Annotated in this window: 46 protein-coding genes and 1 CRISPR repeat array (1 of these 47 running past the window's edge); of the genes, 33 read left to right on the forward strand and 13 right to left on the reverse strand. The window is 67.6% G+C overall.

Annotation, left to right across the window (positions count from 1 at the left end; translation table 11 throughout):
- The first annotated feature begins 51 nt into the window (after positions 1-51).
- Positions 52-3075: direct repeats of the CRISPR family, unit length 28 nt; unit sequence GTAAACCCCGCGCGAGCGGGGATGATCC.
- 97 nt (positions 3076-3172) lie between these two features.
- The 11 genes from BKH20_RS14280 to BKH20_RS10780 all read left to right on the forward strand — a co-directional run bounded on the left by BKH20_RS14280 (position 3173) and on the right by BKH20_RS10780 (position 15816).
- The gene (locus tag BKH20_RS14280; RefSeq protein ID WP_178388597.1) at positions 3173-3331 is read left to right on the forward strand and encodes a hypothetical protein; all 159 of its coding nucleotides are present in this window, start codon (positions 3173-3175) and stop codon (positions 3329-3331) included.
- Positions 3332-3650: 319 nt separating this feature from the next.
- On the forward strand, positions 3651-4505 hold the full coding sequence (locus tag BKH20_RS10735; RefSeq protein ID WP_256693148.1) for an ATP-grasp fold amidoligase family protein: 855 nt from the start codon (positions 3651-3653) through the stop codon (positions 4503-4505).
- 245 nt (positions 4506-4750) lie between these two features.
- Positions 4751-6097: a polysaccharide biosynthesis tyrosine autokinase gene (locus BKH20_RS10740; RefSeq protein WP_075391057.1), complete on the forward strand. Its 1347-nt coding sequence runs from the start codon at positions 4751-4753 to the stop codon at positions 6095-6097.
- Positions 6098-6906: 809 nt separating this feature from the next.
- Positions 6907-8832: a polysaccharide biosynthesis protein gene (locus tag BKH20_RS10745; protein WP_075391109.1), complete on the forward strand. Its 1926-nt coding sequence runs from the start codon at positions 6907-6909 to the stop codon at positions 8830-8832.
- The gene (locus BKH20_RS10750; protein WP_075391058.1) at positions 8832-10043 is read left to right on the forward strand and encodes a DegT/DnrJ/EryC1/StrS family aminotransferase; all 1212 of its coding nucleotides are present in this window, start codon (positions 8832-8834) and stop codon (positions 10041-10043) included. Before BKH20_RS10745 ends, BKH20_RS10750 begins: the two co-directional genes overlap by 1 nt.
- A complete protein-coding gene (locus tag BKH20_RS10755; RefSeq protein WP_075391059.1) occupies positions 10040-10726 on the forward strand; it encodes a sugar transferase in 687 nt (228 codons plus the stop codon). Before BKH20_RS10750 ends, BKH20_RS10755 begins: the two co-directional genes overlap by 4 nt.
- Before the next feature lie 31 nt (positions 10727-10757).
- Positions 10758-11540: a glycosyltransferase family 2 protein gene (locus BKH20_RS10760; protein ID WP_075391060.1), complete on the forward strand. Its 783-nt coding sequence runs from the start codon at positions 10758-10760 to the stop codon at positions 11538-11540.
- Positions 11541-11605: 65 nt separating this feature from the next.
- Positions 11606-12757 (forward strand): glycosyltransferase family 1 protein, encoded by a 1152-nt coding sequence (locus BKH20_RS10765; RefSeq protein WP_075391061.1) that lies wholly within the window; start codon positions 11606-11608, stop codon positions 12755-12757.
- 9 nt (positions 12758-12766) lie between these two features.
- Complete coding sequence (locus BKH20_RS10770) at positions 12767-13873, forward strand: EpsG family protein (protein ID WP_075391062.1); 1107 nt, start codon at positions 12767-12769, stop codon at positions 13871-13873.
- An 86-nt stretch (positions 13874-13959) separates the two neighbouring features.
- Positions 13960-14301, forward strand: a complete 342-nt coding sequence (locus BKH20_RS10775) for a serine O-acetyltransferase (protein ID WP_256693149.1) — start codon at positions 13960-13962, stop codon at positions 14299-14301.
- Positions 14302-14388: 87 nt separating this feature from the next.
- Positions 14389-15816 carry a lipopolysaccharide biosynthesis protein gene (locus BKH20_RS10780; protein WP_075391064.1) on the forward strand — a complete coding sequence of 476 codons (1428 nt, stop codon included), beginning with the start codon at positions 14389-14391 and terminating at the stop codon, positions 15814-15816.
- A 20-nt stretch (positions 15817-15836) separates the two neighbouring features.
- Here BKH20_RS10780 and BKH20_RS10785 read toward each other — a convergent pair whose 3' ends face one another.
- Positions 15837-17159: a UDP-glucose dehydrogenase family protein gene (locus BKH20_RS10785; protein WP_075391065.1), complete on the reverse strand. Its 1323-nt coding sequence runs from the start codon at positions 17157-17159 to the stop codon at positions 15837-15839.
- A gap of 364 nt (positions 17160-17523) precedes the next feature.
- Here BKH20_RS10785 and BKH20_RS10790 point away from each other — a divergent pair, with 364 nt between their 5' ends.
- The 3 genes from BKH20_RS10790 to BKH20_RS10800 all read left to right on the forward strand — a co-directional run bounded on the left by BKH20_RS10790 (position 17524) and on the right by BKH20_RS10800 (position 23452).
- Positions 17524-19332, forward strand: coding sequence for a bifunctional folylpolyglutamate synthase/dihydrofolate synthase (locus BKH20_RS10790; RefSeq protein WP_075391066.1), 1809 nt, complete (start codon positions 17524-17526; stop codon positions 19330-19332).
- 279 nt (positions 19333-19611) lie between these two features.
- Positions 19612-21297, forward strand: a complete 1686-nt coding sequence (locus BKH20_RS10795; protein WP_075391067.1) for an alpha,alpha-phosphotrehalase — start codon at positions 19612-19614, stop codon at positions 21295-21297.
- 103 nt (positions 21298-21400) lie between these two features.
- The gene (locus tag BKH20_RS10800) at positions 21401-23452 is read left to right on the forward strand and encodes a glucose PTS transporter subunit IIA (RefSeq protein ID WP_075391068.1); all 2052 of its coding nucleotides are present in this window, start codon (positions 21401-21403) and stop codon (positions 23450-23452) included.
- A 166-nt stretch (positions 23453-23618) separates the two neighbouring features.
- On the opposite strand, the gene BKH20_RS10805 is transcribed toward BKH20_RS10800, so the two are convergent.
- Positions 23619-24350, reverse strand: a complete 732-nt coding sequence (locus tag BKH20_RS10805) for a UTRA domain-containing protein (protein ID WP_075391069.1) — start codon at positions 24348-24350, stop codon at positions 23619-23621.
- Positions 24351-24722: 372 nt separating this feature from the next.
- Here BKH20_RS10805 and dhaL point away from each other — a divergent pair, with 372 nt between their 5' ends.
- Together dhaL and ndk are read left to right on the forward strand one after the other, a co-directional pair.
- Positions 24723-25403, forward strand: coding sequence for a dihydroxyacetone kinase subunit DhaL (gene dhaL / locus BKH20_RS10810; protein ID WP_075391070.1), 681 nt, complete (start codon positions 24723-24725; stop codon positions 25401-25403).
- 85 nt (positions 25404-25488) lie between these two features.
- Positions 25489-25929 carry a nucleoside-diphosphate kinase gene (ndk, locus tag BKH20_RS10815; RefSeq protein WP_075373345.1) on the forward strand — a complete coding sequence of 147 codons (441 nt, stop codon included), beginning with the start codon at positions 25489-25491 and terminating at the stop codon, positions 25927-25929.
- Between the two features lie 126 nt (positions 25930-26055).
- Here ndk and BKH20_RS10820 read toward each other — a convergent pair whose 3' ends face one another.
- Together BKH20_RS10820 and BKH20_RS10825 are read right to left on the reverse strand one after the other, a co-directional pair.
- Entirely contained in the window at positions 26056-27300 is a 1245-nt protein-coding gene (locus BKH20_RS10820; protein ID WP_075391071.1) for an ABC transporter permease, read from the reverse strand.
- Positions 27300-28247 (reverse strand): ABC transporter ATP-binding protein, encoded by a 948-nt coding sequence (locus BKH20_RS10825; RefSeq protein ID WP_075391072.1) that lies wholly within the window; start codon positions 28245-28247, stop codon positions 27300-27302. Before BKH20_RS10825 ends, BKH20_RS10820 begins: the two co-directional genes overlap by 1 nt.
- A gap of 164 nt (positions 28248-28411) precedes the next feature.
- Here BKH20_RS10825 and BKH20_RS10830 point away from each other — a divergent pair, with 164 nt between their 5' ends.
- The 3 genes from BKH20_RS10830 (at position 28412) to ftsY (ending at position 34272) form a co-directional block, all read left to right on the forward strand.
- The gene (locus tag BKH20_RS10830; RefSeq protein WP_075391073.1) at positions 28412-32218 is read left to right on the forward strand and encodes an AAA family ATPase; all 3807 of its coding nucleotides are present in this window, start codon (positions 28412-28414) and stop codon (positions 32216-32218) included.
- 161 nt (positions 32219-32379) lie between these two features.
- Positions 32380-32754 (forward strand): hypothetical protein, encoded by a 375-nt coding sequence (locus BKH20_RS10835; protein ID WP_075391074.1) that lies wholly within the window; start codon positions 32380-32382, stop codon positions 32752-32754.
- A gap of 357 nt (positions 32755-33111) precedes the next feature.
- Positions 33112-34272, forward strand: a complete 1161-nt coding sequence (gene ftsY, locus BKH20_RS10840; protein WP_075391075.1) for a signal recognition particle-docking protein FtsY — start codon at positions 33112-33114, stop codon at positions 34270-34272.
- 130 nt (positions 34273-34402) lie between these two features.
- On the opposite strand, the gene BKH20_RS10845 is transcribed toward ftsY, so the two are convergent.
- The 4 genes from BKH20_RS10845 to BKH20_RS10860 all read right to left on the reverse strand — a co-directional run bounded on the left by BKH20_RS10845 (position 34403) and on the right by BKH20_RS10860 (position 38137).
- On the reverse strand, positions 34403-35014 hold the full coding sequence (locus BKH20_RS10845; RefSeq protein WP_070661992.1) for a response regulator transcription factor: 612 nt from the start codon (positions 35012-35014) through the stop codon (positions 34403-34405).
- 78 nt (positions 35015-35092) lie between these two features.
- Positions 35093-36268: a sensor histidine kinase gene (locus BKH20_RS10850; RefSeq protein ID WP_075391076.1), complete on the reverse strand. Its 1176-nt coding sequence runs from the start codon at positions 36266-36268 to the stop codon at positions 35093-35095.
- A gap of 10 nt (positions 36269-36278) precedes the next feature.
- Positions 36279-37007, reverse strand: a complete 729-nt coding sequence (locus BKH20_RS10855) for an ABC transporter permease (RefSeq protein ID WP_178388598.1) — start codon at positions 37005-37007, stop codon at positions 36279-36281.
- 137 nt (positions 37008-37144) lie between these two features.
- Complete coding sequence (locus BKH20_RS10860) at positions 37145-38137, reverse strand: ABC transporter ATP-binding protein (protein WP_075391078.1); 993 nt, start codon at positions 38135-38137, stop codon at positions 37145-37147.
- 363 nt (positions 38138-38500) lie between these two features.
- Between BKH20_RS10860 and ffh the strand changes: the two genes are divergently transcribed.
- Positions 38501-40189: a signal recognition particle protein gene (gene ffh / locus BKH20_RS10865; RefSeq protein ID WP_075391079.1), complete on the forward strand. Its 1689-nt coding sequence runs from the start codon at positions 38501-38503 to the stop codon at positions 40187-40189.
- Positions 40190-40203: 14 nt separating this feature from the next.
- Here the strand turns inward: ffh and BKH20_RS10870 are convergent, their stop codons facing one another.
- The 5 genes from BKH20_RS10870 to BKH20_RS14765 form a co-directional block, all read right to left on the reverse strand.
- On the reverse strand, positions 40204-40815 hold the full coding sequence (locus BKH20_RS10870) for a response regulator transcription factor (protein ID WP_070662004.1): 612 nt from the start codon (positions 40813-40815) through the stop codon (positions 40204-40206).
- A complete protein-coding gene (locus BKH20_RS10875; RefSeq protein ID WP_075391080.1) occupies positions 40812-41906 on the reverse strand; it encodes a sensor histidine kinase in 1095 nt (364 codons plus the stop codon). Before BKH20_RS10875 ends, BKH20_RS10870 begins: the two co-directional genes overlap by 4 nt.
- A 134-nt stretch (positions 41907-42040) precedes the next feature.
- Positions 42041-42919 (reverse strand): hypothetical protein, encoded by an 879-nt coding sequence (locus BKH20_RS10880; RefSeq protein WP_075391081.1) that lies wholly within the window; start codon positions 42917-42919, stop codon positions 42041-42043.
- Positions 42920-42969: 50 nt separating this feature from the next.
- Positions 42970-43989: an ABC transporter ATP-binding protein gene (locus BKH20_RS10885; RefSeq protein WP_075391082.1), complete on the reverse strand. Its 1020-nt coding sequence runs from the start codon at positions 43987-43989 to the stop codon at positions 42970-42972.
- Between the two features lie 113 nt (positions 43990-44102).
- Positions 44103-45260: a hypothetical protein gene (locus BKH20_RS14765; RefSeq protein ID WP_256693152.1), complete on the reverse strand. Its 1158-nt coding sequence runs from the start codon at positions 45258-45260 to the stop codon at positions 44103-44105.
- A gap of 709 nt (positions 45261-45969) precedes the next feature.
- On the opposite strand from BKH20_RS14765, the gene rpsP reads away from it, so the two are divergent.
- The 13 genes from rpsP to BKH20_RS10955 form a co-directional block, all read left to right on the forward strand.
- Complete coding sequence (gene rpsP / locus BKH20_RS10895) at positions 45970-46452, forward strand: 30S ribosomal protein S16 (protein WP_075391083.1); 483 nt, start codon at positions 45970-45972, stop codon at positions 46450-46452.
- Between the two features lies 1 nt (position 46453).
- Entirely contained in the window at positions 46454-46690 is a 237-nt protein-coding gene (locus BKH20_RS10900) for an RNA-binding protein (protein ID WP_003786440.1), read from the forward strand.
- 310 nt (positions 46691-47000) lie between these two features.
- Positions 47001-47549 carry a ribosome maturation factor RimM gene (gene rimM, locus BKH20_RS10905; RefSeq protein ID WP_075391084.1) on the forward strand — a complete coding sequence of 183 codons (549 nt, stop codon included), beginning with the start codon at positions 47001-47003 and terminating at the stop codon, positions 47547-47549.
- Positions 47546-48967, forward strand: a complete 1422-nt coding sequence (gene trmD / locus BKH20_RS10910) for a tRNA (guanosine(37)-N1)-methyltransferase TrmD (RefSeq protein ID WP_075391085.1) — start codon at positions 47546-47548, stop codon at positions 48965-48967. The genes rimM and trmD overlap by 4 nt, the downstream gene beginning before the upstream one ends.
- Entirely contained in the window at positions 48964-49878 is a 915-nt protein-coding gene (gene lepB / locus BKH20_RS10915) for a signal peptidase I (protein WP_075391086.1), read from the forward strand. Before trmD ends, lepB (BKH20_RS10915) begins: the two co-directional genes overlap by 4 nt.
- A gap of 243 nt (positions 49879-50121) precedes the next feature.
- Entirely contained in the window at positions 50122-50469 is a 348-nt protein-coding gene (gene rplS, locus BKH20_RS10920; protein ID WP_003786428.1) for a 50S ribosomal protein L19, read from the forward strand.
- A gap of 111 nt (positions 50470-50580) precedes the next feature.
- Entirely contained in the window at positions 50581-51801 is a 1221-nt protein-coding gene (lepB, locus tag BKH20_RS10925) for a signal peptidase I (RefSeq protein WP_075391087.1), read from the forward strand.
- Positions 51798-52520, forward strand: a complete 723-nt coding sequence (locus BKH20_RS10930; RefSeq protein WP_075391088.1) for a ribonuclease HII — start codon at positions 51798-51800, stop codon at positions 52518-52520. Before lepB (BKH20_RS10925) ends, BKH20_RS10930 begins: the two co-directional genes overlap by 4 nt.
- A gap of 104 nt (positions 52521-52624) precedes the next feature.
- Positions 52625-52933: a DUF2469 domain-containing protein gene (locus BKH20_RS10935; protein WP_003781502.1), complete on the forward strand. Its 309-nt coding sequence runs from the start codon at positions 52625-52627 to the stop codon at positions 52931-52933.
- A 163-nt stretch (positions 52934-53096) separates the two neighbouring features.
- Entirely contained in the window at positions 53097-53657 is a 561-nt protein-coding gene (locus BKH20_RS10940) for a YraN family protein (protein WP_075391089.1), read from the forward strand.
- The gene (locus tag BKH20_RS10945; RefSeq protein ID WP_075391090.1) at positions 53648-55219 is read left to right on the forward strand and encodes a YifB family Mg chelatase-like AAA ATPase; all 1572 of its coding nucleotides are present in this window, start codon (positions 53648-53650) and stop codon (positions 55217-55219) included. Before BKH20_RS10940 ends, BKH20_RS10945 begins: the two co-directional genes overlap by 10 nt.
- Complete coding sequence (locus BKH20_RS10950) at positions 55216-56595, forward strand: DNA-processing protein DprA (protein ID WP_075391091.1); 1380 nt, start codon at positions 55216-55218, stop codon at positions 56593-56595. The genes BKH20_RS10945 and BKH20_RS10950 overlap by 4 nt, the downstream gene beginning before the upstream one ends.
- A gap of 177 nt (positions 56596-56772) precedes the next feature.
- Positions 56773-57671, forward strand: partial view of a tyrosine recombinase XerC gene (locus tag BKH20_RS10955; protein ID WP_075391092.1) — the 5' portion only. Its footprint extends 25 nt past the window's final position; only the first 899 of its 924 coding nucleotides appear in the window; it begins with the start codon at positions 56773-56775; its stop codon lies off the right edge, out of view.

Raw genomic sequence — 57671 nt, forward strand, 5'->3', positions numbered from 1 at the left:
CGCGAGCGGGGATGATCCCAAAACTCTTGATGCTAAAAAGACGGCACTAGAGTAAACCCCGCGCGAGCGGGGATGATCCTTCCTCGGGAATAAACGATCGCATTTCCTCGCGGTAAACCCCGCGCGAGCGGGGATGATCCCATAATCAATGGAAGTGATAAAGTAAAAGAATGGTAAACCCCGCGCGAGCGGGGATGATCCCGAGTCGTCGCTAAACAATGCCGTACAGATTGCGTAAACCCCGCGCGAGCGGGGATGATCCTGACTCGAATAGTTCTTCGTCTTCTAATTCATCGTAAACCCCGCGCGAGCGGGGATGATCCGACCCGAAAATGAATGAGGCAGTTGTTTTCGGTGTAAACCCCGCGCGAGCGGGGATGATCCCCGTAGCACGCAAGTTGTTGTACCGAGACTGTGGTAAACCCCGCGCGAGCGGGGATGATCCTGCGTCCTGGAGGCGTTTGAGCGCGGCGGTGGGGTAAACCCCGCGCGAGCGGGGATGATCCCTTTCCCATTAATGATTTCAACGATCTTTGCATGTAAACCCCGCGCGAGCGGGGATGATCCGAACGGGCGTCTGGTCATGCGCAGGTGGGACCAGTAAACCCCGCGCGAGCGGGGATGATCCGGTAAGCGAACTTTCCGAGTCTGGCGAGTACCCGTAAACCCCGCGCGAGCGGGGATGATCCTGAATGCGCTGAGTATCGGGATAATAACGAACAGTAAACCCCGCGCGAGCGGGGATGATCCGATAGTTGCTTCAATGAACCGCGGATCAATCCCGTAAACCCCGCGCGAGCGGGGATGATCCCCAAGATCGACACGGTTGAGGGAAACACAACCTGTAAACCCCGCGCGAGCGGGGATGATCCCGGGCCAGGCACTTCCCCATCAATTGTCGACGAGTAAACCCCGCGCGAGCGGGGATGATCCCCTGGGGCGTCATCGACGGAGACAAGACAGCAGCGTAAACCCCGCGCGAGCGGGGATGATCCCAGGGCGGTGTAGTCGTTCTGACCGAGCAGGACGTAAACCCCGCGCGAGCGGGGATGATCCGTGCTGCCGTCCAGGACGGTCTGCGACAGCGGGGTAAACCCCGCGCGAGCGGGGATGATCCGGGCTGTCGACCACCGAGAACCGGCCGTCGGCGGTAAACCCCGCGCGAGCGGGGATGATCCCAACCCTTCCCCTGGTGGGGGCGGCTGCCTGGCGTAAACCCCGCGCGAGCGGGGATGATCCTGTCCTTGGTGTTCCAAAGCCAGGGGTGCCGGGGTAAACCCCGCGCGAGCGGGGATGATCCCCGTGTCCTTGAGGTCGGCGATCCTGTCCCGACGTAAACCCCGCGCGAGCGGGGATGATCCAAGAACCCCAAAATGAGCACCATCCGCAAGGCCGTAAACCCCGCGCGAGCGGGGATGATCCGGGTAGTCACCGCCCACTGGAGTAGTCCGAGCCGTAAACCCCGCGCGAGCGGGGATGATCCGACGCTGAGGTTCACCTCCGACGTCGGCTACGAGTAAACCCCGCGCGAGCGGGGATGATCCTCGGGGCACCCCCACAACAGAACACCCCAGCCCTGGTAAACCCCGCGCGAGCGGGGATGATCCGACAAGACGACGACTGAGCAGCATCTGGGCCGTGTAAACCCCGCGCGAGCGGGGATGATCCGGCCGCAAGGGCCTCCCGGTACCGTCCGGCGGCGTAAACCCCGCGCGAGCGGGGATGATCCCGTCTCCCGACTGGCCGGAGCCCAGGCCCAGGCGTAAACCCCGCGCGAGCGGGGATGATCCCGGGGGCTCAAGACGGGTGACGGCGTTGGCCTGCGTAAACCCCGCGCGAGCGGGGATGATCCCAACTCCGCGCTAAATGCCCTAGCAAGTTCTGCGTAAACCCCGCGCGAGCGGGGATGATCCGGCGGTGGCGGCGGCGTCAAGGGGGACAAGGGAGTAAACCCCGCGCGAGCGGGGATGATCCCTGAGCATCCAGGTCGTCCCTCAGGTTCGAGTCGTAAACCCCGCGCGAGCGGGGATGATCCCTCGTTCACGATGGTGGGCATCTGTGATGCCTGGTAAACCCCGCGCGAGCGGGGATGATCCCCCCTACGGTAGTAGTGGTGGTGGTCTAGGTGAGTAAACCCCGCGCGAGCGGGGATGATCCGGGGTTCTCGGAGTGGGGTACGCCCAGCCGCCGCGTAAACCCCGCGCGAGCGGGGATGATCCCAGGGTGTTTGCTCGCTTGGCCATCTCGGGCGCGTAAACCCCGCGCGAGCGGGGATGATCCTGAAGACGCAGGTGTGCTCGGTTACCACAGCCAGTAAACCCCGCGCGAGCGGGGATGATCCGGTCGCCCTGATGACCGCCCCCCCCGCAAGACGGGTAAACCCCGCGCGAGCGGGGATGATCCCCCGGGACGGCCGCGACGAGGTTGACCTAGGGTGTAAACCCCGCGCGAGCGGGGATGATCCCGTGAGGTGGCTCATCTTGTCCGCCGCCTCATCGTAAACCCCGCGCGAGCGGGGATGATCCCGGGCCGCTGTGGCAGGGGACCCTGTCCACGATGTAAACCCCGCGCGAGCGGGGATGATCCCGCCGGGCGCGGCCAGGGCGTCAGCCACCAGGTGTAAACCCCGCGCGAGCGGGGATGATCCGGGAATGGGGAGAAGCGACGCGGGCCGCACGTGGTAAACCCCGCGCGAGCGGGGATGATCCCCGCAGTTCATCCGTCGGACCATCCGCATCCAGGGTAAACCCCGCGCGAGCGGGGATGATCCGTCCCCTGTGATGGAAAGCCCCTCAGCCCTTCCGTAAACCCCGCGCGAGCGGGGATGATCCGGAGTACTGCTGCTCAGGGTCGAGCAGATCGCGGTAAACCCCGCGCGAGCGGGGATGATCCGTCCACGTACCCCTCAACGTAGGGGGCGAGGCTGTAAACCCCGCGCGAGCGGGGATGATCCCACGACGATGCGCTGCTCGTCCTCCAGCGTGTCGTAAACCCCGCGCGAGCGGGGATGATCCCGCGGTATGCGCGGCCGCACCGAACCTGATCGTGTAAACCCCGCGCGAGCGGGGATGATCCAAGAGCACTTGCCCAAGGAGGGGGAGGATCCTGTGAACCCTGCGCGGGTGGGAGAGTGGGAAAACGGCCTGTGTGCTTGAGGTGGAGTGACCGGCTCATGAGTCCTGGGGGTGCCTGGACTGGTGCCCACCTGGACCTCATCAAGCGGGAGGTCGGCTGCGTGGATGCCTCCGTTGTGGCGGACCCGGCTGCGAAGGAGCCCACCGCCACCGTCGAGAAGGTCACCGAGACGGCCACGGGGGCGGGCGAGGCCTGACTCAACACGCTCAGTCGATTACTTTACAAATACATCTGGTGTGATGCAGGATAAAGCCGTTGCTCGGCCACCAGGGTCTGGTCGGGCAACGGTGTGCTCTTGTTCCCCCAGGACCGCCTCTGTCATCTCCCTGGCCGGTACTCATCAGGCCGCCGACACGGCGGTCTGAGGGGCGTGCGCGTGTCCCTTCCCTGGGTGGGGCTGCCGGCACTCTCATTAAGAGGTATTGACAATGAGTGTCAAAGGTGCCGCAGAGGTCATTTTCTCCCCGCCGGTTCAGAACTGGTTGAAGCGGGCGATCTATCGTCATAACTGTCGGATGTCCCCGGATCACTACCGTTCTGCGCTCAAGCACTGGTACTGGCTGTTCAAGTGCCGTCCCTGCCACGTGGAGGAGCCGCGCACCATGACGGAGAAGATCCACTGGCTCAAGCTCTACGACTCCACGCCGGTCAAAGGGCGCCTGGCGGACAAGTTCCTGGTGCGTCAGTGGGTTGCCGGCAAGGTGGGGGAGAGGTACCTCGTACCCCTGCTGGGTGTGTGGGACTCGCCCGATGAGATCGACTTCGAGTCCCTCCCGGACAGCTTCGTTCTCAAGGCCACGCATGGCTCTGGCTGGAACATCCTCGTGCCTGACAAGAGTGCACTCGATGTGGCAAGGACTCGTCAACGCCTGCGGGAGTGGCTTGGCCTGCGCCAGGCGATGAAGGGCGGCTTCGAGCTGCACTACGAGTACTGCGAGCCTCGCATCGTGTGCGAGCCCTTCCTGCGTGACGCCTCAGGAGGACTACGAGACTACAAGTTCATGGTGTTCGACGGGGTCGTCCAGTTCATCTTCACTGTGGACCGGACTCAGGGACGTGCGCTGCGGGGCACCTACCTGCCTGACTGGACCCGAGCACCTTTTGAGTACACCTGTGAAGCCGACCGGGCCTCGGACATCCCGGCACCCGCAGGCCTGGAGACCATGCTCCGTCTGGCTGGCGAGCTCGGAAAGGGGTTCGCCTGCGCGCGCATCGACTTCTACGAGGTCGATGGAGACGTCTACTTCGGCGAGATCACCTTCACGGATGCTGATGGGCTGTCGGACTTCACTCCCTCGCGCTATGATCGCGTGTTCGGAGACCGGATCATCCTGCCGGAGAAGAAGTGCTTCAAGGGCGTCATGCTGTGACGGGACAAGCGGGCAGGGAAGGTATTTCGTAGACTTCCTACGAAACAAGTCCGCTTCATTGGGAAGAAATGTTCAAGAACTCATCGATGTTATGAGTGCTTCCTCATTAAAACGACCGACCGCTTGCGTGTCGCGACCTCAGGTGTGTTACTGTCTTGGTCGTAAATAATGGCGCTCTTTCATTGAAGTTTCGCATTGATTGGCGCCCTGCCCTGTCAGCCCTGATATTATCCGGTGGTGCGTAGATGACACTAGAGGACCTTCTTCACCTGACCCGTCGACGTATTGGATCCCTGGTTTTGGCGCTGGTCGTCTGCGTACTGGCCTCGATGCTGTTCGCTTTCGCCTCGCCAAGCACCTATACGGCGACTTCCCAAGCCTATCTGCGCGTGAAAGTGGCGGGAGATCCGGCGCAGAGCACGCTGTCTCAATACAATGCGGCACAGCTCGCCGCAATGAAGGCCGACGCCGTGGTCCCCGTCTTCACCTCGGCTGCGGTCGCTCAGCGAGTCGTGGACTCGCTCAAGCTGGATGAGACGGCGGAGGAGTTCGCCTCCTCGGTCTCTGCGACCAGGGTCCCTGAGACGGTGTCGGTGCAGGTCTCTGCCACTGCCTCCTCGTCGCACCGCGCTCAGGTCCTGGCTGACGAGGTCGTTCGTCAGGCCTCCGTCGAGATCAAGGACCTGGAGGGGGAGGACTCTCCCGTGGAGATCGTCCTGCTGTCCTCTGCCGAGCTGGTCAGCGCGACTCGTTCGCCTGCCCTGGTGACCTGTGTGGCAGTGGGGCTGCTGGCCGGGCTGGTCCTGGGTTATGTCTGGATCCTCGTTCAGGAGCTGCTCGACAAGAGTCTCAAGGGGCCCGAGGAGGTTCGCGAGGCGCTGTCGGTGCCGTTGCTCGGTGCCCTGCCGCGGGTTCCGTCGCTGCGGTGGCTGAGTCGAGGGGCGGAGCTCAAGATGGAGGAGCAGCTGCGTGTGGCCCGCACCAACGTGCTTCATGCGTTGTCTCAGGGCGGCCGGCGAGTCATAGTCGTCACCTCGGCCGGTCCGCAGGAGGGGACGTCGGTGACCGCTGCCAGCCTGGCGCGGGTTCTGGCTTTGTCTGGGCACCGGGTTGTCCTGGTCGGAGGAGATTTGCGTGCGCCCAGCAGCACAACCGAGCTGCAGGGCAGTCCTGGGCTCGCAGACGTTCTGACGGGCTCGGCGTACCTCGGTGAGGTTCTGGTCAAAGGGGCGGTAGAGGGCCTGGAGCTTCTGCCCGCAGGCCGAATGCCGGCGAATCCCTCCGAGCTGCTGGGGGCCCCTATGATGCGCGATCTGCTGCGTGAGCTGGCAGCAGACCGGCTGGTCATCATTGATGCTCCGCCAGTCCTCCGATTCACTGACGGAGTGGTCCTGGCTGCCCATTCCGGAGGCGTCATTCTCGTGGCGCGTGCTGGTCGCACCAGCGCGGAGGACTTGCGTGAGGCGGCCCTGGCGGTCGAGCAAGGGGGTGGGCGCATGCTCGGAGTGGTGCTCAACAATGTGTCGGAGCCCGGAGGAAAGCGCAAGGGCGTGCGGGGCAGCGCCGTTCCCGCCGAGAGTGTGCCCGCCTAGGCTCCTGACATACGTCATGATCGGCACGTGGAGGCTTGGGACTTGTGAGGCTATCGCTGTTGGCCCCGAAGCGTCTTCGGTAAGCATGCTCCGTCTCTCGCAGTGGGTGTGGTGTCGCGCTACGTTCTTTCGTGCGCGAGGCGCGTGCTGAACACTCACTGTCGCTGTCAAGATGTTTATGAGATTGTTATTTAATCGCAGTGTAGACATCTGTCAGTTATGTAGCATTAGTCGCCTTGGTATTGTTGTTTCAAACAGTTGGCGAGTGTTGGTTGGTGAATTCATATCATCAACTGGCGTTGTTTCTGTCAAGAAACGATGATTGCGAGTGAATCACGTCAGAATCTTCCAATCGGTGGCATCTGATGTTAGATTGATGCAGAGCCGTAAAAAACGGCAAGTACTCGTGTTGGCTGAATGTGGTTCAGCTGCCATGTTGTTGATCTGTTGTTGCCTGCTTCGGTGATTGCAGTCGTATTCTCCAGTCCGTCCAGCGAATCAGCCAATGCTGTTCGCCCATCCGCAGATTGAAACCCTGATGACATTTGAATTCTGTCGCTTCTGCCAGTGCGACTCGCTTGATCAGAGTTCCTCGCTCACAGGCCGTACGTCCTTTACCTATCGGCCGGCACAGTGGAGTGTGACGACCCATGGCTGAGACGCGTCAGTGCTCCTCCGATGCGACAAGCCGTCTTGACGGGAGTGCCGGGAGCCGCGAGCCTGATTCGAAGCCGCTGTCGTCACGCGCATCCGAGGGACATGAGGCGTTGGCCCTCTCCAGCGCCTCTTCGTCGATCGGATCCGCGCCCATGCAGCAGCCTGCTCGTGGACCGGCGTGGGTGAACCTGCCCGTGTGCCGGATTGAGCCCATCGCCCTGATGGTTGTCGACGTTCTGGCTACCTACCTGGCCCTGTACTGCGCGGCGTGGGGGACCACGAAGTGGGCGACGGCGACGGGGGCAACCGGTGGCCTACTGGCCGTGGGCGTCCCCGCGGTTGTCAACGTCGGGGTCTTCGCCGCCTTCAAGATGTACAACAGCCTGTGGCGCTACGCCTCGATGACCGAGGCGCTGCGGATCCTCTACGCGACCGTTGTCGGCTCGGTGTGCGGGGATCTGCTGTTCTCCTTGGCTTTCGACGGCGGGCTGTCGGTGCGCTCCTACGTCATGGCCTGGGCACTGCTCGCCATCATGACCGCCGGGACTCGTCTCGCCGTGCGGGCCCTGTGGAGCAGCCAGGTGCAACGCAGCGCCCGAGCGGGAGCGCACGAGGCCCGGCCCCGCACACTCATCGTCGGCGCGGGACAGACTGGTTCGCTGACCATTAAGCGCATGCATCTGTGCGATGAGGACATGCGCGGCGAGCCGGTGGCCCTGGTGGACGATGACGTGACCAAACACGGTCGCCACGTTCACGGTGTCAAGGTCTACGGCTCGTGTGAGGACATCCCCCGCATTGCCCAGGAGTGCCAGGCTGAGCAGATCGTGCTCGCCTGCCCCTCGGCTCTGGCCTCCGAGCGCCAGCGCATCCTGGCCATCTGCCTGAAGACGGGGCTGAGAATACTGACCCTGCCGAACGTACGGGACCTGGCCCAGCAGGACGATGGCAGGATCGCACTGCGGGAGGTGGAGATCTCCGAGCTGCTCAGCCGCGATGAGGTCGCCTTCGACACCATGAGCATGGGCTACGTGCGCGGAGAGGTCGTCCTGGTGACCGGCGGTGGCGGTTCCATCGGCTCCGAGCTCGTCCGCCAGCTCATCGAGGCCCAACCTCGCCAGATCGTCATCTTCGACGTCTACGAGAACACAGCCTACGAGCTGTTCCACGAAATGCAGTCCAAGGCCGCTGAGCGAGGGGTGTCCCTGTCGGTCGTCATCGGCTCGGTGACCAATGAGCGGATTGTTCGAGACTGCTTCGAGCGTTACCGGCCCAAGGTCGTCTTCCACGCGGCGGCGCACAAGCACGTCCCCCTCATGGAGGACAACGCCCGTGAGGCGGTGGAGAACAATGTGCTGGGCACCTGGATGGTGTGCCGTCTGTCTGAGGAGCTCGGCTGCAGCCACTTCATCCTGGTCTCCACGGACAAGGCCGTGAACCCGACCAACGTGATGGGGGCGACCAAGAGGCTGTGTGAGCTGGAGGTTCAGGCCCTGGCCAGCACCAGTCGTACCACCGTCTTCGCCGCCGTGCGCTTCGGCAACGTCCTCGGCAGCCATGGCTCCGTCATCCCGCTGTTCAAGCGGCAGCTGCGATCAGGCGGGCCACTGACCGTGACGCACAAGGACATGACCCGCTACTTCATGACGATCCCGGAGGCGGCCCAGCTGGTCATCACCGCAGGCTCGATGTCTCGGGCCGGAGAGATCTTCATCCTGGAGATGGGGCAGTCCGTGCGGATCTACGACCTTGCCGTCAACCTCATCAAGCTCTCGGGCCTGCGGGTCGGACGTGACATCGAGGTGGTGTTCACCGGGCTGCGGCCGGGCGAGAAGCTCTACGAGGAGCTACGGATGGACGGAGAGGACCTGCATCCCACCGAGAACAAGTCCATCCTCGTCTCCACGGCGTCGCCGCCCACCATGCAGGAGGTGGAGGACACGATCGCTCGGCTGAAGCGATGCCTTCCCGAGGGGAATGACGAGATCAAGCGGGAGCTCGCTCGCGCGGTGCCCACCTACCAACCGCGCTTTGACCACGATTCAACTACGTCGCCGACGATGAGGAGAGCAGGCTGATGCGCGTCGATTTCTCACCCCCAGACATCACCGATGCCGAGTGCCAGGAAGTGGTGGATGCGCTGCGATCGGGCTGGATCACCACGGGGCCGCGCACCAAGAACCTGGAGAAACAGGTGGCGCAGCGCTGCGGAACCGCCCGGGCTGCCTGCCTGAACTCCGCAACGGCCTCGTTGGAGCTGACCCTTCGAGTCCTGGGCATCGGTCCCGGAGACGAGGTCATTGTCCCGGCCTACACCTACACGGCCTCGGCCTCCCCGATCGTGCACGTGGGCGCCACCCCGGTGATCGTCGATGCCGGTGACGCCGGCGGCGGTTACGGGCTGGACCCCCGGGTCCTGGAGTCCGCCATCACCCCGCGGACCAAGGCCGTCATCCCGGTCGACGTCGGTGGACGTATGTGTGACTACCCGGCCCTGCGCGCTGTCGTCGACAGCCACAGCCACCTCTTCACCCCGGCAGGGCCGGTCCAGGAGGCACTGGGCCGCGTCGCCCTTGTCGCCGACGGCGCCCACAGCTTCGGTGCCCGGCGCGACGGCACGCCCTCGGGCAGTGCCGCCGACTTCACCACCTTCAGCTTCCACGCCGTGAAGAACCTGACCACCGCGGAGGGCGGGGCCGTCACGTGGAGGCCGGAGCTGGACCTGGACGAGGAGCTCTACCGCCAGTACATGCTGCTGTCCCTGCACGGGCAGAGCAAGGACGCCCTGTCCAAGACCCGACTGGGGGCCTGGGAGTACGACGTCGTCAGCCCCGCCTACAAGTGCAACATGACCGACGTGTGCGCCGCGATCGGCCTGGCCCAGATGACCCGCTACGACTCGATGCTCGAGCGTCGGCGCCAGATCATCACCCGCTACGACCAGGCTCTGGCGCCGGCGGGCGTGACATCGCTACGGCACTACGAGGAGGGGAGCGTCTCCTCCGGGCACCTCTACCTGGCGAACCTGCCGGGCCTGGGGGAGGAGGCGCGCAACGAGTTCATCGAGCGCATGGCGAGTGCGGACGTGGCCTGCAACGTCCACTACAAGCCGCTGCCCCTGCTGAGCGCCTACCGGAACCTCGGCTTCACCATTGAGGACTTCCCACGGGCCTACGCCCTCTATGCCAACGAAGTGAGCCTGCCTCTGCACACCTCATTGACCGACGAGCAGGTCGACTACGTCATCAGCTGCGCGCTCGAGACGCTCGCGGCGATGGGCCGATCATGAGGATGCCGCCCTGGGAGGAGCTGCCAGCCTCCCTGCGGACCGAGGAGGTCCGTCCCTACTACGAGGTGCTGTCCCGGCGCGGACTCCAGCTGCGGCTCAAGCGTCTGCTCGACGTCGTCGGAGCGACGATCCTGATAGTGCTGCTCGGGTGGCTGTTCATCATCCTGGCGACCCTCATCAAGCTGGACTCGCCCGGGCCGGTGTTCTTCCGCCAACGGCGGGTCACCCAGTTCGGACGCGAGTTCCGGATCGTCAAGTTCCGCACCATGACGCACCGGCCGGCAGACCCCGGCGACCAGATCACCCGGGGCAACGACCCCCGGGTCACGAAGGTCGGTGCGGTACTGCGCCGGTACCGGCTCGATGAGATCAGTCAGCTCATCGACATCCTGCGCGGCACGATGAGCTTCGTGGGGACCAGGCCGGAGGTGCCCGAGTACGTCAAGCAGTACACCCCACAGATGCGGGCCACCTTGCTGCTACCGGCCGGGGTCACCTCCACGGCCTCCATCGAGTTCAAGGACGAGGCCGAGATCCTGGCCGCCGCCCCGCCGAGCCAGGACGCCTACCTCACCCAGATCCTGCCGGCCAAGATGCTCCTCAACCTGCGCGACGTGCAGAACTTCAGTATCGGGCGGGAACTGTCGATCGCACTGAGAACCGTCCTGGCGGTGGCCACATGAGACGCGCAACGACGATACCTAAGGAGTAAGCATGACAGCAGGCACCGAGCACAATCGCGAACCGGATTCCGACCTGGTCTCCATCATCATGCCGACCTACAACTGCGGCGCCTTCATTGCCGAGACCATCGCCACCGTCCAGGCCCAGACCCACCCCCGCTGGGAGCTGCTCGTCGTCGACGACTGCTCCACCGACGACACCGCCGACGTGGTCGGGGCCCTGGCCAAGGACGACCCGCGGATCCGGTACGTGCGCCTGGAGACCAACAGCGGCGCCGCCATGGCCCGCAACCGGGCGATGGAGCTGGCCCAGGGGCGCTACATGGCCTTCCTGGACTCCGACGACCTGTGGCACCCCGACAAGCTCAGGCGCCAGATCAACTTCATGACCTCGCACGGCGTGGCCATGTCCTGCACCGCCTACGCCCAGATCGACGAGCAGGGCGTGCCCACCGGCAGGATCGTGCGCAGCCCGACCAGGATCAGCTACAACCGCCTGCTCCTGGACTGCCCGGTGGGCAACTCCACCGTCATGTACGACGTGGCGCGCCTGGGCAAGTTCGAGGTGCCCAACATCCGCAAGCGCAACGACGACGCCCTATGGCTGCGCATGCTCCGCACCGAGCCCTACATCTGGGGGATGCCGGTCGTGCTCATGAGGTACCGGCTGCGCTCAGGATCGGTGTCGGCCAACAAGCGGAGCCTGGTCAAGTACCACTGGACGCTCTACCGCGACATCGAGCATCTCAGCGTCCCCCGCTCCGTCTTCCACATCGGCGTGTGGGTCCTCATCAAGACCCTCAAGATGAAATGAGGACGGGCGTTAGCAGGACGAGCAGTTCCCCGGACCGGCCCGGGGCCGACGGAGGGAGGCCGGCAATGAGTCAGGAACAGTCATCGACCCCGCAGGACTTTGGGGGCGGACCTCTAAGGGTCCTGCAGATCAACTCATCAATCTCCCAGCGTTCCGGTGTCATGAGCATGCTCATGAACTACCTCAGGCACATGGACCGCTCGCAGGTGGTGCTCGACTTCTTCTGCTACGCCACACCCGACGAGACCCACCGTGAGGAGATCGAGTCGCTGGGCGGACGCTGCTATGTCATCGACGCCGGGAACCGCATCGGGCGCATCCGTTCATCCCTGGGGCAGCTGCTGGAGCAGCATGCGGGGCAGTACCCCGTAGTGCACCTCCATGACCCCATCCTCTCGCGCTTCCTCTATCCGGTGGCTCATCGCCGCGGGGTACGTGCCTTCGCCGTCCACTCCCACTCGACCGCATACTCCGACTCCCGTCTCAAGAGCGTGCGCAACTGGATCGTGTGCCGCAATATTGGTGCCTACTCGGATGCGCGCCTGGCCTGTTCCCGGGCGGCCGGTGACTTCCTGTTCGGTCCAGACCACTTCGAGGTGGTTCCCAACGCGATTGACGTGACCACCTACCGTTTCAATGAGTCGGTCCGCGCCGAGGTGCGCGCTTGGCTGGAGCTGGGGGACGCACCCGTCGTCGGCCATGTGGGGCGGTTCAGTGAGCAGAAGAACCACCGGTTCCTCATCGACGTGTGCACCGAGCTGTTCCGTACGCGCCCCGAGGTCCGCCTCATGCTCATCGGCGACGGCCCACTACGACCGGGCATCGAGGCCGTAGTGGCCGACCGGGGCCTGAGCGACCGCGTCCTGTTCCTGGGGGACCGCAAGGACGTCCCTGACCTCTACCAGGCCATGGACATGTTCCTTTTGCCCTCCTTCTACGAGGGGCTGCCCATGGTGGGGGTAGAGGCGCAGTGCGCGGGGCTCCCGCTGGTGTGCTCCGACGAGGTGACCGATGAGGTCTCGATCGGGGAGGTGTCGTTTCTGCCGCTGGACATGCCGGCGCCTCAGTGGGCGCACTATGTCAGCCGGGCCCTTGACCACGGGCGGGACCCGAGGCACAGGGCGGCGGGGGAGAGTGCCGCGCGCAACGCGGGCTTCGACATTACTCACGAAGCCGAACGGCTGGGGCACCGTTACCGTGCGTTAGCGGAATGGTGACGCCAGAGCATGTGGATCCACTTCGCACTATTCGCCGCCCTTCTCCTGGCGGCAGCTCTCCTGGGGCTGCGGGGCAGTGCCGGTCGCCGGGGCTCCCCGGTCATCCTGGTCGTGGCCTTCGTGGCCTTTGTGGCCTTTTCCTCCATGCGAGCCGTCAGTGTCGGCAATGACACGGCCGAGTATCACCGCGTCTTCAAGGCGATTGCTGCCACGGACAGCTTCCAGGAGGCCTTCACCGTCAGCCGCTTCGAGTACGGCTACGTCCTGCTCAACTACCTGGTCAGCCGCATCACGGACAGCTTCAACATCCTGCTGTTCATCATCTCGGTGTTCGTCTACGGTTCAGCGGTTCTGTTCATCAAGCGGTACGCGGCCAGCTACTCCCTGGCAGTTCTCTTCGCCTTCGGCATGTCCGCCTTCTACGACTTCACGCTCCTCACCCGGCAGAGTATTGCGGTGGCGATCTTCCTACTGGCCGTCCCCGCGCTCATGGAGCGCAGGCTGTTGCGCTACGTCCTGCTCATCGTGCTCGCCTCCCAGTTCCATCTCAGCGCCCTGCTCCTGCTCATCGTCTACCTCGTCTCCGCCATGCGGCTGAGTACCTTCGGTGACTGGCTCAAGTGGGGTGCCCTCATCGGGACCAGTATGCTGTCGCTGAGTTGGGTGATGAACTCTCTTGCGGCGTCTTCCGCCTACTACGGTCACTACCTGCACAGCGACTACGCCGATGGTGGGGTACGCTCGGCCACCGTTCTGCTGATCGTGGTGCGCATCTTCCTCATGCTTCTGGCCTCCACCTGCGGATGGAATGCTGCGGCGGAGAGTGATCCTTCCGGGAGCACCCGCAACCTTCTGGCACTCGCTGTCGCAAATGTTGCCATGGTGACAGTGTCTCTGGGCTTCAACCTTGTTGACCGCCTGGAGATGTACCTGACCCTGCCTTTCGTCGTCGGCCTGGTGAACCTCACCGTGCAGGGCCGCCGGCCCGAGCGCTCCTACGTCAGTGCCCTGCTCATCGTCATCGCCTTTGCGGCCTCCACGATCTTCTTCCTGTACCGCCCCGAGTGGTACCACCTGTTCCCTTACCGCACGTTCCTCGAGAAAGGGCTCCCATAATGGATCCTGTTTACGTCTCATATGCGGCTGCCCGGTGGCTCTCGCGCCATCATCTTGCGCCCGCCGCATACCTCGTCCGCGGAGCTATGCGCGTGGTGTTCGCCTGCGACGTTCCGTATGCTGCCCGCATCGGTGAGAACACAGATTTCCCGCACCATGCCCTGGGCGTTGTGATCCACCCTCGGGCCGTGATCGGTACGGGCTGTCATATCGGTCAAGGAGTGACCATCGGTGGTCGTAAGGGAATCGAAACAGTTCCCGTGTTGGGGAAGGATGTCGTCGTGGGCTGTGGAGCGACGATTCTCGGGCCGATCACTGTTGGTGATGGCGCGATGATCGGGGCGGGTGCCGTTGTGATCCACGACGTCCCTGCTGGCGCGACGGTCGCGGGAGTTCCGGCCAGGACCATCAGGGAGAAGACCGCATGACATGGGCTCTGCGGCGGGGTGCCTCTATCGGTTCACCCAACATGGGTGATGAGACCATCGGTATCGAGGCCTGGAAGGTGCAGTTCGGTGTCGGCGAGTCATAAGGGGCGTGTTGCTTTCCTGCTGGGCAATACTTTGGTGTTCGCCCTGGGGGGTTTGGCGGTTAAGGCGGTCTCGCTGGTGCTCATGCCGTTGTATACGACTGCGCTGACTGCTGGTGAGTACGGAACGGCCGAGCTGCTTAACAGTGCGATCGAGATCGTGCTGCCGTTGCTCTCGCTCGGTGTGGTGGAGGCCCTCTACCGGTTCTCCATCGACGACGACGTTCGCAAGGATGAGCTCTTCGCCGGCTCCCTGGTGGTCCTGAGTGGGGGCATCGTGTGCACCGGGGTGCTGTGCGCCCTGGGCAGTGTCGTGTGGGGTATGGAGCATGCGGGGTCCTTCTTCGTTCTGTTCTGCTCGGTGTGCGTCTTCAAGGCCACGACCCAGCTCGCCCGTGGGCTGGGTCATGTGCGCCGTTTCGTGGTCTATGGGCTGATCAATGCGCTGGCCATGGTGGTGTCCACCTATCTGCTCCTGTTTCGTGCACACTTGGGTGTGGAGGGGTATCTGTGGTCCTTCGCGATTGGCTATCTGATGGGTGGTCTTGTCGCGTTCCTGGGGTCGGCCGAGTACCGGCTGCTGGTGCCTTTTCGGGTTGATCGGGTGCTGCTGCGTCGGATGCTTGTCTACAGCCTGCCGCTCGTGCCCAACTTGCTGTCGTGGTGGCTGGTCAGTGTCTCGGGACGGTACGTGGTCCTGTGGGGCAGCGGAGTCGTGGCTGCGGGGCTCTTCACGGCGGCGAGCAAGATGCCTGCGCTGGTCAACATTGTGGCTTCCGTGTTTCAGCAGGCCTGGCAGTACTCCACTGCCCGCGAGATCAATTCGCCCGACCGCGGGGCCTTCTTCGGCTCTGTTCTACGGGGCTACTCCCTGGCCACGCTGTCAGCCGCGGGCCTGGTCATCGCCCTGAACCGGCCGATCTCCAGGGTGATGCTCCAGGCCGAGTTCTCCGAGGGGTGGCGCTACGTCCCCCTGCTCATGCTGGTCGCATCCTTCGGGGTCATCAGCATCTTCTTCGAGAGCTTCTATCAGGCCTTGAAGAACAGTGGCGTTCTCATGGCCTCCACAGCGATGGGGGCGGTGGTCAACGTGATCCTCGGCGTGGCTCTCGTGCCGTTCATGGGGCCGTGGGGCGCCGGCCTGGCCGGAGCGGTGGCCTACGCCCTCATCCTACTCGTGCGGGCACGGGACCTCAGGCGCCGCATCGACCTACCCATAGACCGCCCGCGCCTCACCTACCAGCTCGCACTGCTCATCGGTATCACTGCGTGCATGTCCTTCGATGGCGGCTCATGGCTGAGCGCGGCAGTCTGGGCCTGCCTGATCCTCCTGGCGACCAGCGACTTGGCAGTGCTGGTCGCCTGCGCTCGCGCAGTGGCCGGACCGCTGATGCGCAGACTTGGGCGGCGCTGAGCCTGCGCCGCCCAAGCCCCTCACCGCCGTCCGATGCCGCGGTATCTCCAACCGGCCGCCTTCCAGGCCTGCGCGTCCAGGCAGTTGCGTCCGTCAATGACGTAACAGGTGCGCACCAGGTCGGCCGCCTGGGCGGGGTCGAGATCCCGGTACTCGCGCCACTCCGTGCCGATGATGACCAGATCAGTTCCCTCCAGTGCGGACTGCGCGGAGGCAGCGACCTCGTAGGGGCGGTTCGTCCTCTTAGCGAGGATCGGGCCGGCGGCCGGATCGTGCACGACGACCCGTTCGACCATGCCCGACAGCTCCACGGCGAGATCCAGGGCGGGAGAGTTACGCATGTCGTCGCTGTCCGGTTTGAAAGCCGCCCCGAGGACCGTCACCGTGGCGGCGGAGGTGTGCTCGCCGAGGAGCTCTCGAACTGTGCGGATGACGCCGGCGCGCATGGTGTCGTTGACCCGATCGACCTCCGCGAGGAAGGCCAGGGCGTCGCCGACGCCGAGCTCGCCGGCGCGGGCCTGGAAGGCGCGGATGTCCTTGGGCAGGCAGCCCCCACCGAAGCCGATACCGGCGCGCAGGAACCGGCGCCCAATACGGTCATCCATGCCGATCGCCTCAGCGAGGGCCGTCACATTGGCCCCCGCGGCGTCGCAGACCTGGGACATGGCGTTGATGAAGGAGATCTTCGTGGCCAGGAACGCGTTCGCACTGATCTTGACCAGCTCGGCGGTGGCGTAGTCCATGACCAGGCGCGGAGTGTCGGCGGCCAGGATCTGTGCGTAGACCGCATCCATCGTCTCCTGGGCGCCGGCGGCGGCGTCGGGATTCTCCGGCACGCCGTAGACCATCCGGTCCGGACGCAGCGTGTCCTGAACAGCGAAGCCCTCCCGCAGGAACTCCGGGTTCCACAACAGCAGCGCCCCGGTCGGCTCGATCAGCCGGGACAGGCGCGAGGCGGTGCCAACGGGAACCGTGGACTTGCCGGCGACCACCTCGAGGCCGCTGGTGCAGTGCCCCAGGTGAGGGAGCATGGAGGTCACGGCCGCGTCGACGTAAGTCATGTCCGCCGCCCCCGACTCGGACTGCGGTGTGCCCACGCCGATGAAATGGACCTGGGCTCCCTCAATGGCGGAGAAGTCCTGAGTGAAGGTCAGGCGCCCGGCCTCCACGTTACGGGTCAGAAGCCCTTCCAGCTCGGGCTCGAAGAACGGCGCCCTGCCGTTGCTCAGAAGATTTATCTTGTGAGCGTCGACGTCCACGCCCACCACATCATGCCCAAGCTCCGCCATTGATGCAGCGTGAACAGCACCGAGATATCCGCAACCAATCACTGATAAACGCATGGAGGAAGCCTAGGCAGGTATGTGGGGGGTATGTCTACCCCTATACCCGCAGGCCCCCCTGGTGAATTCCTCAAATATTTCACCGATAATTAGGATGTATTCACTGAGTATTCGTGCGGCAATCATGGTAGTCGTATTGTCTGAGCCATTCGGATGTGCTTGTGCTCCGAAAAAAGATTTAAGAAGAAATCGTTGCGCGGGCCTGGGTCTTGCTGTGAGAGATGTGCGCTCACGTGATTCTTCTGTCAGCCATCGTGTCGGGGGAGTGGCCGGGAGTCTTCGGGGTCTCGGCTAGATTAGGACTGGGCGGGAGCGCTTGAGAGAGCCTCTGCCCAACCCGTCACGTCGAGTAAAGGATGGCACAGTGCCCGTAGACGACGACTCCAAGCAGGTCAGGCCCGGCGCCGCCTTCGGCATCCCCGAGGGTGCCACGGGGGAGGAGGTTGTCGACGCCGTCTTCGGCCAGGCCGGTATCGACCCCGAGCTCCTGCCCTACCTGGAGGCTGCAGGCGCCCCCGCCCTGGCTGAGGGCGAGGGCCAGACCGTCTCCGTCTGTGAGCTTCAGCAGGCCGGCGCCCAGCAGCAGGCCGACGCCGAGGCCCAGGACCGTGAGGACCTCGAGGCTCTGCGCGAGCTCGTCGCCGCCAACATGATCCCCGGCGGTGACACTGACCGCCTCGAGGAGCTCCTCGCCGAGGTGGACGCCGATGACTCCGACGACTGGGACTCCTGGGAGCCCCAGCTCCCCGACGACTCCGAGGGCGAGCACCTGCGCGACCTGCGAGCCGCCGCCCGCGGTGTCGAGATCTCCGCCCGCATGCGCCAGGTCGAGGCCGAGATCCTCGCGCGCGCTCCCGAGCACCAGGTCCAGCCCTCCCTGGAGCGCGTCGAGGCCGTCCTCGACCTCCTGGGCAACCCCGAGCGCACCTACCGCACCGTTCACATCACCGGCACCAACGGCAAGACCTCCACCGCCCGCATGACCGAGCGCCTTCTGGCCGCCGGCGGCATGCGCACCGGCCGCTTCACCTCCCCGCACCTGGCCACCATCCGCGAGCGCATCAGCCTTGACGGTGAACCGATCAGTGAGGAGGGCTTCATCGCCGCCTGGGAGGACGTGGCCCCTTACGTCGCTATGGTCGACGAGCGCTCCCAGGCCGCCGGTGGCCCCCGCCTGTCCTTCTTCGAGGTGCTGGCCGTCATGGCTCTGGCTGCTTTCGCCGACTATCCCGTCGACGTGGCCGTCATCGAGGTGGGCATGGGCGGGCGGTGGGATGCCACGAACGTCATCGGCTCCGACGTCGCCGTCATCACCCCGATCGGGCGGGACCATGAGCGCTGGCTGGGCTCGTCGATCACTGAGATCGCTCACGAGAAGGCCGGCATCATCAAGGACGGCTCCACCGTCATCGTCGCCCACCAGGTCCCCGACGCCGCTGGCGAGATCGAGCAGGCCGCAGCCTCTCATCGGGCCATCGTGCGTCGGGAGCGGGACCCGCAGGAGGACCCCACCTCGCCGGAGGCCGGTGTCCTGCAGGTTCTCGACCGCCAGCTCGCCGTCGGTGGCCAGATGGTCACCTTCGCCACGGCAGCGGCCGTCTACGAGGACGTCTTCGTTCCGTTGCACGGGGAGTATCAGGCCCACAACGCCCTGCTGGCTCTGGCTGCCGCCGAGGCGGTCCATGGCGGGCGCCGGCTGCCTGCGCGCATTGTCGAGGACGGCTTCGCCTCCGTCACCAGCCCGGGTCGTCTGGAGGTGCTGCGCTCCTCGCCCACGGTCCTGGTTGACGCCGGACACAACCCCCACGGCATTGAGGCCCTCACCGGAGCCATCGAGGAGGCCTTCGGCTTCCAGCACCTCGTGGCGGTCCTGGGGGTCATGGCGGACAAGGACGCCGAGGGCATCCTGGCGGGCCTGGAGCCGGTGACCGACGCCGTCGTGTGCGTCCCCATCGACTCGCCCCGGGCCATGGATGTCGACGACCTTGGCGAGATCGCCCGGGAGGTCTACGGTGCCGACCGCGTCGTCGTGAGCCAGCAGCTCGGCGAGGGCGTGGAGCAGGCGGTCGCCCTGTCCGAGGGGTATGACGCCCCGCTGACCGCCTCGGGGATCCTCATTGTCGGCTCCGTGGTCCTGGCCGCAGAAGCCCGCGCCCTGTTTGGCAAGCCATAAGGGCCTGTGTTTGGGGTGCGTCCCTCTGGTTCGCAGCTGGTCCGCCGGTGCTGCTGGTGGTCATCGGTCGAGCTCTTGCTCAGTTCGGGAGGTTCGGACATCGTCATGATGTCCGAACCTCCCGAACTCGTTTCGCATCGGGAAGCGGGCGCGGTCTATCTGTGTGGCAGCACACAGGGGTAAGGCTGGACAACTTGTGCACACAAGCACATGCTTGTGTGCACAAGTTGCTCGGGGGGGGGTCCTTCGGTTCCATCCTGCTTCCCACAGGAGTCCCGCATGTCATTGACGGACAGCGTCGTCTACCAGATTTATCCCAAGTCCTTCCGTGACTCCACCGGTGACGGTGTAGGCGACCTGCGCGGCATCATCGAGAAGGTCGACTACATCGCCTCGCTGGGGGTGGATCATGTCTGGTTCAACCCCTTCTTCCCCTCGCCGGGCCGGGACAACGGCTACGACATCTCCGACTACTGCGCCATCGACCCAGCCATGGGAACCATGGAGGACTTCGAGGATCTTGTCGCCGCCCTGGGCGAGCGCGGCATCGGTGTCATGCTGGATATGGTTCTCAACCACGTCTCCACCGATCATGAGTGGTTCCAGCGGGCCCTGGCTGGAGACCCCGAGTACCAGGACTATTTCTACCTGCTGCCGCCCAAGGAGGACGGCTCGCTGCCCACCAACTGGGTCTCCAAGTTCGGCGGCCCCGCCTGGGCGCCTTTCGGCGACACCGGCCTGTACTACCTGTGCCTCTACGACCGCACCCAGGCCGACCTCAACTGGCACAACCCCGCTGTGCGCGCCCAGGCCGCGAGGGTCGTCAACTTCTGGCGCTCCAAGGGCGTCAAGGACTTCCGCTTCGACGTCATCAACGTCATCGGCAAGACCCTGCCGCTTGAGGATGCGCCCGCCGGTACCGATGACCGCTACATGTACACCGACGGCCCCCTCGTCCATGACTACCTGCGTGAGCTCTCCGCCGCCAGCTTCGGCCAGGACCCCGATGCGATGACAGTCGGAGAGATGTCCTCAACCACCGTCGAGGCCTGTGTCGGCTACTCCAACCCGGCCAATGGTGAGTTGAGCATGGTCTTCAGCTTCCACCACCTCAAAGTCGACTACGCCAACGGCGCCAAGTGGACCCGCGTCCCCTACGACTTCGCCGCTCTCAAGCGCATCCTCAACGAGTGGGCCCTGGGCATGCAGGCCGGCGGCGGCTGGAACGCCCTGTTCTGGAACAACCATGACCAGCCCCGCGCCATCGACCGCTTCGCCGATCCCGTGAACTACCACGTCGAGTCCGCGACCATGCTGGCCACTGTCATCCACCTGCTGCGCGGAACGCCTTACATCTACATGGGTGAGGAGATCGGCATGACCGACCCCGCCTACCGGTCCATCGAGGACTACGTCGACATCGAGGCCCGCAACGCCTACAAGGAGCTGACAGCCGGCGGTATGGAGCCCCAGGAGGCCTTCGCCGTCGTCCACTCCAAGGCCCGCGACAACGCACGTACCCCCATGCAGTGGAACGCTGAGGTCCCCGGCGCCGGATTCACCACCGGCACGCCCTGGCTACGGCCCACCAACCAGGGGGCCGTCAATGTCGAGCGCGAGGAGGCGCAGGGGCGGATCCTGCCCTACTACCGCCGCCTCATCGCCCTGCGTCGGGAACTGCCCGTCATCTCCCGCGGCGCCTACGCCCCCTACCTCCTGGAGCACGAGGACGTCCTGGCCTACATCCGTGAGCACGAGGGCAGCCGCCTGCTGGTGCTGTGCAACTTCAGTGCCCATGATGCCGAGGTCCCTGTCCCCGAGGACTTCGTCGCCGCCCGCATCCTCATCGGCAACTACGACGGCAACGACTCCTCACGCAGCCCCGGTGAGTTGCCCGCCGCCGACCGCCTTGAGGAGGGGGCGCTTCGCCTGCGGCCCTACGAAGCCATCGCCCTGCTCGCCTGAGCCCGCTGCCCACTGTCCTGCCTCTGTCCTCTGCCCGCCCCGGAGAGCAGCCGAGCCGCCCTCCCCGATACCGCACTCCTCCGCGCCCCGAAAGGAACCCTCCATGTCCGAACCAGATCACGGCCCCGTGGTCCCCATCTCCGCCCCGATGACGGGGACGGTCATCGACCTCACCGACGTCCCCGACCCCGTCTTCTCCTCCAAGGCCGTGGGAGACGGGCTCGGGATCGAGCCCGCCGACGACGGCGCGATCGTCTCCCCGGTGGACGCCACCGTCACCATGGTCGCAGGCACCGGTCACGCCATCGGCTTCAAGAGCGAGTTGGGCCTGGAGATCCTGCTGCACCTCGGTGTCGACACCGTCGAGCTCGAGGGCGCCCCCTTCGACCTGAGCGTCAAGGTCGGTGACACCGTCAAGGCCGGACAAGCCCTGGGCACCATGGATCTTGAGGCCGTCCGCGCCGCGGGCAAGGCGACCACCGCCATCGTGGTCCTGACCAACACGATCACTCACCTGGCCCACCTGGACGTCACCACAGGGGCCGCGGACGCGGGCACCTCCATCGCCATCGCCACGCTCAAGGTCGAGGGTGAGGCTGCGGCTTCAGCAGAGGCCACGAGCACCGAGGTTGAAGCCAGTACCTCCGACGGCGCACGCACTGACGGCCTTACCGGCTTCGACGCCACCGCAGCCGACATCATCACCGGCATCGGCGGCCCCGACAACGTCCGCTCCGTCCTGCACTGCATCACCCGCGTGCGCTTCTACCTCAAGGACGAGTCCCTGGCCGACGACGAGGCTGTGGCGGACCTCGACGGCGTCATTGACGTCGTCAAGTCAGGCGGCCAGTACCAGGTGGTCATCGGCCCCGACGTCGTCGACGTCTACGACGCCGTCGTCGTCCAGCTGCCGAACGTGGGGGCCGGCGAGCAGACCGCCGACGTCGAGGTCGTCGAGCGGCCCACAACCCTGTGGGGATGGGTCAAGCTCGGCTTCTCCTCCCTCATCGGTGTCATCACCGGATCGATGATCCCCGTGGTGGGTATGTTGGCGGCCTCCGGAATCCTCAAGGGCCTCCTGGCACTGCTCGTCCAGTTCAAGGTCGTCACCGAGGCCTCCAACACCTTCCACTTCATCGACGCCATGAGCTCGTCGATGTTCTTCTTCCTGCCGATCATCGTCGGCTTCACCGCGGCCAAGCGCCTGGGCGCCGACCCCATCGTCGTGGCCATCATCGGTGGAGTGCTGTGCTACCCCTCCGTGGTGGACATGTCCAAGAACACCGACGACGTCATCACCGTGGGGCGCACTGTCTTCAATGCCGACTTCTTCGGAATCCCGGTCTCTCTGCCCGCAGGCAACGCCTACGCCTACTCAATCTTCCCCATCATCGTGGGGGCCTGGCTCGCCTCCAAGATCGAGCCCTGGCTCAAGAAGGTGCTGCCGGCCGTCATCCGACCGATCTTCGGGCCGCTCATCGAGATCTTCGTGGTGTCCGCCCTCATTCTGCTGGTCTTCGGTCCCGTCGTCATGCTCGTCTCAGGTGGGATCGCCACCGTCATCAACGCGGTGCTGGGCTTCAACTACACGCTCGCGGGTCTGCTCATCGGCGGCTTCTACCAGTGCCTGGTCATCTTCGGCCTGCACTGGGCGGTCATCCCGATCATCTCCTCCGAGCTCGCCAGCCCCGGATACTCCCACCTCAACGCCATCGTCTCGGCCACGATGATCGCCCAGGGCGGTGGTGCCCTGGCCGTCTGGCTCAAGGTGCGCGACGCTCGCATCAAGCGCATGGCTGCCCCGGCCACGATCTCCGCCTTCTGCGGGGTGACCGAGCCGGCCATGTACGGCCTCAACCTCAAGTACGGTCGCATCTTCGTCACCGCCTCGATCGGCGGCGCCGTCGGCGGGCTGCTCACCGGGCTGCTCAACGTCAATATGTGGGGCTTCACCGGAGGCTTCGTCGGATTCCCGTCCTTCGTCAACCCCAAGGGGATGGACGCCTCCTTCACCGGCTTCTGGATCGCCGGGAGCGCGGCTCTCCTGGTCTCCTTCCTGTGCACCTACTTCTTCGGCTTCAAGCAGGCCGACTTCGACAAGGAGCGCACGGTCAAGAAGGTCCGCCTCGGCAACCGCGAGCCTGTCGCCAAGTAGGACGGTGACCTACTGACACGGACGTGCTCAACGAGCCTGTCCCGCTGTCATCAGTAGGTCGGTGGCCCGGAAGCATCCTGAGATGCAGCCGGGCCACCGACCTGTGTCTGTGGACATTCGCGCAGCGCTCGGAGCGCGCGACTCTGTTTGGGGCAGTGCTTTCGGCTCAGCGCTCGGCCGGCAGCCGGTGCGCGGTGTCCTGGAAGGCGAAACCCACGGGGGAGTGGCGCGAGCGCGTGTACTCGAAGAGAACTCCGGCCGAGTCGAAGGTCACCGAGGAGACGACGACGACACAGTCCATCCCGTCCAGGTGGATGAGCCGGCGATCCTCGTCCGTGGCCCGCTCCACCGTGATCCGCCGAGTCGCGCTGGCCACCCGCACCCCGAGGACCTCCTCCAGGTAGGCGTAAATCGAGGACTCGACGATCTGCTGCGTCAGATGAGGAACCAACGAGGTCAGGAAGTAGCTGGTGTCCACGATGAGGGGGACATCGTCCAACAGACGCAGCCGCTTGACTGCGATGATCTCAGCGCCCTCGGTCATACCGGAGGCCATAGCCATCTCGGCGTCGACCACGCTCTCCTCCAAGGAGATCATGTGGGTGCTCAGAGGCATCCGGTTGCGTGCGGCGGCCTCCTGGAGCGACTCGATCCCCCCGACCAGGAAGGTGGAGGTTGCGCGTGGTCGGGAGATCACCTGGACGCCTCGCCCCTGCATCGTCTGGACATAGCCCTGGGCCACGAGCAGAGCGAGCGCCTTGCGCACTGTGTTGCGGGTGCACGCGAACTCCTCGGCCAGCGTGTTCTCCGAGGGGAGCATCTCGAGGAAGCCGTAGGCGCCTGACTCGATGCGCCCGCGCAGGGTCTGGAAGATCAGGTTGTACTTGGCCTGGGCCACGGGGCGGCTCCTCTTCCTGAGGCTTGGTGACGGTCGGTGGACGAGTGGTACTGCACCTGAACCTGTGCATACAAGTATGACGTCGTCGGCCTCCTCCGCGCCACCTGCGGAGGGGGGATCGTTTGTGCTGGTCAAACGCTACTTTCCGGTCCCAACGAGCGAGGTCATCCGGTGCGTGAGAGGATGGAAAACGAGCGGGCGATGAGCACCTCGTCGGCCTGCTCCGGCGCGTCCCACGAACGTTCCCGGATGCGTCGGGACCCATCGGGTCCGCGCAGGGCCCGATCACAGCCGCATGGTCGTCCTTCACCCTCGGGTGCATGGCGGTCAGGCCTGGAACCAACACCTGCCAAGACCCGAGAAGGAAACACCATGTCTTTGGATGCTGCCTGGGCCCTCGACTGGGCCCGTCGCGCCGCCCTGCTGGCCACCGAGAACCGCGCCGAGCTGACCGAGCTGGACCGAGCCATCGGAGACGCCGACCACGGCGACAACCTCGATCGCGGAATGCGGGCCGTGGTCACCAAGCTCAATGCCGCCCAGGAGGCAGGAAACCTTCCGGCTACCCCCGGGGGAGTCCTCAAGCTCGTCGCCACCACCCTCATGGCCACCGTCGGCGGTGCCGGAGGCCCGCTGCTGGGCACCGCCTTCCTCAGGGCCGCCCGCTCCAGCGACGCCCCCGCCTGGGGGGCACAGGAACTGGCCCGGGCTCTGGAGGAGGCCACCTCGGGCCTGGAGGCCAGAGGACATGCCACCAGTGGGGACAAGACCATGGCCGACGCCTGGCGACCCGCGGCGATGGCCGCCAAGGAGGCCGCAGAGATCGGAGAGGATGAGATCGGAGTCCTTGCCGCGGCCGCGCAGGCCGCTGCCAAGGGGGCCCGGGACACTGAGCCCCTTCAGGCCCGCCGCGGCCGGGCCTCCTTCCTGGGGGAGCGCTCCTGCGGGCACCGCGACCCCGGCGCCCAGTCCTCCGCACTCATTCTCCAGGCTGCCGCCGACGCCGCCCGCGACCGCTCCTCCGACCCGCTCCTGGTGGTTGAACAGGCCTGAGTCCGACACTGCCATGGCCTGAAGGGGGTCGGACCCGTTATGGTCCACTCGGTCCCTCACCAGCCAACCCAGCAAGGAGACTCCCATGGCCAGCACGTCCGGCACCGGCCGCATCCTCATCCTCATCAAGCCCGACGCCGTCGAGCGTCGCCTCACCGGTGAGATCCTGCGCCGTATCGAGGCCAAGGGATACGCCCTGACGGCCCTGAAGGTCCTCACTCCCACCGAGAAGATCCTCGCCCAGCACTACGCCGAGCACGTGGACAAGCCCTTCTACCCCGGCGTCGTGGAGTACATGACCTCCGGCAACGTGGTGGCCGCAGTCGCCGAGGGCCAGCGCGTCGTCGAGGGCGTGCGCAGCCTCATGGGCCCCACCGACCCCACCACGGCCGCCCCCGGCACCATCCGCGGAGACCTGGGACGCGACTGGGGCACGCCCGCCATCCTCAACCTCGTCCACGGCTCGGACAGCGACGAGTCCGCCGCCCGCGAGATCGCCATCTGGTTCCCCGAGCTGGCCGACTGACTCCCAGCCCTTCCCGCAGGGCGCCTGACGCCCGCCATGACATGAGATAACGATGGTGCGACCCCCCACAGGAGTCGCACCATCGTCATCGGGGCGTGGTCGGTGAAGTCCGGTGAGACCTCTCGCTCAGGCCCGCTCGGCCCTTCTGAGGACCTCCTTGAGAGGGACTCGGGCACCGGTGCGGGTCACGGCCCGGGTGTAGATCGCCGCCGCCACGTGCACCAGCAGTGGCAGGAAGACCAGCGCGATCACCAAGGCGACCAGCTGCTCGGTCCAGGAGGAGACCCCCAGCACCAGGCGCGCCGGCATCATGAAGGGAGCGAAGGGCGGCAGGTAGGACAGGACCCGGAAGGTCATGCTGTTGCTGTCCCCGGTGGCCATCAAGAAGCTCAGGACATAGGGGGCCATGGAGAGCATGACCAGGGGCATGCTCACCGAGCTGACGTCCTCCTGACGGCTCACGAGCGAGGCCGCGGCCCCGAAGGCGACCGCGAAGATCGCGTAGCCCACGATCATCCACACGATCATTGCGACGAGCACGCCGTCCAGGTTGAGACTGATGTCCGGCATGACTCCCGTGGCCTTCGCGGCGGTGACCCCGACGACGGCGACGAGCCCGGTGGTCAGGACCGAGGCGATACCGATCCCCAGGATCTTGCCGGCCAGCAGCGAGCTGGGGCGCACGCACGCCAGGAGGATCTCCACGATCCGGCTCGACTTCTCCTCCACCACCCCCTGGGCGATGAACTGACCGCCGCCCATGATGGCGAACAGCAGCAGGACGTCGATCGTCAGGAGGATCGCGTAGCGCGAGCCGAAGTCGGCCGAATCCCGCTGAGGGGCGTTGAGCACCGTGACCTTGGGCTTGGCGGCACTGAGCTGAGAGGCCACCTGGGCGGGGTCGCCTCCCAAGGACGCGATCTGCCGGCCCAGAGCCGACTGCTGAAGGAAGGCCGTGGCCCCTGAGACGACCGCGTCGTCGGCTGACTTGTCCACAGTGATGGTGGGGGCGGAGCCGGAGACGTCCAGGACCATGTCCACGTGCGGCGTGCCCTCGGGGGAGTCCTCGGCCAGGACGTCCTTCGCCTGGTGGGCGGAGACGTCAACGAGCTCGATCGTCTTCCCATTGGAGGCGGTCACCTTGTCCAACCCGGCGGCCTGGGTGGGGGTCACGCCCCTGAGCCCGACCTGGTAGGCCTGGTCCTGGCCCGAGGTGTAGAGCTTGACGCCGACGATACCGCCGACGGCGGCGATGAGCAGCACCAGGGTCAGGATGATGGTCGACTTCTTCAGCAGGTGCGCCCGCAGCTCGCGGCCGGTGACCAGGGCGATCTCCTGACGACGAGTAATAGGGCTGGTCCGGTCGCTCATCAGTGCGTCTCCTTCGTCTCGTTGGTGTCTGCGGTTCCCTCGCGGGAGGTGGTGGTCAGCACATCCCGGAAGATCTCGGTGAGCCGGTGGCGCACCGGGCCGAGCTCGCGCACCGTCCCCAGGCGCTGGGCCGTGCTCAAAAGCTCCTGCTCATCGGCTCCCGCCGCGGTGATGACCAGGCGGCCGGCGTCATCGACCTCGACCGTGGGGGCGGGCAGGTTCAAGGAGGCAGCCTGCACCGGCGCGCTGCCAGCGGCCCGCTCGACAACGACCCGCCAGCGGGGCGTCTCGGTGGCCTGCAGCTCGGGAATCGTCCCGTCGGCGACGAGCCGGCCCGAGCGGATGATGACCACCCGGTCGCACAGGCGCTCGACGACGTCGAGCTGGTGGGAGGAGAAGAGAGTGGGCACGCCTGCGGCCGCCCGCTCCAGGATGACCTGGCTCATGACGTCCACGGCCACCGGGTCCAGGCCGGAGAAGGGCTCATCGAGAATGAGCAGCTCGGGGCTGCTCACCAGCGCGGCGGCCAGCTGGACGCGCTGCTGGTTGCCCAGCGACAGGCTCTGCACCTCGTCGCCGCGGCGCTCCTCCAGGCCCAGGCGCTCGGTCCACTGGTTCGCAGCCGCCTTGGCGGCGGAGGCGGACAGTCCGTGGAGGCGGGCCAGGTAGACGAGCTGCTCGGCCACCTTCATCCGGGGATAGAGGCCGCGCTCCTCGGGCATGTAGCCGATACCGCGTCGGATGGCGGCGTCCACGGGGACGCCCTTCCAGGTCACGGCGCCGGCGTCGGCGTCGAGCACTCCCATGACGATGCGCATCGTGGTGGACTTGCCCGCTCCGTTCGCGCCGACGAAGCCGACGATCTCACCGCGGTCCAGGGACAAGGAGAGATCGTCCAGGGCCTGCAGGCTCCCGAAGCGTTTGGACAGGCCGGACAGTTCAAGCATCATGGCTCCTTCGGGCTCGGGGACGAGGCGGGATGACGAGGCGGGTGCGCGCCGCGTGCCCGGTTCTCTTGATATGGAAAGTTTGCTTGTCTCATGCGGTCGTGTCAAGTTTCTTTGTCGTTTTAGTCCCCGTGAGAACCGTCCGCGCTGTTAGGGTGGCGCTCGTGCACCTCAAGACGTTGACGATCAAGGGATTCAAGTCCTTCGCCTCGTCGACCACCCTCCGCCTGGAGCCCGGCATCACCGCCGTGGTCGGCCCCAACGGGTCCGGCAAGTCCAATGTTGTCGACGCCCTGACCTGGGTCATGGGGGAGCAGGGCGCCAAGAACCTGCGCGGCGGCTCCATGGCCGACGTCATCTTCGCCGGCGCAGGCTCCCGCCCGGCCCTCGGGCGCGCTGAGGTCTCCTTGACCATTGACAACACCGACGGCGCCCTGCCGATCGACTACACCGAGGTCACCATCTCGCGCACCCTGTTCCGCGGTGGCGGGTCGGAGTACCGCATCAACGGCAGCCCCTGCCGCCTCCTCGACGTCCAGGAGCTCCTCAGCGACACGGGCCTCGGGCGCCAGATGCACGTCATTGTCGGGCAGGGGCAGCTCGACGCCGTCCTGAGCGCCACGCCTGAGGACCGCCGCGGCTTCATCGAGGAGGCCGCCGGCGTCCTCAAGCACCGCAAGCGCAAGGAGCGCGCCCTTCGCAAGCTCGAGTCCATGGCCGCCGACCTCGCCCGCGTCGCCGACCTCACCCAGGAGCTGCGCCGTCAGCTCGGCCTCCTGGCCCGGCAGGCCGCCATCGCCCGGCGCGCCCGGAGCATCCAGGTCGAGGTTCGTGACGCCACCGCCCGGCTCCTGGCCGACGACGTCGTCCAGGCCCAGTCCCTCCTGGAGGCCGGGGACGAGGACAAGGAGGCCCTGGCGCGGCGCCGCAGCGCCGTCGAGGAGGCCGAGCGCGTCGCCAGGGCTCGCCTGAGCGAGCTGGCCGCCATCGAGACCACCTCCGCCCAGCGCCTCGCCCGGGCCGGCAGCACCTGGGAGGAGCTCACTGGTGCGGCCCAGTCCCTCGGGGCGCTCGCGGACGTGGCCGGCGAGCGGATTCGGCTCCTGGCCTCCGCGCCCGCCCCGAGCCACGGCACCGATCCTGAGGAGCTCGAGCGTCGGGCGGAGGCCGCGGGCCGGGAGGAGGCCGAGCTCGCCGACACCCTCGAGGCCGCCCGCACCGCACTCAGCGACGCCACCCGGGTGCGCACGGACGCGGAGACTGCCGAGAAGGCGGCGGACCAGGAGCTCTCGGCCGCTCAGCGCCGCGTCTCAGAGCGACGAGAGACCATCGCCCGGGCCGGTGGGCGCGTCGCCTCGGCACGCAGCCGCCACGAGGCCAGCCTGGCCGCCCTCGAGCAGGCGCGCAGCGCGCTGCGCGCCGCTGAGGCTCGCGAGGACAGCGCTCGGGCCGCCCTGGCAGAGGCCGGGGGACAAGCGGAACCGACAGAGCCAGCCAGTGGTGGCGCGCAGGAGGAAGCCGGTGCCCCAGGGCCCGCGTCTACACAGGCAGGTGCAGCGGCCGACGCGGCGGTGCGGGCCGCCGCCGCGCACGACGAGGCCACGCGGCACCTGGCCCAGGCCCGCGAGGCCGTCGCGGCCGCGACGGACGCCCGCAGGGAGGCGGCCTCCGACCGAGCCACCTGGACCGCCAGGCGCGACACCCTGGCCATGTCTCTGCGCGGCCAGGACGGAACGGCCGCGCTGCTGCAAGCCGGTATAGACGGTCTCCTCGGACCGCTTGCCGAGCACCTCAGTGTCGAGCGCGGATGGGAGAACGCCGTCGCCGCCCTCCTGGGAGCGCTCGCCGAGGCCGGCCTGGCCGCCGATGCCGAGGCGGCCCTGGCCGGACTGGCTCATGCCCGCAGCCAGGACATCGGGGCGGTGCGACTGGTGCTGGCCGACGACCCCTCACTGGGTGCCGCCGGCACCGATGACGAGGCGGAGCCGGCTCCCGTTGATGGAGCACTGGCGGCTCGCGGCCTCGTCAGTCCCGCGCAGCCGGGGCGCCTCGAACAGGTCCTGGACGGGCTGCTCAAGGACTCCTGGGTAGTGGAGGACCTCGAGGCCGCCAGCACCCTGCGCGGCGAGCTGCCCGACGCCGTCGTGGCCACCCGCGGCGGTGACGTCCTGGCACCCGGCTGGGTCGCCGGGGCCGGTCGAGGGGCCTCCTCGGTCCTCGAGCTCACCGCCGCCCACGAGGAGGCCGACACTGAGGCCGCCGCCGCCGCGCAGGCCGAGACCGAGGCCGACGCGGCCCTGGAGGAGGCTCGGCGCCAGGAGGACGCTGCTCGCCATGCGCTCAGCGAGGCACTGTCCGCCCTGCGTCAGGCCGACGCCGAGGCCGCTCGCGCCGCCGAGGCGATGGCCCGCCTGACCTCCGCCGCCCACGCCGCCGCCGAGGAGACCGGGCGTGCCCGCCGGGTGCTGGAGCGCGCCGAGGCCGAGTCGGTCCAGCGCACCGCCGAGCTCGCCGCCGCCACTGCCGCGCTGGCCGAGGTGGAGGACGGGGCGGGCGACGCCAAGGACGGTGACGGCGCCGGCCCTATCGGTGGGTCGGGAGCAGCGGGCTCCTCGGGGAAGAAGCGTCCCGACAGCCTCGAGCGCGCTCTGGAAGTCGCCCGCCAGGAGCGCGAGGCCGCTGCGGACGCCGCGCGCCGGGCCCGCGCCGTCGAGACCGACGCCAGGCTCGCCCTGCGCACCGCAGAGGAGCGTGAGCGCTCCAGCCGCGGGCGCGCCGACTCGCTGCGGGCGGCCGCACGCCGTGAACGCGACCAGCGCGCCGCGGCCGAGCGGGCCCAGCAGCGGCGCAGCGCCCAGCTGGCGGTCGCCACGCACGTGCGGGACCAGGCGCGCGCCGCCGCCGAGACGGCGCGCATCAGTGTGCAGCAGGCGACCGATGAGCGTGCGGCCATCGAGGCCGAGCGCTCCCAGGCTCTGGCCGCCACCAACGAGGTTCGCGAGGAGATCGACCAGCTGACCAAGGAGCTGGGCAGCCTCACCGATGCCGCCCACCGCGAGGAGGTGGCCCGGGCCGAGCAGCGCATGCGTCTGGAGGGCCTGGCGGAGCGCGCCATGAACGAGCTCGGCCTGGAGCTGGACCCCCTCGTGGAGGAGTACGGACCGCACATGCTTGTTCCCGAGCTCATCGAGGACGCTGATGCTGCCTCCGTCTCTGACTCCGACTCCGCCGCGGACCAGGACACTGCTCAGGCATCGGTCGGCGGCGCAGGCCACCCGGGCCGTCCCTACGTGCGCTCCGAGCAGGAGAAGCGCCTGGCCAAGGCCTCGCGCGACCTCGCCCGACTCGGCAAGGTCAACCCGCTTGCCCTGGAGGAGCATGCGGCCCTGGAGCAGCGTCACCAGTTCCTGGCCGAGCAGCTGGCTGACCTCAAGCGCTCGCGGGACGACCTGCTGAGCATCGTTGAGGAGATCGACACGCGGGTTCAGGAGGTCTTCGCCCAGGCCTACGAGGACACTGCCCGTCAGTTCGCCTCCGTCTTCGACCGGCTCTTCCCCGGCGGGGAGGGGCGGCTGGTGCTCACCGATCCCGATGACATGCTCACCACCGGCATTGAGATCGAGGCGCGCCCCGCCGGCAAGAAGGTCAAGCGACTGTCCCTGCTCTCAGGCGGGGAGCGCTCGCTGGCCGCCGTGGCCCTGCTGGTGGCGATCTTCAAGGCGCGGCCCTCGCCCTTCTACGTCATGGATGAGGTCGAGGCGGCCCTGGATGACACGAACCTGGGGCGGTTGCTGGAGATTTTCACCGAGCTGCGGCGCTCCAGCCAGCTCATCATTATCACCCACCAGAAACGGACCATGGAGGTGGCCGACGCCCTCTACGGCATCACGATGCGAGACGGGGTTACCAAGGCCGTCTCGCAGAGGCTGGCCCAGCCCGACCGCGGGACGGCTGTGACTCCTGATGCCTGAGTGAAACGTGATGAGAATGTGATAAACTGCTGACAGTGTGACCGTCGTTTTCAGATACGAACCATTGTTGTGTCAGGAAGTTGTCAGGTTTGGTTGTTGATTGGACGACAAGTGCGCGCAAAGTCTGGTCAGATCGTATTTCGCAAGGCAGAATCCTAGCTATGGGTGTCATGATTCTTCCTCTCGTCGTCGTGCTGGTTGCCGGCCTGCTTGTGCTCGGCATGGTTTGTGCTGAGCGCTTCCCGGTGCGCTCCTGGCCCTCACGCATTCGCAGCGTGGTCCGCAACTCTCAGGAGGTGCGCATGGAGGAGCAGGATGTCGAGGTTGAGGTGGTGCCCCAGGAGGTCAGCCTGTCCGACCTCATGACGCGTGAGGGGCCGGCGGTCTATGCCGGGACCGAGGGCTTCGGAGGCCTGGTTGGCGTCGTCGGAAAGGCGATGGACGCTGCGGAGAGGACTCGTGGCTCCGCCGGCTCCCGGCGTCGCGCTCATGTGCATGAGCCGGCAGCCGGTGGGCTGTCGCAGCCTCAGAGGTGAGTGGCGGCGGTAGCCTCGTGAATACCGCGGTGGACACTATTTTCACGACTATGCGGTGCCGCGGTGACGCTGCTTCTGGGTGAATTCCTGGCCCTGGGAGATTGCCGCTCCGATACCCTCTCGCACTTTCTCTCACTCCCACTGTCCCGAGCTGTTTCGGTCTAAGAGCGATACGGCTCACCGGGTAATGCGGCTACGAGAACGCCTCATCCTGCAGCGCGCCCACGAGCGCGCTGCAGTTTTCTTCATGCCGTAGCCACGCCGCACGCCCAGGGTCCTCGCGCCTTCCTCGGGTGAGAGGCGACCCGGGCAGGCCGACCCCGCCACAGGGGGCCCGTGATCGGGCATGATGGGTCCATGGAACCGATCCTCATCGTCCTCGGCATCATCCTGGTCATCGTCATCGCAGGAGGGCTGTGGCTCTACGCCGGTAGACGGCGGGGCCGGGTCTCCGACGAGATCAGCGCTCACAAGCCGATGTCCGTGGAGGATCTCCTGCCCTCTGAGGGTGAGGACACCGAGGAGGAGGCCGACGAGGAGGGCGTCGCCGAGTCGGCTGCGACGCTGGAGTCCCCCGAGTCCATCCCTGGCCGCATGCAGCGCCTTCGCGCCCGCCTGGCCGGCGCCGGCGGCTTCGGCAAGGCGGTCCTGTCCGTCCTGTCCCGAGGAGACCTCACCGAGGAGGACTGGGAGGAGATCGAGGACACCCTGCTCACCTCCGACCTGGGCATCGAGGTGACCACCTCACTCATGGACGAGCTGCGCACCCAGGCCAAGGTCCTGGGAACCTCCGACCCCGAGGCGGTCCGCGCCGTCCTACGCGCCGAGCTGCTCAAGCTCGTCGACCCCTCCCTGGACCGCTCCCTCAACCTGGAGCGTCCCACCCCGACCGAAGGGGCCCAGGGGAAGCCCGCGGCGGCCATCCTCATGGTGGGGGTCAACGGCACCGGCAAGACCACCACCTGCGGCAAGCTCGCCCGCGTCCTGGTGGCTCAGGACAAGACCGTCGTCCTGGGGGCGGCCGACACCTTCCGTGCCGCGGCGGCCGAGCAGCTGAGCACCTGGGGCGAGCGCGTGGGTGTTGACGTCGTTCGCTCCGAGAAGGAGGGGGCCGACCCGGCCTCAGTCGCCTACGACGCCGCCCGCGAGGCCGCCGTCCAGGAGGCGGACGTCGTCGTCGTCGACACCGCCGGGCGCCTGCAGAACAAGGCCGGTCTCATGGACGAGCTGGGCAAGATCAAGCGCGTCATGGAGAAGATCGCCCCGGTCGGCGAGATCCTTTTGGTCCTGGACGCCACCACCGGCCAGAACGGTATGCGTCAGGCCCAGGTCTTCTCCGAGGCCGTGGGCGTCACGGGCATCGTGCTCACCAAGCTCGACGGCACCGCCAAGGGCGGCATCGTCGTCACCGTCCAGAAGGAGCTGGGCGTGCCCGTCAAGCTCGTGGGCCTGGGGGAGGGCGCCGACGACCTTGCCCCCTTCGACCCGGAGGGCTTCGTCGACGCGCTGCTGGGCTGAGCCTAAGAACCGACGCGCCCCAGCGAACCACGCCGCAACGCCCCCGGTCACCCGCCTCGTCCAGAGAGTGGGTGGCCGGGGACATTTGGGCCAGTCGAACGAGTCTTCCGTGCTCTCGTCCTAGCCAGCGCTACTCAATGATCCACCCCTTCTGGGCGGCGATGTGCACCGCTGCGGCGCGGGTGGGCGCACCGGTCTTGGCCATGGCCTGGGACAGGTGGTTACGGGTAGTTCCCTCCGAGAGATGGACCCGCCGGGCAACCTCGGAGACGGTGGCGCCGTCGGCGGCGGCCTGAAGCACCTCGGTCTCCCTGGCGGTCAAGGGGGAGTCCCCGAAGATGAGCGAGTCGGCGGCCAGCGCCGGGTCGACGACGCGCAGCCCGGCATGGACCCGGCGCACCGACTCGGCCAGCTCGGTGGCCGGAGCGTCCTTGACGACGAAGCCGTGGGCCCCGGACTGAATGGCGCGCCGCAAGAATCCGGGGCGCCCGAAGGTGGTGACGATGAGGACCCTTGTGGCCGGCAACCGCTCCAGGAGACTCGCGGTCGCTCTCAGCCCGTCGGTGCCGGGCATGTCGACGTCCATGAGGACGACGTCGGGCCGCTGCTCGAGCGCGACGGGCAGGACGTCGTCCCCGTTGCCGACCTGGGCGACAACCTCGATATCGGTCTCCAGGGCGAGCAGTGCGGCCAGCGCCCCGCGCACCATGGCCTGGTCATCGGCCAGCATCACTCGGATCATCGCTCAGCTCCGTTACTCAAGGTTCCTCAAGGCCGACGACATGAGTGCTCGCCGGAGTTCGGGGTGCGCGCGACCGGGTCACTGGCTCGCGTCGGGCGCCATAGGTGAGGATAGACGGCGGGCGCGTACTCTCAGGACGGTGCCGCTGCCACTGGAGGGAGCCTCGATGGTGAGGTCGGCGCCGTTGTCCTGACAGCGCTGGCGCAGCCCCTCCAAGCCGTGACCGTCGCCGGTGCCGGCCGAGTTCAGTCCGATACCGTCATCAGCCACCTCAATGGAATCGGCGCTCAGGCTCACCCGGCAGTGTGAGGCGTGGGCATGGCGCACGATGTTGGTGACGCCCTCGCGCACCACCCAGGCGAAGAGCTCGCGCAGCTCGGGATCGACGACCTCGACGGTCAGCGGTAGGTCGGCGCGGACACCGGCCGAGGTCAGGACGTTCGTGGCCCGGGCCAGCTCGCCGGCCAGGCTCAGCTCGCGGTAGCTGTTGACAGTGGCGCGCACGTCGGCCAAGGCAGAACGTGCCAGGGACTGAACCTCGGTCAGCTTCGCCCTGGCCTGATCGGGGGCGGTATCGACGAGCCTGGTGGCGAGCTCGGTCTTCAGAGCGATGACCGTCAGCGAGTGCCCCAGGATGTCGTGCATGTCCCGGGCCATGCGGTTGCGCTCCTCATTGATCTCCAGCTCGTGGGTGCGCTGCTCCAGAACGCGGGCCACCCGTCGCTGCTCCATGATGTAGCGCCCGAAGACGCAGGCGCCGCCCGCGCCGAGCAGAGCGATCCAGGCGCCTTCACTTGCGGACCAGGAGGGACTCATCCTGGGAACGAGGAAGAGGGTGCCAGCGAGGATCGCGATGGGGCCGATGGCCGCCTGCCAGGGCAGGGAGAAGGCCAGGACAACGGCCAGGAAGACCACCAGCTGCAGGCTCTGAGGCCCCACGCCGAGGGCAGCCCCGATCGCTGTGAGCGCTCCGACAACGATCAGCAACAGACTCGGGCGGCCGGGCCAGGTCAGGCCATGGCGCACCTGTCTCACGCTGAGCGAGCAGGCGGCGTACAGGCATGCGCAGGAGACAACGGCGCTGACAGCGCCCCAGACCCCACCGTTGGATCCTTGGGCCAGCCCCACCCTGACGACCGGAATCATGGAGGCGGCCCACACGATCCCCCAGCCGACCGCCACAACGCGGGTGCGGCGCGCCCGCGCCTCGTCGGGGGACAGGGCGCGGGCGGTCATGGACGAGATCGTACTCATTCTTGGAGCTCTAGACCCGAGCAGTGTCGCGGCCCATCTTCCAGGCGGCGCCGCCCAGGAAGATGGCGAGCCAGGTTAGGACGTTGACCACCCACCACCAGGAGAAGGTCTCTGCGCCCATGGGCCACAGCGCCAGGTTGTGCAGCCCGTACATGGGGGTGAGGCTGCCGATGCGATCCATGGTGGAGCCCGGCGTCAACGGGATGAACATGCCGCCGAGGAAGGCGAGCAGGGCCATGAGCGGGCCGACCACCTGCATGGCGTTGTCGGAGGGAAGGAGGTAGCCGACGAACAGTCCGAAGGCGACGAAGACCAGGGAACCCAGCCAGATGATGAGAGCCGAGGAGATCCAGACCCTCTCCGGCATCTGCGCGTGACGCAGGGGACCACAGGCGTAGACGGCGCCGATGGCCAGGGCACTGATGAGCATCCCCACGATCGCCTTGACGGTGATGTAGGCGATGGGCTTGAGCGGGGTCAGGCGCAGCTGGCGGCTCCAGCCCGAGGCCCGCTCGTTGCTCACGGCCGCCCCTGCCCCGGTGGTGGTCATGAGCGCGCCGTACAGGGCCATGCCGATCATCATGTTCGCCACGACATTGCCGTTGCCGTAGGACGTTGAGGAGTAGTCAGTAGTGGTGAACATGAGGAAGAAGGCCACCGGTAGGACGATCGAGAAGATGACGGACCGACGGTTACGCAGGCGCCGGCGCACCTCGAGCGACAGCAGGGTCAGGCTCAACCCTCCCAGAGGGGGCGTGGTGCGGGAGGACAGATCGAGGTGGTTGACGGCTGATGAGGCGGAGGAGGACTCAGAAGAAGACATATCGGTTCCAGTGGAGGACGTGGGAGAAAGGGTGGCGGTGCTGCTGGTGCGAGTCATGCTGACGCTCCTAGAGTGGGATCTGCGGCGCCGTCGCTGGTCAGGGCCACGAAGGCGTCCTCCAGACCCCGGCTGGTGATCTCCAGGTCCTTGGCCAGGTGATCGCCGAGGAGGATCGCGGCAACGGCATCGATGTCGGTCGAGGTCAGGGTGAGCGTGTTGCCCAGGATCTCGACGTCGTGGATCCGTCCACGGGTCTGCAGATCGGTCAGGGCGCCGCGCAGCCGCTCAGGAGTGCAGGTCAGGGTGGCTCGCAGGGAACGGCCGCTCACGGAGGCGCGGATCTCGGCGGCGGTACCGTCGGCGATGATGCGCCCATGACGCATCAGGACGATCCGGTCGGCGAAGGCGTCGGCCTCCTCAAGGTAGTGCGTGGCGAAGACGATGGTGCGCCCGCGCTCGGCGTCGGCGTGGATGGCCTCCCAGAAGCTGCGGCGCCCCTCGACGTCCATGCCTGTGGTCGGCTCATCGAGGATGAGCAGTGCCGGATCGCTCACGAGCGCCATGGCGAAACGCAGGCGCTGCTGCTGGCCCCCGGAGCACTTCTTGACGATACGCGAGGCGAAGTCAGTGACGCCGGCGCGACGCATGGCCTTTTCGGCATCGATGCGATGGGAGAAGAGGCTCGCCGTCAGCTGCACCGTCTCACGCACGGTGATATCGGGCAGGAGGCCTGCGGTCTGCATGACTGCGGCGACCAGGCCCCGGTCGACCGCCTGGCGCGGGCTCATGCCGAAGACTCTCGCATCGCCCCTGGTGGGGCGGCTCAGTCCCAGGATCATGTCGATCGTCGTCGTCTTGCCGGCGCCGTTGGGGCCCAGGAGGGCGACGACCTCGCCGGGGCGGATGGTCAGATCGACACCGTCGACGGCGGTGACCTCACCGAAGGACTTGTGCAGATTAGTCAGTCGGACGGCGTCCATACGGTCCGTCCGGGGGTCTTCCGGGACGGAGGCCTCCAGGCCGGTCCGAGGCGTTGCTGTGCTCATGGCTCAAGACTCGTCCCACGTCGGCTGCGGTCCATGGCCCATCAGTCACCACTTGCTCATGACATATCTCAGGGGTCGCCAGATGGTGAAATACCGCAGGATATCGGGAGAAAACCCGCGTTCGGAGTGGGAGAGGGCGTCAGTGGGAGCCGGGGCCCAGAGGTATGACGTGGCGGAGGCCGCCGGCTGGAGAGTGTGGGCTCAGTCCCGGTCCGGGCATGGGGGAGAGGACGGGCCCCGCTTGCCGCTATCCTGGGTCACAGTCGAGGTGAGCGCCATGGCCCATGGGCATGGACGCTCCACCCTCATCCGCCCTGAAGTCTCCCGACCAATGCGCCCCACGGCGCCAGGAAGGACCATCGCGTGTTCGGCAACCTCTCCGATCGCATCACCGCCTCCTTCAACCAGCTGCGCGGCAAGGGTCGTCTCACCGAGGCCGACGTCAACGCCACGGTCACCGAGATCCGCCGTGCCCTCCTGGAGGCCGACGTCGCCCTGCCCGTGGTGCGCGCCTTCACCGCAGCGGTGCGCGAGAAGGCGGTCGACGCCGCCCGCTCCCAGGCCCTCAACCCGGGCCAGCAGGTCGTCAAGATCGTCAACGAAGAGCTCATCGAGGTCCTGGGAGGCCAGACCCGGGAGATCCACTGGGCCGACCGCGGTCCCACGATCATCATGCTCGCAGGCCTCCAGGGTGCCGGTAAGACCACCCTGGCCGGAAAGCTCGGACGCTGGCTGCGCGACCAGGGCAAGCGTGTCCTGCTGGTGGCCTCCGACCTCCAGCGCCCCAACGCCGTGACCCAGCTGAGCGTCGTCGCCGAGCGCGCCGGGGTGCACGTGTGGGCGCCCGAGCCCGGCAACGGCGTGGGCGACCCGGTGGCGGTGGCCCGCTCCGGCGTCGAGCACGCGCGCACCAACGGCTACGACGTCGTTGTCGTGGACACCGCCGGCCGCCTGGGCGTGGACGCCGAGATGATGGACCAGGCGATCCGCATCCGCGATGCCGTCTCCCCCCACGAGATCCTCTTCGTCCTGGACGCCATGGTCGGTCAGGACGCCGTCAACACCTCGGTCGCCTTCCGCGACGGCGTCGGCTTCACCGGCGTGGTCCTCTCCAAGCTCGACGGCGACGCCCGCGGCGGTGCGGCCCTGTCCGTGCGCGGCGTCACCGGTGCCCCGGTCCTGTTCTCCTCCACCGGTGAGGGCCTGACCGACTTCGAGCGCTTCCACGCCGACCGCATGGCCTCGCGCATCCTGGACATGGGTGACCTGCTCACCCTCATCGAGCAGGCCGAGCGGACCCTGGACCGCCAGGAGGCCGAGGACGCCGCCGCCAAGCTCGCCAAGGGCACCTTCACCCTCGACGACTTCCTGGGTCAGCTGCGTCAGATCCGCAAGATGGGCTCCATGAAGAAGCTCCTGGGCATGATGCCCGGCATGGGGCAGATGCGTGAGGCCCTGGACAACTTCGATGAGCGTGAGGTCGATCGCATCGAGGCGATCGTGTGCTCCATGACGCCCGCTGAGCGCAAGGACCTGTCCATCCTCAACGGCTCTCGCCGCAGCCGTATCGCCAAGGGCTCGGGAACCACGGTCCAGGCCGTCAACGAGCTCGTGGACCGCTTCGAGCAGGCCAAGAAGATGATGGAGACCATGGCCTCCGGCGGCGGTATGGGCGGACTCGGTGAGGGCGGTCCCATGCCCGGCATGGGGTCGCTGCCCGGTATGGGCAAGCACTCCAAGGCCCGTCAGGCCCCCAAGGCCAAGCGCGGCAAGGGCGGCAAGAAGGGCCGCAGCGGCAACCCCGCCAAGGCCGCCCGCCAGGCCAAGGAGGCCGCCGCCGCCAAGCAGGCCAGGATCGAGGGCGGCCAGGGCGACGCGCCCGCAGCAGGCTCCTCCTTCGGGCTCGGCGGTGGCCAGGGCGGCGCCTCCGGCTACGGGATCATGCCTCAGGGCCAGCCGCAGGCCCAGGCCGGTGCGCAGCCCTCGGGCGACGACGTCGCCGACGCCATGAGTGCCCTGCCCGAGGACCTGCGCCGCCACCTCGGGCTGTAGGAGCCAGGCCCCGCTTACAGCCAGCCGTTGGTCTCGGCGGTGCGGGCCGCCTCGGTGCGGTTACGGGCGTGGGTCTTGGCGATCGCCGAGGACAGGTAGTTGCGCACCGTGCCCTCGCCCAGGCGCAGCCGCGTGGCGATCTCTCGGGCGTCCGCGCCCGTGGCCGCAGCCTGCAGAACCTCCTTCTCCCGCTCGGTCAGCGGATTGGGCCCGAGCAGGACCGACTCCTGGGCGAGCTCGGGGTCGATGACCCGCAGGCCCGCATGGACCTTGCGGATCGCCTCAGCCAGGGCCTCAGGCGGGGTGTCCTTGACGATGAAGCCCGCGGCTCCCGCCTCCATGCCCCGTGAGAGGTAGCCCGGGCGACCGAAGGTCGTCACAATGAGACACCGGCACGATGCCCCGGAGGCGACGACGTCCGCAGTGGCCGCCAGCCCGTCGCGCCCCGGCATGTCGATGTCCACCAGGGCCACGTCCACGGCGTGCTCACGCACTGCGGGGAGGACCTCGTCGCCCCTCCCCACCTGGGCCACCACCTCCAGATCGCTCTCCAGCCCCAGAAGCGTCGCCAGCGCTCCACGCACGAGGGCCTGGTCATCGGCGATGAGCACGCGGATCGGGCTCACGGCAGCCTCACCTCCAGTCTGGTTCCGCCGGACGGCACGTCAACGGAGTCTGTCTCGACGGCGCCGGACGAGTCGGTGCAACGGGTGAGAGGACTGGTCATGGTGAGACAACCGCCCTCCTGCTCAATACGGGAGCGCAGGCCCTCCAACCCGTTACCGGGTTTGTCACCGGCCAGGCCGACACCGTCGTCGCTCACCCGCAGCAGCCCCGGCTCCAGATGCACTGCCACAGTGACCGCTTGCGCGTGCCGAACGACATTGGTCGTCGCCTCGCGAAGAGCCCAGGCCAGTACGGTTCGCTGACGCTCAGGAATGTCCTGGGCGCTGCCGGTCACATCCACGCTGATCTGGGCGGCGCTCAGGGCGGTACGCGTGGCCTCCACCTGGCTGGCCAGGTCCGGGGACCGCAGGCGCGTTACCGTGGAGCGCACGTCGGCAAGGGCCCCGCGGGCCAGGGTGATGACCTCGTCGAGCTCCCGGGAGGCGGCGGCCGGGTCACGCTCGATGAGCCGGCGGGCGACCTCGGCCTTGAGGGTGAGGACCGTCAAGGAGTGCCCCAGGATGTCGTGGACATCGCGCCCGAGGGCCTCGCGCTGGGAGACGAGGGCGAGCTCGCGCTCGGCGGATGTTCTGCGCTCCTGGAGCTCCACCGCGATGCGGGCGATGATGATGGGAACCTCGGTGAGCGATATGCCCAGTACCTGCCAGTGCGACTCCGGATGCGTGTTCCATAACAGCGAGGCGGCAGCCAGAAGACCCGTCGCTATGACAACGGTGGGGATGCCCCGGCGCAGCGTCGTGGAGAACAGGAGCAACGAGCAGAAGAAGGGGAAAAAGCAGACCGTCCACCATCCCAGCGCCGGCAGCGTCAGTACGGTGAAGAAGGCCTGAACCGCGAGCTCTCTCAGGAGGATGCGAGTCGGGAGGCCAGTAGGAGGGACTCCGACCCTCGGTGCACGGTTGTCCGGCGTTGAGAACGCCCAGACGTAGCCGGCGATGAACCCCAGTACCCCGGTCAGCCCCAGCAGACGCTGCCACCAGGCGAAGGAACCGAGGAGAAGCTGGATGATGGGAAGGATCAGGAAGAACACCCACACCGTGGCGTCCCAGACAATGTGACGGCGATGAAGGCGCCAGGGGTGGGAACGGGACCGCCCTGACCCAGACGATGATGCCGTCAGGTCGACTGAGTCATGCAGGGGCCGTGGCATGGTCATCGCCGGCCTCACCGGCGCCTGGTCACCCGGCGTCGGGCCCCGATCACGAGCAGCCCGAAAATGAGTGTCCACGCCACCAGGTTAGCCAATGGCATCCACAGCGGGTCCTGAACGCCCGCCTGCCGATCCGGTACGTAGGTCCACCCCTCGCCCAGCGGCCACCGGGCCAGCGCCGTCGACCCATACATCGGGGTGAAGCGACTGATCGCCAGCAGCGTGCGGTTCAGTGGCATGAAGGCGTTGCCGATGAAGGCGAACAAGGAGACCAAGGAGGTCGCGATACCGATCGATGCCGAGGACGGCAGCCACATCCCGGCAGCCAGCCCCCACAGGACGAAGGGCAGGACCCCGATCAGGCAGATGAGGGGACTGGTGGCCCAGACCCAGCCCTCCATCTGCGAGTCCGTCAGTGCCCCAGCGGTGAGCACGACGACGACGGGAAGAACCGCGGTTCCCACCGCGGTGCCGGTCTTGACCACCAGGTAGCCGCGCAGGCCCCGGGAGGTGACCGCCATCTGCCGGCCCCAGCCCGCCGACTGCTCGACGGCCGCCGCCGCCGAGGCGCTCGTGGCACCCAGACAGGCGCTGAAGGAGGCCATCGCAAGCATCACCGAGGCCGAGACATTGCCGTGAGCATGCGGGCCGTAGTCCCCGGCCGACGCGTTCAACCGGCCGAAGACGAGGTACATCGCCACAGGGAAGGCGACAACGAAGAAGAGGTTGGCGGGCTCACGCAGGCTCCGATAGAGGTCGAGCCACAGGTAGGTCAGGAGGGGGCGTGCGGGCCTGAGTCCTCCCGAACGGCGTGATTGGCTGCTGGAGCCACCAGCAGGGGAACTCGCGGGGGAGGCGGACAGATCGGAGGTTGCCTGGGGTGTCACGGTCATGATGTGGCCTCAATGCATGTGGTGATGGCGGTCAGGGTGAAGGGCGTGGGCTAAGGCAATGGCGGAGGTGCACCGTCAGAGCCGCCGGAGGTCAGAGCGGTGAAGACCTCGTTGAGGCTCGCGGCGCCGATCTCCAGGTGCTCGGCGGGGGTGGCACTCAGCAGCCAGCGGGCGAGGGCGTCGGAGTTAGTCGTGCGCAGCTCCACGTGCTCACCGTGGACGACCGCATGCAGGATGCTGCTGGCCACGGGACAGTCGGCCAGGTGCTGCCCCAGTGTTTCCTCGGAGACCCCGGGCCAGGTGGCGGTCACCAGGGCGCCATCGCCCAGGGCTCGGATCTCATCGACACTGCCGTCGGCGACCAGGCGGCCATGGGCGATGATGACGATGCGGTCGGCGAAGGAGGCCGCCTCCTCCAGGTAGTGGGTGGCGAACAGGATGGTACGGCCGCGGCGGGTCTGGGTGCGCATCGTCTCCCAGAAGGCGATTCGGGCACTGACATCCATTCCGGCGGTGGGCTCGTTCATGATAAGAAGGTCGGGGTCTGGCAGCAGGGCAAGGGCCAGGCGCAGGCGCTGGCGCTCGCCTCCCGAGCAGCGGCTCACTCTGCGGGTGAGGAGCCGGCCAAGACTCGCCTGGTCGACGACGTCGTCGAGCCTGGAGGCGTGCGAGACTCTGTTACCGTGCCGGGGGTGCATTGAGGCCGCGACCCGCAGGGTCTCCCCGACGGTGAAGTCGTCCAGCAGACCGCCGTCCTGGAAGATGACACCAACGCGACCAGCCTGGACCGCCTGGTTGGGGGAGGTCCCCAGAAGCTCGATCGTCCCGGCGTCGGGGCGGGTCAGTCCCAGGATCATGTCGAGGGTGGTGGACTTGCCCGCGCCGTTGGGGCCCAGGAAGGCGACGACCTCTCCGGGCCGGATGGTCAGGTCGAGGTTGTCGACGGCGACGAGGCCGCCGAATGTCTTGCGCAGGCCACGGGAGTCAATCGCGGGGGCTGGAGCCGTGCGCCCGACCTGAGGGCAGGATCCCGGGGAGTGAGTGACGGGGGCTGTGGTGGTTCGGGTCATGACCCCAGGCTCCCGCCGGCCCGTGGCTCCCGGTACTGAGCGCTGTCACCGCTGCCGTATGACACCTGTCATGTGTCATGCAGCAGCGGGCTGTGCGGAAAGCCATCGTGTCCTCAGGACTGCGATGCGTAGCCGACCAAGGTGGAGCCGTCGATCGCCACAATGAGGTTCTGGCGCCAGACGGGGATGACTGCGCCACGGGATGTGATGGGCAGGGGATCCATCGGCGTCTTCGACGTCGTGTCAATCATGAACACGGCACCGATCTCACTGCTGGCGGAGCGGCCGCGTATGGTGAGCGTGCGCTTGTCGGAGCTCAGTTTCCAGGAGTTCTGGAACTGTGCACGAGCCGGCGTATTCCACATGGCTACTTCGTCGGACAGCGTCAATGGGGTCCCGTTGAGGCTGCAGTGCGTGGCATCGGCGCAGGTGAGGTCGATATCGGCCCAGCTCGTGTCTCCCGACTCGTAAGCGGCCTTGAACTGGGACAGCGTGGGTTGCTGACCATCCTTGATGAGGAGGGACGCAGCGGAGCCCTTGAGAGTGAAGGACTCTGCGGGTGCCCCATTTTCAGAGAAGGTGGATGCAGTCGAGCTGTCTGGATCGATGGTGACCCAACCGTCCCTAGCGGAAAGCAGCTGGATGGGGCGCCCTTGATCATTCTTCTCCGGTGAGAGAGTCAGGAGAGAACCGTCCCTCGTCGAAAGAACTCCGATCCTGGAAGAGTCTTTGGGGGTGCTTTCAACGGACACTGCGATCGAGTCTGATGTCGGTGTCCCATCGGCGTGGTGCCAGAGTGGATAGACCGACGTGAACTCATAGGTCTGCTGCCAGCGCTGAGTCGGCTCTCCATCATTCCAGTCCCAGCCCGCGCAGGTGCTGCTCCCGTCCGAGTACGAGGAGCTGCATGAGACGGCTATGTTGTCATTGGCGACGAAGCTTGACGACTGGAAACCCGGTGGGAGTTCGGTCGTCTTTCCTGTTGTCGGGTCAAGAACCTCGTCGTCCAGTAGCAGGTGCCCTCCCCACCAGTGACGATATCCGGTGGTGAATGTGTATCCAAGTGACGTCGTCCAGATCTTCTTGGGTGTATTGCCTTCAATATTGAACCCCGTCAGGTCTGATGTGTCATTGTCGTTGTGGTGAATGACAACGACATAGTGCCCGCACGAATACGTGTCCCACGTAAAATCGTTCTCCCACGCCGGGAGGCCCGTGTCAAGCCTCCATGTCTCCTTCCATGAAGAGTCTTCCGTTTGATGTCCTTCCATCTCACAGGAGGCAGGCGGAGGCGGTGGAGGAGAGGCGCTCGGTGCAACGTGTGACGTGGAGTTCACGGCCACTCGTCCCACCATGACGAGGGCTGCCACGCAGGTGGCTCCAAGAAGGACCGCAAGCCACAGCCCTACTGCGTGGCGGGGCTTGCTGGCCTGTGTGTTCCCGGTCAGGGACTGTGGGGTGCGCCGGGGGTGCTCCGGTCCAGTCGTGGCGCTCTCGTGGTGGGCGGCTGGGGGCAGTCCGTCCGTTGAGGGGGCGCTGGGAGGACGGATCGACGTCGGAGTGCCCTGTCCGGAGCGTGGCGGTCGGATCGATGAGCTCTTGCCGGGCGGCTGGATGCTGCGATTGCCGAAGGGGAGAAGCCTCATGGGCGAAGCATGCCCCGGTGTCGTGGGCCGCGCTGGGTTTTGACCGGTGCGAACCATGCGGGTTGAGTCAATCGGCGTGGTGCCACATTGAAGCGGCGCGCGCAGGCTCGGAGTCGGCGTCGGCTGTGGGCGATCTCGCACCGAGTGGTGGGTCGGCGCCCCGGCTCGGGCTGGCGACCTCCTCGGAGGCTCTGGCAGAATGTCCGGCTGTACTCGGTCGGACGTCGGTCCCTCTCCCGGCCCCGGTCGCGTCTCGGCTCACGCCGGAAACCGTTGCTTGACCCCACCGGGGACCAGCGCGCGCCAAACCATCCAGAACCAGGAGTTCAACCAAGTGGCAGTCAAGATTCGCCTCAAGCGCATGGGCAAGAAGTTCGCCCCCTTCTACCGGGTCGTTGTCCTCGACTCCCGCAAGAAGCGCGATGGCCGTGTCATCGAGGAGATCGGCGTCTACGACCCGATGCAGGAGCCCTCGCTCATCCGCATCGACTCCGAGCGCGTCCAGTACTGGCTCGGTGTGGGTGCTCAGCCCTCCGACGCTGTTTACAAGCTGATCAAGATCACCGGCGACTATCACCAGTTCAAGGGCCTCAAGGGTGTCGAGAGCACCCTCAAGGTCAAGGACGCCGACGCCGCTGCGGTCGCCAAGGAGGCCGCGGTCAAGGCCGCCGCCGACGACGCTGAGAAGCGCAAGGCCGCCGCCGCCAAGGCCAAGGCCGACGAGGAGGCCGCTGCGGCGGCCGAGTCCGCCGAGTCCAAGGCCGAGGAGTCCGCCGAGGGCCGGGCCTCCGATGAGGCCGCCGCCGAGGAGGCCTGAGATGCTGGCCGACGCCCTCGAGCACCTCGTACGGGGCATCGTCGACAACCCTGACGACGTCACTGTCACCTCCCGGTCGCTGCGCCGCGGCGACCTGCTGGAGGTGCGGGTCAACCCCGAGGACCTCGGCCGAGTCATCGGCCGCTCGGGCCGTACTGCTCGAGCACTGCGCACAGTGGTCGGAGCGCTGGCGGACTCGCCGGTGCGCGTCGACGTCGTCGACACCGACCGCCGCTGAACGCAGGGCCTTCAGGTCGGTGCTGTAGGCCGCCTCGGCCTCGGTCGGTCCGATCAATCACCACGAGTGCCCGGTCCCCGCCAGGGGGCCGGGCACCGTCGTCCTGCCGGGCCTGCGCGCCCCTGTGTCGCCTGCGCGACGACCACGGCCGCCAGAGGGATGGTCCGCATCGAGTTGGTCAACCTCACGCCGTCGGTGCGCCACCTCATCCCCGCGGCCGATGGGAACGCAGGCCACGGCGCGGTAGGTTGGCGTCAGACATCCAGACCTTCCGGACAAACCGTTCCATGCCCCGATCCCAGGAGAACAGGTGCTGCTCACCCTTGCTGTCATCGGTCCCGCCCACGCCCTCAAGGGCGAGGTGCGTCTCGAGATCCGTACCGATGACCCCGAGGGGCGTCTCGCACCCGGAACCACCGTCCCCACGGAGCCGGCCCACGCGGGCCCGCTGACGGTCAGTCGTCTGCGTTTCGACGGCTCGCGCTGGTTCGCCGCCTTCGAACAGGCGCGCGACCGCACGGCCGCCGAGGCGCTGCGGGGTGTCAGGCTCCTGGTCGAGACCGACGACGACGCCCCTGGCGGTGAGGGCTCTGAGGACTTAGAGGAGGCCTGGTACCGCCACGAGCTCGTCGGCCTGCGGGCTCTGAGCGTCTCCGGTGAGGAGCTGGGGGAGGTCACCGACGTAGAGCCCGGTGTCGCCCAGGACCGGCTCGTGGTCACCACCCCTGAGGGGGACGAGGTGGCCGTGCCCTTCGTCGAGGCGCTCGTACCGGACATCGACCCTGAGGCCGGCACGGTGACGCTGGCCCCGCCCGGTGGCCTGTTCCCCGGACGCGGCCAGGCGGAGGAGGCCAGGTGAGGATCGACGTCGTCACCATCTTCCCCGACTACCTCAAGGTCCTCGACCTCTCGCTCATCGGGAAGGCGGCCGACCGCGGCCCCCTCGACCTGCACGTCCACGATCTGCGCGACCACGCCCACGACCGGCACCGCACGGTGGACGACACGCCCCTGGGCGGTGGGGCCGGCATGGTCATGAAACCCGACGTGTGGGGCGAGGCCCTCGATGAGGTGCTCACCGCGCAGGCCCCCGGTACGCCCCGTCAGGTTGTCATCATCCCCACCCCCTCGGGTGAGGTCTTCACCCAGCGCACCGCCGAGGACCTGGCCGGCGCCGACCGCCTGATCTTCGCCTGTGGTCGCTACGAGGGCATCGACGCGCGCGTGGCCGAGCACTACGCCTCCCGCGGTATCGAGGTGCGCGAGCTGAGTATCGGCGACTACGTGCTCAACGGCGGCGAGGTCGCCGCCGTCGTCATGATCGAGGCCATCGCCCGGCTCCTGCCCGGGGTCCTGGGCAACCCCGAGTCGCTGGTCGAGGAGTCCCACGGAGCCGCCGGCCTGCTGGACTACCCCGTCCACACCCGCCCCACCCGGTGGCGCGGACTCCAGGTCGACCCCGTCCTGCTCTCCGGTGACCACGGCCGTATCGCCCGAGCCAGACGGGACCAGGCTCTCACCCGCACCGTCGAGCGCCGACCCGACATGATCCGGGCCCTGGACCCCGCCGGCCTGGATCGTGAGGACCGTGCGCTCCTGGCTCGCCTGGGCTGGGCGGTCCCGGCCGGGGCGGAGCATCCGGTTCCGGTGCGTCTTCGCAACGCCTCCGCCGACGACGCCCACGCCCTGGCCGCTCTCGCCGCCCGCACCTTCCCCGATGCGTGCGGGAACGTCATCGCCCCCGAGTTCCTCGAGCAGCACATCGCCACCACGCTTGTTCCCGAGCTGTTCGCCACCTGGGCCGGAGACGACCGCGTCGACCTCGTCGTCGCCGAGCTGCTCGAACCTCTTTTGGCAGGACCGGATTCCTCCCTCGGGGAGGAAGCTGGCGCGAGCACTGCTCCGGCTCTGGTCGGCTACGCCGCAGTACTGCGCGAGGAGGCCGACTCCGGCGGCGAGCGGCCCCACGGGATCGACCCCCGCCCCGCCTGCGTGCGGCCTGCCGGGGGAGAGGTCGTCGGTGAGCTGTCCAAGGTGTACGTCGACGCCACCATGAGAGGATCCGGACTGACCCCCGCGCTTATGGACGCCGTGATACGCCAGGCCGCCGCCCACGGAACGGACCTGCTCTGGCTCGGCACCCACGTCACCAACAAGCGTGCCCAGAAGGCCTACAAACGGGCCGGCTTCCGCCAGGTCGGTACCCGCACCTACAACGTCGGTGGCCAGGACGCCCACGACGTCGTCATGACCCGGCGGACAGGAGAAGGCCTATGAGCAGCGGACCCGACCAGAACCTTCAGGACAGGACCGATGGGGACACGGATGAGGCAGTGACCCCGGGGAAGAGTCTGCGGGCCGGCAGTGACCACCGGAACAGCCACCGGCACAAGGGCGGTGCCCACAAGGACAAGGCCGGGGCCAGCGAGGCCGCTGAGCCGGCCCCGATGGGGGAGCGGATCATCTTCCGCCTCAAGCAGTGGGGCATCACCCTGTCCTACCTGGTCGTCGCCGTGGTGATCATCGCCCTCATCCGCACCTTCGTCATCCAGAGCTTCACCATCCCGTCGGGGTCAATGGAGAACACCCTCAACGAGGGTGACCGCGTCACCGTGACGATGTACGACTCCGACAAGGTCAGCCGGGGCGACGTCGTCGTCTTCACCGACCCGGACCACTGGCTGACGACCCAGGAGCCCACCGGCCTGCAAGGCGCAGCGCAGGACTTCCTCGTCGCGATCCGCATCTTCCCCCAGAACGCTGGCCACCACCTCATCAAGCGGGTCATCGGAATGCCCGGTGATCATGTCGTCGCCGACGGGAAGGGCTCCTTGACCGTCAACGGCGTCGAGCTCCATGAGAACTACCTCAAGCCCGGCCGGTCGGCCTCCGAGGTCGCCTTCGACGTCACCGTTCCCGAGGGCTACATCTGGGTCATGGGCGACAACCGTTCCAACTCCTCGGACTCCCGCTACCACCAGAACGACGTCCACCGCGGCTTCGTGCCCCTGGGCAACGTCGTCGGCGTCGCCAAGAACGTCGTGTGGCCCTACTCCCACTGGTCCAGCCTCACCTCCGGACACGCAGTCTTCTCTCAGGTCCCCGAGCCGACGTCCATCCCGACGGCGCTGCCCAGCGGAGCGGCCGCGCCCGCCCCGGCGAGCACGCTGGCGGGCTCCGGGGACTGAACGCCCCGGATACGTGCTGGGGCGTGAGAAAGGCGTGAACTCAGGCACGTCGAGGCTGACGCACTCGTCCGCGGACTGAGCTTGTGGCAAACTGAGCGGGCACTTGGGTCCTGCGGTTCCTCTGCCACTGGGGAGGCGACCGCTTCGAAGGAGCTCAGGGGCGTCCACCTCCGGCGCTGCCCCGTACGGCGCGGCGCCGCCGAACCAGCACTCCTGACCAGTGGCACGGGTGTGGAGAGAAACATGAACCTGATCGACGAGATCAACGCCGCATCACTGCGCGACGACATCCCCTCCTTCCGTCCGGGTGACACCCTCAAGGTCCACGTCAAGGTCGTTGAGGGATCGCGTACCCGCGTCCAGGTCTTCCAGGGCGTCGTCATCGCGCGCCAGGGCGGCGGCGTCTCGGAGACCTTCACCATCCGCAAGGTCTCCTTCGGTGTCGGTGTCGAGCGCACCTTCCCCGTCCACACGCCCTCCATCGAGAAGATCGAGGTCGTCACCCGGGGCCAGGTGCGCCGTGCCAAGCTCTACTACCTGCGCAACCTGCGCGGTAAGGCCGCCAAGATCAAGGAGCGTCGCGAGGACTGAGCGCCCGCATTCTCCAGGCGGCGCCCGGAGCCCACGGGTTCCGGGCGCTCGCCATCTCCCACCGCCGTGCAGCGGTGGACCCATGTCCATCAATTCCGGGGAAGGAGCACGGTGAGACCGGTGCAGGATGGTGCCGACGACGTCGGCCTGGACCTGAAGCAGGCCGATCCCTCCCAGATCGGTCGAGCCTCCAGGTCCGCGATCACACCGGCCTGCAGCTCTCCGTCCGCGGACTCCCCGCAGGAAGCCCGCACGGCTTCTGAGAACGCCGGAGAGGCTCCAAAGCCGGCCCCGGTTGACGACAGCGACGAGTGGGACTACGACCCGTTCATCGACCCCGACGCCGAGCCCGAGCCCGATGACGAGTTCACCGAGCTGCCACCCTCCATCCAACCCCGCCGGCAGGTGGCCCCCGCCATCCCCCCGCCGCAGACCAGCCCCTTGTACCAGCGGGTGATCAGGCTGGTGCTCGTCGTGGCAGTCGTCATCCTGGTACCGGCTCTCCTACGGGCCTACGTCGTCCAGATCTACGAGATCCCCTCGGGCTCCATGGAACGCACCCTGCGTGACGGGGACAAGGTCGCCGTGCCCATGTACGGCTCCGACGACGTCGAACGGGGCGACGTCATCGTCTTCACCGATCCTGACGACTGGCTTCACGTCAAGGAGCCGACAGGGCTGCGCGGTGCCACCCAGAGGCTCATGATCGCAGTGAACCTTCTGCCGGAGAACACCGGCCATCACCTCGTCAAACGGGTCATCGGTGTCGGCGGCGACCATGTGGTCGCCGACGGGAAGGGATCCTTGACCGTCAACGGCGTCGCAATCAAGGAGCCCTACGTCAAGGACGGTCAGTCCCCGTCCCTGACCTCCTTCGATGTCGCCGTCCCCCAGGGCTACGTGTGGGTCATGGGGGACAACCGCAGCAACTCGGCCGACTCCCGCTACCACCGCGACGACGCCCACGGCGGCTTCGTGCCGCTCAAGAACGTGGTCGGGGTAGCCAGGGTGGTCTTCCAATGGACGCATCTGAGCCGGTGGGGGCTCCTGGGAGGAGGGGAGCGCGCCTTCTCAGACGTCCCTGCGCGGGAGGCGACGTCGCCCGCACCGCCCTCACCTCCGGCTGCTCCCACGGGTGACGGGGAGACGGCTTCTGGGGAGGAGGCGCCCTCGCAGGCCGCCGAGGACAGCAGCTCCGAGGACGCTGGCGCTGCCGGCGAGAGCCCCAGCGGCGATGACGGGCCGCAGGCCGAGCCCGGTGGGCCGGCTGACGTCCCAGATTCCTCCGGAAAATCCTCCGACCAGGAGCAGGCTCCGGGGAGAACGAGGTGAGTCCTCAGGGACGCACACGCCCCGACCGGGCCCTGGAGAAGACTCTGCTGGAAACCCACGGCTACGTCGGCGGTCTGGACGAGGTCGGTCGCGGGGCCCTGGCCGGACCGGTCAGCGTCGGGCTGGCGATCGTGGCGCGGTGCACCGATGACGACTTCCCCGAGGGGCTCGCCGACTCCAAGCAGCTGACGGCCCGGGCCCGAACAAGCCTGGTGGATCCCGTGCGTGACTGGCTCGTAGACCACGCCGTCGCCCACGCCTCACCGGCAGAGATCGATGAGCACGGCATCGTCGCAGCACTGAGAATGGCGGGTCTGCGGGCCCTGCAGCAGGTCGCTGAGCGCGGCCACGCCCCCGACGTCATCATCCTCGACGGCGTGGCCGACTGGCTCACCCCCACCCAGCCCGACCTGCTCACCGCCCTGGAAGGCGGACACCTTCCCGAGACTGCTCCTGAGGCTGCCGGGCTTGCTCCCACCCCTCCGGTGCGCATGGAGGTCAAGGCCGACGCCCGGTGCGCCGTCGTCGCTGCCGCCAGCGTCCTGGCCAAGGTCGAACGCGACTGCCTCATGGCCGATCTTGACGACCCCGGCTACGGGTGGGCCTCCAACAAGGGCTACGCCTCGCCGGCCCACATCCAGGGACTCACCGCCCTGGGGGCCAGCGACCAGCACCGACGCAGCTGGCACCTGCCCGGCCTGGAGCAGCGCCACAGCTGAGGCGCCGCCTGATGCGGCTACCCGACCCGGGGCGACTCATGGGCGGGCCGACTCGCCCCCGTGGCCTGCCGCCTCCAGCGGCTGCGGGCAGGCATGATGGCCCGGTGAGCGCAGAAGACCTCGAGTCCTATGAGAACGAGCTGGAGCTCTCGCTGTACCGGGAGTACCGCGACGTCGCCTCCCTGTTCTCCTACGTGGTGGAGACCGAACGGCGGTTCTACCTGGCCAACGCCGTTGACGTCCAGGTACGCACCAGCGGCGGGGAGGTCTTCTTCGAGCTCACTCTCGAGGACGCCTGGGTGTGGGACATCTACCGAGCCTCCCGGTTCGTCAAGTCCGTCCACGTCGTCACCTTCAAGGACGTCAACGTCGAGGAGCTCACCAAGCTCGAGATGGACATCCCCTCCTCCTGACAGCCTTTCCGATACTGCGCCGCCTCTGACGGCTCCGTTCCGCTGGCCGCCCCCGCTCGCCGGGGGCCACAGGTCGTTTTCTGACACCGCCGTCCACAGGGCTGACGGGGCCGTGGCGCGCACCGGCTGAACCGGCCTCACGCTAGTTGCGGAGGTGATCGGGATGACCGACCAGGTCGCAGCAGCCACAAGGGGACGAACGGTGATCGCAGCCAGATGCGGCGATCACGGGCTCACACCTCCCGCCCGGGGCCCGGGCGGCGAAGGAGACGCTCGCGCAGGGGCCTCCCGCCAGAGCACCGGGCGGTGCGGAGAGGACCTCGCCGCCACCTACCTGGAGGACATCGGCTGGAAGATCCTGGAGCGCAACTGGCGCCCGGACCACGGCCTGCGCGGAGAGCTCGACATCATCGCCCTGGAGCCGGCTGCGGCGCACCACGAGCCGGGCAGCGCATCCGTCGCCGACCCGGCAGAGGCGTGGGCAAGGCCGAGGCTGGTCATCGTTGAGGTCAAGACCCGCAGCTCCCTGCGCCAGGGGCCACCGGCGGCCGCCGTCGACGCCCGCAAAGTCGCCCGACTGCGTGCCCTGGCGGCCGCCTGGGCGAGCACCCATGAGACCACGTCGCACGCCGGCATGCGCCTGGACGTCGTCTCCATCCTCCTGCGCGACGCGCGTCCTGCGCTGCTGCGCCACCACCGGGCGGTGGATGCGTCATGGGGCTAGCTCGCACGCTTGCTGTCACGCTGACCGGGTTGGCCGGGCACATCGTCGACGTCGAGGCCCACGCCGCCCAGGGCCTGCCCGGATTCACCCTCGTGGGCCTACCCGATGCCGCCGTGCGCGAGTCGCGCGAGCGCGTCCGGGCCGCGTTGAGCACCTGCGGAGTCACCTGGGGCGAGCAGCGCCTGACCGTCAACCTCTCCCCGGCGGACCTGCGCAAGACCGGGACCGGGCTGGACCTGGCGCTCGCCCTGGCCGTCCTGGGAGCACGCGGGCGGCTCGGACGGAGCGCGGCCGGGCTCCTGGGACGAACCGTCTACATCGGCGAGCTCGGCCTGGACGGCTCCGTGCACTCCGTGCGTGGCGTTCTGCCCAGTGTCCAGGCCGCGGTGGCCGCTGGGGTCGAGGAGATCGTCGTCGCCCAGGAGGCCGCCGCCGAGGCTGAGCTCGTCCCCGGCGCCCGGGTCACCGCCGTCAGGCACGTCGGCCAGCTCGTCGAGCGCTACGGAGGGCGCCTGAGTGCGGCGGTGGCCGCCGCGCTGGAGCAGATCACCGAGGCCGCCGCAGACGAGGCCCCCACGACCCCGCCCCACGACGCCGAGCCACCGGACCTGGCTGACGTCGTCGGACAGGGCGAGGCCCGCCAGGCCCTCGAGGTCGCTGCCGCCGGGGGCCATCACCTCATCATGGTGGGGCCCCCGGGGACGGGCAAGACCATGCTGGCCGAGAGGCTCCCCTCCATCCTGCCGCCCCTGGAGCAGGCCGATGCCGTCACCGTCACCTCCCTGCACTCCGTGGCCGGCATCTTCGACCCCGCCCGCGGACTCATCACCCGGCCGCCATTGCGCGCACCGCACCACACGGCGACCCGGGCCGCCGTCGTCGGAGGCGGTTCCGGCCTGCCCCGGCCCGGGGACGTCTCCCTGGCTCACCGCGGGGTGCTCTTCCTCGACGAGGCCCCCGAGTTCAGTGCGGGAGTCCTGGACTGCCTGCGCCAGCCGCTGGAGTCGGGAGTGGTCACCATCGACCGCGTGGGCGGGCGTGCCAGCTATCCGGCCGCCTTCCAGCTCGTCCTGGCCGCCAACCCCTGCCCCTGCGGCAAGGCCGGCGGCCGCGGCCTGGAGTGCACCTGCACCTCCTTGCAGCGGCGACGCTACTTCTCACGACTGTCCGGTCCACTGCTGGACCGGGTCGACATCCAGGTCGAGGTCGGCGCCGTCAGTGCAGCCGATCTCGCTTCTTCCGGCCATGGAGAGTCCAGCGCCGTGGTGGCCCGGCGCGTCCTGCGCGCCCGCCGGGCCGCGGAGCGCAGACTGGCCGGCACCCCGTGGCGCCTCAACGCCGAGGTACCCGGCTCCTACCTCAGAGGCCCCGACGGTGGACTCAGCGCTCCGCTCAGCCGCCGGCTCATGACCGCCCTCGAACGCGGCGACCTCTCCCTACGCGGGGTGGACCGGGTCCTCAGACTGGCCTGGACCCTCGCCGACCTCGAGGGGGCCGACACCCTCGCCCTTACCCACATCGGGACCGCCCTGGCCCTGAGAACCTCAGGAGTGCGCCCATGACACTTCCCTACGACGTCGATGATCCCGCGCTGGCACGCGCGACCTGGTCCCGCCTGGCCGAGCCCAACAGTGCCACCGCAGCCATGGTGGTGGGCCGGCTCGGGCCGAGTCCCGCCCTGAGGTGGCTGCTGGAGGAGGCCATCGACCCCTCTGGGCAGGTGCGCAGCTCGCCCCGCCCGCCGGTGCCACAGCCGCCTCCGGGAATGCCCAGCGACGGTGATATCAGCGCCTGCTGGGCTCAGGCCGCCGCCCGGTGGGCGCCGCGCCTGGAGGGACTCGACATCCGCCGCGAGCTCGATGTGCTCGACCGCCTGGGTGGGAGCCTCATCCTTCCGGGGGAGCCCTGGTGGCCGCCGGGACTCGACCAGCTCGAGCACCCGCCCTTCTGCCTGTGGGTGCGCGGAGACCCCTCGCTACTGGTTGGCGCCGCGGACCTGAGGGACAAGGACCTCGACGGCGGCATACCCGGGGCCATGGGCGACGACGACGCTCAGAGCGTCGCAGGCGCCGGTCAGCCGGTACGCGAGCAGCGGATGCCAGTGGGGCCCGCCAGCGGACTGTGCCTGGCACTGGTGGGGGCCCGGGCCTCCACCCGCTACGGTGAGCGCGTCGCCACCTCCCTGGCCTCGGGGGTGACGGCCCAGGGCGGCCTCATCGTCTCCGGGGGAGCCTTCGGCATCGATGCCTGCGCGCACCGCGGAGCACTGCAGGAGGGACCAACGGTGTCGGTCTCCGCCGGGGGAGTGGACCGCCTCTACCCGGTGGGAAACACCGGGGTTCTGGAGGCAGTCATCGCCTCCGGGGCGCTGGTGGCGGAGGTGCCACCGGGCTGTCAACCGGGCCGTCACCGGTTCGTCTCACGCAACCGCGTCATCGCGGCGATCTCGCAGGCGACGATCGTGGTGGAGGCGGCCTGGAGATCGGGAGCCTTGTCCACTGCTCACCGCGCCCTGGAGCTGGGCAGGCAGCTGGGCGCAGTTCCCGGCCCCGTGACCTCCATGTCCTCGGTCGGATGCCACCGGCTCCTGCGCAAGGGGGCAGTCTGCATCACCGACACCGACGACGCCCTGGAGCTGCTGACGCCCCTGGGCACCGTCGACGCGGACGCCGCCAAGGAGCAGGACCCCGAGCTGAGTGGCGGTGGGCTTCTCGACGGCCTGGACCCGGCCGCCTCCCTCGTCCTGGACGCCATGCCTGCCCGGGCCGCGGCGAGCACCGAGTCCATCGTCCGATCCTCGGGGCTGTCCCCGAAGGAGACCACGTCGGCACTGGGGATCCTGGAGCTCTCAGGGAAGGTGGAGCGCACCGCCACCGGTTGGAGGCGGCGCTGCTCGAAGCGCTCACGTGATCAGGCCGGGGGAGCCTCGCTCGGTTGAGACGGGGAGGGGTGCGCGTGTCCTTACCTCTGAGGCATGTATGCCGGGTGCCGTAGTCTTCAGGTGCCCGTGTCGTCCGGTCCTGCAAGCAGGCCTTCGAATGGACCGATAAGAACCTGACGGATCAAGCCGATCACCGCCGTTGTTCGTCATCGCTGTCGTGAGAGGAGGTGCCCCATGTCGAGGACGCGCGCCGATCTGCTTGCCTCTTACCGCAGCTACCTGGCCCTGCAGCGAGACCTGTCCGGACACACCGTGCGCGCCTATCTCGTCGACATCAACGACCTGCTGAGCTTCCTCGGTGTCGGTGAGGGGGACACTGAGCCCATTGACGCCGCCCTGGCCACCCTTGACCTGGCGGATCTGCGGGACTGGCTCGCCGCGATGGCCGCGAGCGGCCACTCGCGCGCCACCCTGGCCCGCCGCTCGGCCTCGGTGAGGACCTTCTCCTCCTGGGCATTCGAGACGGGGCTGCTCGCCTCCGACGTCGCCGCGCGCCTGCGTGCGCCGCGCGTCGACAACCGCCTGCCCGGGGTACTGACGACCCAGCAGGCCTCACAGCTGCTCAAGACCGCCGCGGACCTCGCCTCGGACGGGGACGTCCTGGCCGTGCGGGACCTGGCCATCATCGAGACGCTCTACGCGACCGGCGTGCGGGTCTCCGAGCTCGTCGGCCTGGATGTCGCCGACCTCGACCACTCCCAACGGACCCTGCGAGTCCTGGGGAAGGGTCGGAAGGAACGGACCGTCCCCTACGGGGTGCCCGCCGCCAGGGCGCTGGAGGCATGGCTGCGTCGGCGCGGTGAGATCTGCGCCGTCGACGCGGGAGTCGCTCTCTTCCTCGGGGCGCGGGGGCGGCGTATCGATCCCCGGGTGGTGCGCGACGTCGTCCACCGCCTGTGCACGGCCGCCCGGGTCCCCGACCTGGGCCCGCACGGACTGCGGCACAGCACTGCCACCCACGTCCTGGGCGGGGGAGCGGACCTGCGCAGCGTCCAAGAGCTCCTCGGGCACTCCTCCCTGGCCACGACCCAGCGCTACACCCACGTCTCGGCTGAGCGTCTGCGCAGCGTCTA

Origin of the sequence: Actinomyces oris, from assembly GCF_001937445.1 — a bacterium.
GTDB lineage: Bacteria > Actinomycetota > Actinomycetes > Actinomycetales > Actinomycetaceae > Actinomyces > Actinomyces acetigenes.

Bases quoted from the DNA above. Each gene is read 5' to 3' on its own strand.
- BKH20_RS14280 (WP_178388597.1), top strand. From the start codon at position 3,173: ATGAGTCCTGGGGGTGCCTGGACTGGTGCCCACCTGGACCTCATCAAG.
- BKH20_RS10735 (WP_256693148.1), top strand. From the start codon at position 3,651: ATGTCCCCGGATCACTACCGTTCTGCGCTCAAGCACTGGTACTGGCTG.
- BKH20_RS10740 (WP_075391057.1), top strand. From the start codon at position 4,751: ATGACACTAGAGGACCTTCTTCACCTGACCCGTCGACGTATTGGATCC.
- BKH20_RS10745 (WP_075391109.1), top strand. From the start codon at position 6,907: ATGCAGCAGCCTGCTCGTGGACCGGCGTGGGTGAACCTGCCCGTGTGC.
- BKH20_RS10750 (WP_075391058.1), top strand. From the start codon at position 8,832: ATGCGCGTCGATTTCTCACCCCCAGACATCACCGATGCCGAGTGCCAG.
- BKH20_RS10755 (WP_075391059.1), top strand. From the start codon at position 10,040: ATGAGGATGCCGCCCTGGGAGGAGCTGCCAGCCTCCCTGCGGACCGAG.
- BKH20_RS10760 (WP_075391060.1), top strand. From the start codon at position 10,758: ATGACAGCAGGCACCGAGCACAATCGCGAACCGGATTCCGACCTGGTC.
- BKH20_RS10765 (WP_075391061.1), top strand. From the start codon at position 11,606: ATGAGTCAGGAACAGTCATCGACCCCGCAGGACTTTGGGGGCGGACCT.
- BKH20_RS10770 (WP_075391062.1), top strand. From the start codon at position 12,767: ATGTGGATCCACTTCGCACTATTCGCCGCCCTTCTCCTGGCGGCAGCT.
- BKH20_RS10775 (WP_256693149.1), top strand. From the start codon at position 13,960: ATGCGCGTGGTGTTCGCCTGCGACGTTCCGTATGCTGCCCGCATCGGT.
- BKH20_RS10785 (WP_075391065.1), bottom strand. From the start codon at position 17,159: ATGCGTTTATCAGTGATTGGTTGCGGATATCTCGGTGCTGTTCACGCT.
- BKH20_RS10795 (WP_075391067.1), top strand. From the start codon at position 19,612: ATGTCATTGACGGACAGCGTCGTCTACCAGATTTATCCCAAGTCCTTC.
- BKH20_RS10800 (WP_075391068.1), top strand. From the start codon at position 21,401: ATGTCCGAACCAGATCACGGCCCCGTGGTCCCCATCTCCGCCCCGATG.
- dhaL (WP_075391070.1), top strand. From the start codon at position 24,723: ATGTCTTTGGATGCTGCCTGGGCCCTCGACTGGGCCCGTCGCGCCGCC.
- ndk (WP_075373345.1), top strand. From the start codon at position 25,489: ATGGCCAGCACGTCCGGCACCGGCCGCATCCTCATCCTCATCAAGCCC.
- BKH20_RS10820 (WP_075391071.1), bottom strand. From the start codon at position 27,300: ATGAGCGACCGGACCAGCCCTATTACTCGTCGTCAGGAGATCGCCCTG.
- BKH20_RS10825 (WP_075391072.1), bottom strand. From the start codon at position 28,247: ATGCTTGAACTGTCCGGCCTGTCCAAACGCTTCGGGAGCCTGCAGGCC.
- BKH20_RS10835 (WP_075391074.1), top strand. From the start codon at position 32,380: ATGGGTGTCATGATTCTTCCTCTCGTCGTCGTGCTGGTTGCCGGCCTG.
- ftsY (WP_075391075.1), top strand. From the start codon at position 33,112: ATGGAACCGATCCTCATCGTCCTCGGCATCATCCTGGTCATCGTCATC.
- BKH20_RS10845 (WP_070661992.1), bottom strand. From the start codon at position 35,014: ATGATCCGAGTGATGCTGGCCGATGACCAGGCCATGGTGCGCGGGGCG.
- BKH20_RS10850 (WP_075391076.1), bottom strand. From the start codon at position 36,268: ATGAGTACGATCTCGTCCATGACCGCCCGCGCCCTGTCCCCCGACGAG.
- BKH20_RS10860 (WP_075391078.1), bottom strand. From the start codon at position 38,137: ATGAGCACAGCAACGCCTCGGACCGGCCTGGAGGCCTCCGTCCCGGAA.
- BKH20_RS10880 (WP_075391081.1), bottom strand. From the start codon at position 42,919: ATGACCGTGACACCCCAGGCAACCTCCGATCTGTCCGCCTCCCCCGCG.
- BKH20_RS10885 (WP_075391082.1), bottom strand. From the start codon at position 43,989: ATGACCCGAACCACCACAGCCCCCGTCACTCACTCCCCGGGATCCTGC.
- BKH20_RS14765 (WP_256693152.1), bottom strand. From the start codon at position 45,260: ATGGAAGGACATCAAACGGAAGACTCTTCATGGAAGGAGACATGGAGG.
- BKH20_RS10900 (WP_003786440.1), top strand. From the start codon at position 46,454: ATGCTGGCCGACGCCCTCGAGCACCTCGTACGGGGCATCGTCGACAAC.
- lepB (WP_075391086.1), top strand. From the start codon at position 48,964: ATGAGCAGCGGACCCGACCAGAACCTTCAGGACAGGACCGATGGGGAC.
- rplS (WP_003786428.1), top strand. From the start codon at position 50,122: ATGAACCTGATCGACGAGATCAACGCCGCATCACTGCGCGACGACATC.
- BKH20_RS10940 (WP_075391089.1), top strand. From the start codon at position 53,097: ATGACCGACCAGGTCGCAGCAGCCACAAGGGGACGAACGGTGATCGCA.
- BKH20_RS10945 (WP_075391090.1), top strand. From the start codon at position 53,648: ATGGGGCTAGCTCGCACGCTTGCTGTCACGCTGACCGGGTTGGCCGGG.
- BKH20_RS10950 (WP_075391091.1), top strand. From the start codon at position 55,216: ATGACACTTCCCTACGACGTCGATGATCCCGCGCTGGCACGCGCGACC.